General features: G+C 36.7%; 53 protein-coding genes and 2 riboswitches (2 of these 55 only partly in view). Of the genes, 47 read left to right on the forward strand and 6 right to left on the reverse strand.

Annotated elements, in window-relative coordinates; translation table 11 throughout:
* The 3 genes from HNQ98_RS02990 to argF all read left to right on the forward strand — a co-directional run.
* Positions 1-260 carry the end of an argininosuccinate synthase gene (locus HNQ98_RS02990; RefSeq protein ID WP_014974084.1) on the forward strand. Its footprint begins 967 nt before the window's first position, so 260 of the gene's 1227 nt are visible here — the last part of the coding sequence; its start codon lies beyond the left edge, outside the window; the stop codon is at positions 258-260.
* An 84-nt stretch (positions 261-344) separates the two neighbouring features.
* On the forward strand, positions 345-1733 hold the full coding sequence (gene argH, locus HNQ98_RS02995) for an argininosuccinate lyase (protein ID WP_014974085.1): 1389 nt from the start codon (positions 345-347) through the stop codon (positions 1731-1733).
* The gene (argF, locus tag HNQ98_RS03000) at positions 1730-2746 is read left to right on the forward strand and encodes an ornithine carbamoyltransferase (protein WP_014974086.1); all 1017 of its coding nucleotides are present in this window, start codon (positions 1730-1732) and stop codon (positions 2744-2746) included. Before argH ends, argF begins: the two co-directional genes overlap by 4 nt.
* A 74-nt stretch (positions 2747-2820) precedes the next feature.
* Here the strand turns inward: argF and HNQ98_RS03005 are convergent, their stop codons facing one another.
* Positions 2821-5187, reverse strand: coding sequence for a phosphoketolase family protein (locus tag HNQ98_RS03005; RefSeq protein WP_014974087.1), 2367 nt, complete (start codon positions 5185-5187; stop codon positions 2821-2823).
* A 380-nt stretch (positions 5188-5567) separates the two neighbouring features.
* Positions 5568-5676: riboswitch (TPP riboswitch) on the forward strand.
* A 107-nt stretch (positions 5677-5783) separates the two neighbouring features.
* Here HNQ98_RS03005 and HNQ98_RS03010 point away from each other — a divergent pair.
* The 3 genes from HNQ98_RS03010 to HNQ98_RS03020 all read left to right on the forward strand — a co-directional run bounded on the left by HNQ98_RS03010 (position 5784) and on the right by HNQ98_RS03020 (position 8044).
* Entirely contained in the window at positions 5784-6221 is a 438-nt protein-coding gene (locus tag HNQ98_RS03010; RefSeq protein WP_172601006.1) for a nucleoside 2-deoxyribosyltransferase, read from the forward strand.
* A 64-nt stretch (positions 6222-6285) separates the two neighbouring features.
* Positions 6286-7266, forward strand: coding sequence for a thymidylate synthase (locus HNQ98_RS03015; RefSeq protein ID WP_014974089.1), 981 nt, complete (start codon positions 6286-6288; stop codon positions 7264-7266).
* Positions 7267-7276: 10 nt separating this feature from the next.
* Positions 7277-8044, forward strand: coding sequence for a class I SAM-dependent methyltransferase (locus HNQ98_RS03020; protein ID WP_014974090.1), 768 nt, complete (start codon positions 7277-7279; stop codon positions 8042-8044).
* Between the two features lie 61 nt (positions 8045-8105).
* Here HNQ98_RS03020 and HNQ98_RS03025 read toward each other — a convergent pair whose 3' ends face one another.
* The 5 genes from HNQ98_RS03025 to HNQ98_RS03045 all read right to left on the reverse strand — a co-directional run bounded on the left by HNQ98_RS03025 (position 8106) and on the right by HNQ98_RS03045 (position 12379).
* Positions 8106-9800, reverse strand: coding sequence for an NFACT RNA binding domain-containing protein (locus HNQ98_RS03025; RefSeq protein WP_014974091.1), 1695 nt, complete (start codon positions 9798-9800; stop codon positions 8106-8108).
* Positions 9801-9940: 140 nt separating this feature from the next.
* Positions 9941-10576, reverse strand: coding sequence for a copper homeostasis protein CutC (locus tag HNQ98_RS03030; protein WP_014974092.1), 636 nt, complete (start codon positions 10574-10576; stop codon positions 9941-9943).
* 67 nt (positions 10577-10643) lie between these two features.
* A complete protein-coding gene (rpmF, locus tag HNQ98_RS03035) occupies positions 10644-10817 on the reverse strand; it encodes a 50S ribosomal protein L32 (RefSeq protein WP_014974093.1) in 174 nt (57 codons plus the stop codon).
* Positions 10818-10915: 98 nt separating this feature from the next.
* On the reverse strand, positions 10916-11728 hold the full coding sequence (pnuC, locus tag HNQ98_RS03040; RefSeq protein WP_014974094.1) for a nicotinamide riboside transporter PnuC: 813 nt from the start codon (positions 11726-11728) through the stop codon (positions 10916-10918).
* Positions 11729-11842: 114 nt separating this feature from the next.
* Positions 11843-12379 carry a nucleoside 2-deoxyribosyltransferase gene (locus tag HNQ98_RS03045; RefSeq protein WP_014974095.1) on the reverse strand — a complete coding sequence of 179 codons (537 nt, stop codon included), beginning with the start codon at positions 12377-12379 and terminating at the stop codon, positions 11843-11845.
* 270 nt (positions 12380-12649) lie between these two features.
* On the opposite strand from HNQ98_RS03045, the gene HNQ98_RS03050 reads away from it, so the two are divergent.
* The 41 genes from HNQ98_RS03050 to polA form a co-directional block, all read left to right on the forward strand.
* A complete protein-coding gene (locus HNQ98_RS03050; RefSeq protein ID WP_041773145.1) occupies positions 12650-13327 on the forward strand; it encodes a VTT domain-containing protein in 678 nt (225 codons plus the stop codon).
* A 37-nt stretch (positions 13328-13364) separates the two neighbouring features.
* Positions 13365-13916 carry a hypothetical protein gene (locus tag HNQ98_RS03055; protein ID WP_014974097.1) on the forward strand — a complete coding sequence of 184 codons (552 nt, stop codon included), beginning with the start codon at positions 13365-13367 and terminating at the stop codon, positions 13914-13916.
* Entirely contained in the window at positions 13909-15291 is a 1383-nt protein-coding gene (locus HNQ98_RS03060) for a nicotinate phosphoribosyltransferase (RefSeq protein ID WP_014974098.1), read from the forward strand. The genes HNQ98_RS03055 and HNQ98_RS03060 overlap by 8 nt, the downstream gene beginning before the upstream one ends.
* A gap of 2 nt (positions 15292-15293) precedes the next feature.
* On the forward strand, positions 15294-15629 hold the full coding sequence (locus tag HNQ98_RS03065) for a hypothetical protein (protein ID WP_041773146.1): 336 nt from the start codon (positions 15294-15296) through the stop codon (positions 15627-15629).
* Positions 15630-15686: 57 nt separating this feature from the next.
* Positions 15687-15862: riboswitch (Lysine riboswitch) on the forward strand.
* A gap of 81 nt (positions 15863-15943) precedes the next feature.
* Positions 15944-17245 carry a diaminopimelate decarboxylase gene (lysA, locus tag HNQ98_RS03070; protein WP_014974100.1) on the forward strand — a complete coding sequence of 434 codons (1302 nt, stop codon included), beginning with the start codon at positions 15944-15946 and terminating at the stop codon, positions 17243-17245.
* A gap of 73 nt (positions 17246-17318) precedes the next feature.
* Positions 17319-18026, forward strand: coding sequence for a 2,3,4,5-tetrahydropyridine-2,6-dicarboxylate N-acetyltransferase (gene dapD / locus HNQ98_RS03075; RefSeq protein WP_014974101.1), 708 nt, complete (start codon positions 17319-17321; stop codon positions 18024-18026).
* Entirely contained in the window at positions 18026-19186 is a 1161-nt protein-coding gene (locus HNQ98_RS03080; protein WP_014974102.1) for an N-acetyldiaminopimelate deacetylase, read from the forward strand. The genes dapD and HNQ98_RS03080 overlap by 1 nt, the downstream gene beginning before the upstream one ends.
* Entirely contained in the window at positions 19179-20051 is an 873-nt protein-coding gene (dapA, locus tag HNQ98_RS03085) for a 4-hydroxy-tetrahydrodipicolinate synthase (RefSeq protein WP_014974103.1), read from the forward strand. Before HNQ98_RS03080 ends, dapA begins: the two co-directional genes overlap by 8 nt.
* A 2-nt stretch (positions 20052-20053) precedes the next feature.
* The gene (dapB, locus tag HNQ98_RS03090) at positions 20054-20779 is read left to right on the forward strand and encodes a 4-hydroxy-tetrahydrodipicolinate reductase (protein ID WP_014974104.1); all 726 of its coding nucleotides are present in this window, start codon (positions 20054-20056) and stop codon (positions 20777-20779) included.
* A gap of 59 nt (positions 20780-20838) precedes the next feature.
* Positions 20839-21639: a recombination regulator RecX gene (gene recX, locus HNQ98_RS03095; protein ID WP_014974105.1), complete on the forward strand. Its 801-nt coding sequence runs from the start codon at positions 20839-20841 to the stop codon at positions 21637-21639.
* A complete protein-coding gene (locus tag HNQ98_RS03100; RefSeq protein WP_014974106.1) occupies positions 21639-21917 on the forward strand; it encodes a hypothetical protein in 279 nt (92 codons plus the stop codon). Before recX ends, HNQ98_RS03100 begins: the two co-directional genes overlap by 1 nt.
* A gap of 67 nt (positions 21918-21984) precedes the next feature.
* Positions 21985-22554, forward strand: a complete 570-nt coding sequence (gene ntdP, locus HNQ98_RS03105; protein WP_014974107.1) for a nucleoside tri-diphosphate phosphatase — start codon at positions 21985-21987, stop codon at positions 22552-22554.
* Between the two features lie 126 nt (positions 22555-22680).
* The gene (locus tag HNQ98_RS03110; protein WP_014974108.1) at positions 22681-26193 is read left to right on the forward strand and encodes a PD-(D/E)XK nuclease family protein; all 3513 of its coding nucleotides are present in this window, start codon (positions 22681-22683) and stop codon (positions 26191-26193) included.
* Entirely contained in the window at positions 26193-29906 is a 3714-nt protein-coding gene (addA, locus tag HNQ98_RS03115) for a helicase-exonuclease AddAB subunit AddA (protein WP_184284945.1), read from the forward strand. The genes HNQ98_RS03110 and addA overlap by 1 nt, the downstream gene beginning before the upstream one ends.
* A gap of 69 nt (positions 29907-29975) precedes the next feature.
* Complete coding sequence (locus tag HNQ98_RS03120) at positions 29976-30665, forward strand: rhomboid family intramembrane serine protease (protein ID WP_014974110.1); 690 nt, start codon at positions 29976-29978, stop codon at positions 30663-30665.
* Complete coding sequence (locus HNQ98_RS03125; protein ID WP_014974111.1) at positions 30662-30868, forward strand: YqgQ family protein; 207 nt, start codon at positions 30662-30664, stop codon at positions 30866-30868. The genes HNQ98_RS03120 and HNQ98_RS03125 overlap by 4 nt, the downstream gene beginning before the upstream one ends.
* A 181-nt stretch (positions 30869-31049) precedes the next feature.
* Positions 31050-32009 carry an ROK family glucokinase gene (locus tag HNQ98_RS03130; RefSeq protein WP_014974112.1) on the forward strand — a complete coding sequence of 320 codons (960 nt, stop codon included), beginning with the start codon at positions 31050-31052 and terminating at the stop codon, positions 32007-32009.
* Between the two features lie 195 nt (positions 32010-32204).
* Complete coding sequence (map, locus tag HNQ98_RS03135) at positions 32205-32993, forward strand: type I methionyl aminopeptidase (RefSeq protein WP_014974113.1); 789 nt, start codon at positions 32205-32207, stop codon at positions 32991-32993.
* A gap of 16 nt (positions 32994-33009) precedes the next feature.
* Entirely contained in the window at positions 33010-33645 is a 636-nt protein-coding gene (locus HNQ98_RS03140) for a sugar transferase (protein ID WP_014974114.1), read from the forward strand.
* A gap of 2 nt (positions 33646-33647) precedes the next feature.
* Entirely contained in the window at positions 33648-34631 is a 984-nt protein-coding gene (locus tag HNQ98_RS03145; RefSeq protein ID WP_014974115.1) for an ABC transporter ATP-binding protein, read from the forward strand.
* Between the two features lie 3 nt (positions 34632-34634).
* On the forward strand, positions 34635-35450 hold the full coding sequence (locus tag HNQ98_RS03150; protein WP_014974116.1) for an ABC transporter permease: 816 nt from the start codon (positions 34635-34637) through the stop codon (positions 35448-35450).
* 3 nt (positions 35451-35453) lie between these two features.
* A complete protein-coding gene (locus tag HNQ98_RS03155) occupies positions 35454-36230 on the forward strand; it encodes a DUF4422 domain-containing protein (protein ID WP_014974117.1) in 777 nt (258 codons plus the stop codon).
* A 155-nt stretch (positions 36231-36385) separates the two neighbouring features.
* Complete coding sequence (locus HNQ98_RS03160; protein ID WP_184284946.1) at positions 36386-37960, forward strand: teichoic acid glycosyl transferase; 1575 nt, start codon at positions 36386-36388, stop codon at positions 37958-37960.
* 175 nt (positions 37961-38135) lie between these two features.
* On the forward strand, positions 38136-41249 hold the full coding sequence (locus tag HNQ98_RS03165; RefSeq protein WP_147000317.1) for a bifunctional glycosyltransferase/CDP-glycerol:glycerophosphate glycerophosphotransferase: 3114 nt from the start codon (positions 38136-38138) through the stop codon (positions 41247-41249).
* 54 nt (positions 41250-41303) lie between these two features.
* Positions 41304-42491 (forward strand): UDP-galactopyranose mutase, encoded by a 1188-nt coding sequence (glf, locus tag HNQ98_RS03170; RefSeq protein WP_135197277.1) that lies wholly within the window; start codon positions 41304-41306, stop codon positions 42489-42491.
* A gap of 32 nt (positions 42492-42523) precedes the next feature.
* Entirely contained in the window at positions 42524-43483 is a 960-nt protein-coding gene (locus tag HNQ98_RS03175) for a glycosyltransferase family 2 protein (protein WP_019041041.1), read from the forward strand.
* A gap of 13 nt (positions 43484-43496) precedes the next feature.
* Positions 43497-43928: a glycerol-3-phosphate cytidylyltransferase gene (gene tagD, locus HNQ98_RS03180; protein ID WP_014974121.1), complete on the forward strand. Its 432-nt coding sequence runs from the start codon at positions 43497-43499 to the stop codon at positions 43926-43928.
* Between the two features lie 43 nt (positions 43929-43971).
* On the forward strand, positions 43972-45720 hold the full coding sequence (locus HNQ98_RS03185) for a CDP-glycerol glycerophosphotransferase family protein (RefSeq protein ID WP_135197279.1): 1749 nt from the start codon (positions 43972-43974) through the stop codon (positions 45718-45720).
* Positions 45717-46625, forward strand: a complete 909-nt coding sequence (locus HNQ98_RS03190) for a glycosyltransferase family 2 protein (RefSeq protein WP_135197280.1) — start codon at positions 45717-45719, stop codon at positions 46623-46625. Before HNQ98_RS03185 ends, HNQ98_RS03190 begins: the two co-directional genes overlap by 4 nt.
* A gap of 36 nt (positions 46626-46661) precedes the next feature.
* Complete coding sequence (locus HNQ98_RS03195) at positions 46662-47381, forward strand: hypothetical protein (RefSeq protein WP_019040497.1); 720 nt, start codon at positions 46662-46664, stop codon at positions 47379-47381.
* A gap of 226 nt (positions 47382-47607) precedes the next feature.
* Complete coding sequence (locus tag HNQ98_RS03200) at positions 47608-48390, forward strand: hypothetical protein (protein WP_184284947.1); 783 nt, start codon at positions 47608-47610, stop codon at positions 48388-48390.
* 124 nt (positions 48391-48514) lie between these two features.
* Complete coding sequence (locus tag HNQ98_RS03205) at positions 48515-49963, forward strand: NCS2 family permease (protein WP_014974126.1); 1449 nt, start codon at positions 48515-48517, stop codon at positions 49961-49963.
* Positions 49964-50037: 74 nt separating this feature from the next.
* Positions 50038-50262 (forward strand): cold-shock protein, encoded by a 225-nt coding sequence (locus HNQ98_RS03210; protein ID WP_014974127.1) that lies wholly within the window; start codon positions 50038-50040, stop codon positions 50260-50262.
* Positions 50262-50813, forward strand: a complete 552-nt coding sequence (locus tag HNQ98_RS03215) for an NUDIX hydrolase (RefSeq protein ID WP_135197282.1) — start codon at positions 50262-50264, stop codon at positions 50811-50813. The genes HNQ98_RS03210 and HNQ98_RS03215 overlap by 1 nt, the downstream gene beginning before the upstream one ends.
* 1 nt (position 50814) lies before the next feature.
* Positions 50815-51123, forward strand: a complete 309-nt coding sequence (locus HNQ98_RS03220) for a hypothetical protein (RefSeq protein ID WP_135197283.1) — start codon at positions 50815-50817, stop codon at positions 51121-51123.
* An 82-nt stretch (positions 51124-51205) separates the two neighbouring features.
* Positions 51206-51880, forward strand: coding sequence for a 5'-methylthioadenosine/adenosylhomocysteine nucleosidase (locus tag HNQ98_RS03225; protein ID WP_135197284.1), 675 nt, complete (start codon positions 51206-51208; stop codon positions 51878-51880).
* A gap of 81 nt (positions 51881-51961) precedes the next feature.
* A complete protein-coding gene (gene ytpR, locus HNQ98_RS03230) occupies positions 51962-52618 on the forward strand; it encodes a YtpR family tRNA-binding protein (RefSeq protein WP_135197285.1) in 657 nt (218 codons plus the stop codon).
* Position 52619: 1 nt separating this feature from the next.
* Positions 52620-52763 (forward strand): hypothetical protein, encoded by a 144-nt coding sequence (locus HNQ98_RS03235; RefSeq protein WP_014974132.1) that lies wholly within the window; start codon positions 52620-52622, stop codon positions 52761-52763.
* A complete protein-coding gene (gene murC / locus HNQ98_RS03240) occupies positions 52763-54097 on the forward strand; it encodes a UDP-N-acetylmuramate--L-alanine ligase (protein ID WP_135197286.1) in 1335 nt (444 codons plus the stop codon). The genes HNQ98_RS03235 and murC overlap by 1 nt, the downstream gene beginning before the upstream one ends.
* Positions 54098-54236: 139 nt before the next feature.
* A complete protein-coding gene (locus tag HNQ98_RS03245) occupies positions 54237-54950 on the forward strand; it encodes a Bax inhibitor-1/YccA family protein (RefSeq protein WP_019041472.1) in 714 nt (237 codons plus the stop codon).
* Positions 54951-55020: 70 nt separating this feature from the next.
* Positions 55021-57671, forward strand: partial view of a DNA polymerase I gene (gene polA / locus HNQ98_RS03250; RefSeq protein WP_014974135.1) — the 5' portion only. The gene runs 31 nt beyond the window's last position; 2651 of the gene's 2682 nt are visible here — the first part of the coding sequence; the start codon lies at positions 55021-55023; its stop codon lies off the right edge, out of view.

Raw genomic sequence — 57671 nt, forward strand, 5'->3', positions numbered from 1 at the left:
TAATGGCGTTTATTGACGATACACAGAAAAATGTGAATGGCGTTGTAAAGATGAAGATGTTGAAGGGAAACGCAATTGCTGTTGCTCGTCAATCAGAGAACAACTCATTGTATGATGAAGATCTAGCAACATATACTAGCTCATCATCATTTGATCAAGAATCAGCCGTTGGATTTATTAAATTGTGGACTTTGAGTAACACAGTCTATGAACAAGTAAACCACGTACATTCAACAGCTAAAAAAGATACAATCAAGTAGTTAATGGCGCTGTGGCGCCGTACATATTTGCAAGAAAGGAAATGCATTTGTGCTAATGACGTTAGTACAAATGTGATGATAATTATGGCAACAGCTAAACTATGGGGTGGCCGCTTTACGGCTAAGGCAGCTGAATGGGTCGACGAATTCGGTGCTTCAATTCATTTTGACCAAAAAATGGCATCAGAAGATTTAGAAGGTTCTATTGCTCATGCCAAAATGCTTGGTAAACAAGCTATTATCTCAGAAAAAGAGTCTGCGGAAATTGTAGCTGGGTTGCAGGCATTACAGAAAGAGCTGGAGAACGGACAATTAGTTTTTGATGTTAAAAATGAAGATATCCATATGAATATGGAAGCTTTGTTAACTGAGAAAATTGGTGCCGTAGCAGGAAAATTGCACACTGCTCGGTCACGTAATGACCAAGTCGCAACAGATTTTCATTTGTGGGTAAAGCATCGTTTACCAGATGTATTGACTGTATTAACCGAACTCCAAGAAGAGTTATTAATATTGGCTTCAAAACACTCAGGTACAATTATGTCTGGTTATACACACTTACAACATGCACAGCCAATTACGTACGGTCATTATCTATTAGCATATTTTGAAATGTTTCAGCGTGACTATGAACGTTTTGAATTCAATCAGAAACACACAGACATTTTACCCTTAGGGGCAGCAGCTTTAGCGGGTACAACTTTCCCAATTGATCGTGAATTTGTTGCTGAACAATTAGACTTTGGTAGCATTTACCATAACTCACTTGATGCTGTATCTGATCGTGATTTTGCGCTTGAATTTTTATCAAATGCATCTATTTTAATGATGCATTTGTCACGAATGGCAGAAGAATTGATTTTGTGGTCAACATATGAGTTTAATTATGTTGAGTTATCAGATGATTTTTCTACTGGATCATCAATTATGCCGCAAAAAAAGAATGCTGATTTTGCTGAATTAGTACGTGGTAAAACAGGACGTACCTATGGATCACTCATGGCGCTATTGACAACGATGAAATCATTGCCTTTGGCTTACAATAAAGATATGCAAGAAGACAAGGAACAGGTTTTCGATGTAACTGACACAGTGATCGCGTCAGTTAAAATTTTTACGGGTATTTTGAATGGATTGAAAGTGCACGAAAAACGGATGCTAGCCAGCACACAAGATGATTTCTCGAATGCTACTGAACTGGCTGATTACTTGGCTACAAAGGGCGTACCTTTCAGGCAAGCCCATGCAATTGTTGGTCAATTAGTCTTGGCGGGTATTACCACACACACGCCACTGCAAGAAATGGCATTGGCAGACTTGAAATCAGCAGCACCACAGATTGAAGACGATATTTATAATGTATTGAAGTCGGAAACGGCTGTTAATCGACGAACGTCAATTGGTGGTACAGCAGTTGAAAACGTTAAAAAAGAGATTGTCCGTAATCAAGCAATACTGGAGGCACGTGCATGAACTCACATTTTCAAGGTAAATCATTTTTAAAAGAAATTGATTTTACAAAAAATGAATTAATGACACTCATCGATTTAGCAGCGCATTTAAAGTCTTTAAAAAAGCAAAACATTCCCCATCACTATTTAGCTGGGAAAAATATTGCCTTATTATTTGAAAAAACCTCAACTCGTACACGCTCTAGCTTTACAATTGCAGCTAATGATCTTGGTGCTCATGCCGAATTTTTAGGTAAAAATGATATTCAATTTGGCAAGAAGGAATCACTCGAAGACACGGCTAAAGTTTTTGGACGATTATATGATGCAATTGAATACCGTGGCTTTGCTCAAGAAACAGTAGAAGGGTTAGCAACTTATTCTGGTGTGCCAGTGTGGAATGGCTTAACTGATGATTGGCATCCAACACAAATGCTAGCAGATTTTCTCACGATCAAAGAGCAGTTTGGTCATTTAGAAGGGATCACATTAGCCTATCTTGGTGATGGACGTAATAATGTTGCGAATTCATTACTTGTAACTGGGGCAATTTTGGGTGTTAACATTCATATTGTAGCACCTGACAGTTTGCAACCAACGGCAGAAATTCAAACCATAGCTAATGAAAAAGCAAAAGTATCTGGTGCAAAGTTAGTGATTACGGACGATATAGCGGCAGGTGTGGTTGGCGCTGACGTATTATATACGGACGTTTGGGCATCAATGGGAGAAGAAGAAACCTTTGAAGCGAGAATCAAACTATTAACACCTTATCAAATTAATCAACAGTTAGTCGACCAAACGCAAAATGATCAAGTGATTGTTTTGCATGATTTACCAGCTTTTCATGATTTGAATACAGTCATGTCACAAGATATTTATGATCAATTCGGTATTCAAGAAATGGAAATTACCGATGAAGTGTTCCACGCACCATATGCACATCAATTTGAGCAAGCTGAAAATCGTTTGCATACAATTAAAGCTATTATGGCAGCATCTCTCGGAAACTTATTTATACCAGAAATTAAATAAAACCAAATAAAAAATACGTCAAGCAATCATATTGCTTGGCGTATTTTTTATTTGGTAGTTAGAAGATCAAATAATTATTTTAGTGCTTTCCAGCGCCAATCTTCTACTTCAGGTAAATCAGTACCCATAGATCTTGTATATGCTACGTGTTCATCTAATTTATCAGTCATTTCTTGTACGAGAGATGCATACTTGACACGTGTTTCTTGAGGCAACATTGAGATAGCTGCTTTAACCAAATTAAAGCGATCAATTTGGTTAAGTACACGCATATCAAATGGTGTGGTGATATCGCCAACTTCTCGGTAACCATGAACTTTTAGATTATGGTTGTGGCGCTTGAAGAAAATAGATTCAATCATAGGTTCATAACCGTGAAATGCGAACAGAACAGGTTTATCAGTTGTGAAGTAACCATCGAATTCATCATCACTTAAGCCATAACTTGCATCACTGCGTAATTTGAATAGATCTAATACGTTGATGTAACGTATTTTCAATGATGGCATGTAGTCGTGCAAAATTTGGATTGCCGCTAAGCTTTCAGTGGTTGGTTCAGAACCAGCAGAAGCAATAACAATATCTGGTTCTGCATCTTTATCGGTACTTGCCCAATCAATAATGCGCAAACCTTGTTTAACAAGTTGCTTAGCTTCTTCAGCTGAGAACCATTGTAGACGAGGGTGCTTACTTGCGACAATGTAGTTAATTTGTTGTGTTGTTTGAACTGCGTGTTCAAATGTTGCAACTAAACTATTAGCATCAGCTGGGAAGAATTCACGGATGAAATTGGGCTGCTTTTCATACAGCATAGTTGTCACACCTGGATCTTGGTGTGAATACCCGTTATGATCTTGTTGGAACACAGTTGAATCGGCGATGATATTCAAAGCAGGGACATCTTTACGCCATGAAACTTCACTAGAGTGGTTTAACCACTTGAAGTGTTGCACAATCATGTCATCAACTTCACGAATAAAGACTTCATAACTGGCAAAGAAACCGTGGCGACCAGTTAGCGTATAAGTTTCAAGCATACCTTCATCATAGTGCTCTGATAGCATAGAATCAATAATACGACCTTCAGTTGCCATAAATTGGTCATTTGGTTCTTTAATTGGAAGCAACCACTGGCGATTAGTAGTTTCAAAAACATCTTGGAATCGGTTAGATGCTGTTTCATCAGGTCCGAATCCTCTGAAATTAGTTGGATTATATTTAATGATATCCCTGATATAACCACCTAACAAAATAGCATCTTGAGCCAAATTGCTACCTGGTGCATCATTTTGTGTCAAATAATTATCGATATCTGGCAATGACAATGGCTTGATAATACCAGCATTTGTTACTGAATTATGTGCCATACGTAGGGATTTCTTTGGTAATACTTCTTGAATTGATTCAGCTAAGCGACCATTTTCATCAAATAATTCATTTGGTTTGTATGATTGTAACCATGACACAAGTTGTGGAATATATTCTGGATGATTTTGGTCAGCAGGAATTGGAATCTGGTGCGCACGGAATGAGTTTTCGATTGGCTTACCATCCCATGTTTTTGGACCAGTCCAGCCTTTTGGTGAACGTAATACGATCATTGGCCAAAGTGGGCGTGTGACTTCATCGCTGTTTTGTTTTGCAGCGTTGTCTCGAATGTCTTTGATTTCTTCAAAGACTGTGTCCATTGTTTTTGCCATTTCTTCATGAACTTGCATAATTGGCTTGTCAAAAGAGCTGACAAAATAAGGATGCCACCCCAAACTATGGAAATACTCGGTCAAGGTCTCATCAGATTCACGCGATAATACGGTAGGGTTGGCAATTTTGAATCCGTTCAAATTCAAAATTGGTAATACTGTACCATCATTCTTTGGATTCAAAAATTTATTAACATGCCATGAGGTAGCCAATGGCGCAGTTTCTGCTTCACCATCACCGACAACAACAGCAGCGATGAGATCTGGATTGTCTAATACAGCACCGGCACCGTGTAAAATAGAATAACCTAAAGCGCCACCTTCATGGATTGATCCAGGTACTTTAGGATCAGCATGAGATGCCACGCCGCCTGGAAACGAAAAACGTTTAAACATTTTTTGCATGCCAGTTTCATCTTGTGTTATTTCTGGAAAGACATCAGTGTAACTACCATCCAGATAAGCATTTGAAATCATGACTTGGCCACCGTGACCAGGGCCTTCGATGTAAAACATGTTTAAATCATACTTATTAATCGCACGATTTAAATGTGCATAGATAAAGTTTTGGCTAGGTATTGTTCCCCAATGGCCAATAGGATGAATTTTAATTTGATCTGCGGTGAGCTTTTCTTTAAGTAAGGGATTATCTAACAAATAAAGTTGTCCGACTGACAAATAATTTGTTGCTCGCCAGTAGGCATCTAATTTGTTAAGGTACTCTTTTGAATCAATGTTCATGTTGTAGTTCCTCCAATTTGTGACGATGTGCGTATCATGGTAAAGACTATGACAATGTAAAAAATAGTTCGAGATACAAAATACACTTTGCAAAGTATGTTGTAGAAATTTCAAGATTAATCGAGATCATGTGTCAAACACATAAGACATTGTTTTATTACCCAACTATTTTTACATAATCATCGTAATTGTTATTTTATAAAAAGTCAATACCAATAAAGTAATTGGTTCGTACCAATTACTTTATTGGTATTGACTTTTTTGGTGAAAAACAGCACAACAGTAGGACTTGAGAGAGAAAAACTGTTTTATTATAAATAATTTGACTTGCATAATTTTGAGCATGTATGATAAGATCAATATTGTTATTAATCGATTAATTAACATACTAGGGGTGCTTTTATAAAAAGCTGAGAGAGAAGTGATAGTCTTCGAACCCTTTGAACCTGATCTGTTGCAAACAGCGTAGGAAAGTATGAATTATATGAAGGTCATTTGGAAATCATATAGCTAGCCATACTATATCTAAGAGCGTTTGCAGAACAACAATGTTATTGCAGATGCTCTTTTTTATTTGGAAATTAGGAGGTATATTTTTGAATGAACGTGTATTTCTAGCTGCACCTTTTAAGCAACTTCTGAATCAAAAAAATGTTGTTGATTCAGAGAACACTCAAGTGCTTCAAACAATCATACAATTATTAGAAAATAAGCATTTTATAGTTGACAATGCGCATAAGAGAGAAAACTGGGGTGCTGAAATGATGGCGCCTAGTCAGTGCACAACAGCAGATTATTTTGCTATTAAACAATGTCAATACTTTATAGCATTTCCGGGAAATCCTGCATCACCAGGGACTCATATTGAACTTGGATGGGCGTCAGCTTTTAATAAAAAAATGATACTACTTCTTAAAGTGGGCGTTGATTATGCGTATTTAGTGCAAGGACTTGGTGCAATTGCTGATGTTGAATATTTGTATTACAAGGACTTAGCAGATTGCGTCCAAAAAATAAATCATTTTTTCAAATAATAATTATGAACATCCTGACCGTAAGGAATCATCAAAGTAGTAGTTAACTGAGGAGTTTAATTTTATGACAACATATGAAACTTTTGATGATGCCTATGTATCAGTATTAGCAGACATATATCATCATCCAGAATATTTTAATGAACCAAGAGGATTTAGTAGTCGTGAAAAACTGGCTGTTAATTTTAAAATTAATCAGCCAACACAAAGAGTTGTTTATAGTCGAAAAAGAAAAACAAATATTATATTTAATTTTGCTGAGGCTTTGTGGTATATCACCGGAAATAATAGTCTTGACTACATCAGTTATTATAATCAGCGAATGCCTGATTACTCAATGGACGGTCAAACCTTGACGGGGACTGCTTATGGTACCAAACTTTTTCATTTTGGAGAGGGAAATTTAAATCAATGGCAAAATGTTAAAAAAATATTGCTACAGGATCCAGATTCTAAGCGCGCAGTTATGCAAATATTTGATGCCACTGAATTGACAATTGAACGTAATTTAGACGTTTCGTGTACTTTAGGATTACAATTTTTTGTTCGCAACGGTCGATTAGATATGGTGTCTTACATGCGAGCAAATGATGCTTTTCGTGGTATTGTCAGTGATGTCTTTTCGTTTACATTGATACAAGAGCTGATGGCACGAGATCTTCATTTAGAAGTGGGTCATTATTATCATAATGTAGGCACGATGCATATTTATGAGCCGGACAATCAGTGGGTTAAACATGTGCTGGCAGAAGAAAGATACGACACGTTCGAATTACCAAAAATGCCAAATGAAGAGAATTGGCAAATGATTAATACATTGATGTATTATGAAGAAAAATTGAGAAATAATAAGTTATTAATGGATTGGCAAGCTATTCAACAAACAGGGTTGTCACCATACTGGCAACAAATTTTGGCATTATTTAGTATTTATCAGATGATTCATTATCATCAAAAAATAGATCGTATATTATTTCAGAAGCTACTGCCAGTGTATCAATATTTAATGATTAACAAATGGCCAACAGTATTGGCAGGAATATAAAGGGGGTATTATGGCAAAAAATCTTTTTAGTGATGCCTCAGTGGCTAATCAATTTAATCAATATAATGATGTACTAGAACAAGTACTAGGTTATCATTACGTGATATCTGCTTTTGAATCAGATCAAGCGAATAAAATATTAGACTATGGTTGTGGACCTGGCAAAGTATCATTTCGATTGGCCAATCAATGGTCATCAGATATCATCGCCGTGGATGAATCTGCCAAAATGATTGAGATTGCTAACGATCAACGTGCACATGAGCATATTGAATATAGAATTGTTGAAAATGATAATTTGAATTTTATTGCAGATAATTCAATTGATGGTGCCATGGCTTGCTATGTGTTTATTAATAACGAATCTGAGCAGCGTATATTACAAATTATGTCAGAGATACATCGCGTTTTGCGCCCCAAAAGTCGATTTCTTATTTTGGATACGAATCCCAATACAACGGGTGTCCCTTTTTCAACTTTTCAAAATGGTGAGAAAGGTAAAAAATATGGTTATGGTGAACCGCGTATTGAAAAGTTACATGTTGACCAGAATAATGATCTCATTTTACATGATTTTAATTGGCCAAATAGTATGTACGAAAATAATTTAAGAAAAGCTGGATTCAGAAATATTAATGTCAGATATCCAAAATTAAATGATTTGACGGCAGAAGAACGGATTAAATTAGAAAAAACATATCAATATAATAATTGGTCCAACGAACAAGCACAGTCACCATTTATTTTATACCAAGCAATTAAAGATGGTAGTATATGAGCAGGATAAAGTAAAACAGACGATACCAACTATTGAGTTGGTATCGTCTGTTTTATGTGTGTTATTTTGTTTTTAATTTAGAAATTAAACTAGCGTCAGGTGTGACATAGAGTGTTTGTTGTCCTTCAAAAATAACAAATCCAGGCTTGGAACCATTTGGTTTACGCAACTTACCTGCAGGCAAGTAATCAACAGGTACATTAGCTGATTCTCGTGCCTTGCTGTAATAAGCCGCTAATTTGGCAGCTTCAATAAGTGTTTCATCTGATGGTTTTGCATCATGAATAATAACGTGTGAACCAGGTATTTTTTGGACGTGTAACCAAATATCACGTCGATCAGCTTGTTTTAAGGATAAACGTTCATTTTGTAAGTTGTTTTTACCAACTTCAATTAACGTGCCATCCGAACTAAGAAACTTATCTGGCTTGGACACCTTTGGTTTTTGTTTATTCTTCTTATTTGCACGGATATAGCCACCCGTTGTTAATTCAAGACGAATATCTTCGACATCTTTCGGTGAAGCTACTTCAAGTTGAGCGATAATATTGTCAAAATAATTAATTTCAGCATCTGTGATAGTCAGCTGTTCATTCACAAAATCAACAGCAGTACGTAGTTTGCGATATTTTGTAAAGTATCTTTCTGCATTTTTTAACCCGTTTAATTTTGGATCTAACGGAATAGTCAGTAAATTATTATTGTCATAATAATTTTCGATAGCCACATTTGTCATGCCTTTTTGTGCTAAGTGTGGGTAAGTAATAAGTAAATCACCCATGACCTTCAAGTCATCAGCATTCTCTGCATCATTTAATGTAGCTAATAATTTTTTACGTTTAGTTTTATTTTTTTTGAGTTCATTTTTGACAACACGTACCAATGAACCAGCCTGTTGATTAACACGCTCACGTTCTGCTTTACCAATGTAGTAGGCATCGAGCAAGTCACCTAATGTGTCAAAATGCTGTGCACTACTATGTGCTTGAATCCAATTAAAAGCAGAGAAACTGAGTGCACCTTTATCAGATATAAATAGTGTTGGCTGTGTTGATTCAAAATGTGATAACCATTCTTGAGCATGATTGAGCGGGTCACCAGCTTGTTTGATTGCTTCAGCCAGAGATATTGCTGAATCGCGACTAAAACCTTGATAAGTTGATTGAATCATTTTAGGCCAATCTTCAGAAGGTGTGTCTAGAATCATTGGCGCTAATGCCGATAAATCACTGATAAAAGGGTTGAGTAGGTTTTGTGCGGGTGGTAACACATAAGTTGCGCCGGGAATTAATGAGCGTACACGATTTTGATCAGCAGGGACGTGCTTAATTAGTTCTAAGATGCGTGAATCATTTTCGCGTACGAGAAAGAGATTGGAGTGGCGACCCATCATTTCAAGTGTCAATCGAATTTCTTGGATATCACCTAGTTCATCACGTGCATTAACATAGAAATTGATAATACGATCGTTATCAATTTGTTCAACTTTTTGTAGCTTAGAACCTTCTAAGTAGCGGCGTAAGAACATCACAAAATTAGGTGCAGTTTGTGGATTTTCATAGGGAATATGGGTAATCTGTGCGCGAGCATAAGTTGGATGAGCACTCAATAAAACTGGATAGTTCGTGCCGTTATTACGCACGACTAAAACAATTTCATTGGGGTAAGGTTGATGGACTTTAGTAATACGTCCACCAACAATTAATCGATTGAATTCATGCACAATTGCATGTGTAAATAATCCATCTAATGGCATTTTTGTCCCTCGTTTGTTAGTTAGTACAATTATATAATAGGGTATCAATGGTATAAAAATAGTCACTTGACAACTGTAGTTGAAGTGACCATTAAGTAAATTCCATGTTTTCAGATAATGAGTTTGCTTAACGTAATAAATTAAACAATTTGTGAACCATGAACTTCATGAACACCTAAAGCACTAGCGATACGTTGCGCATTTTCTGCGGTTAGTCCACCACCAGGTAAAATAGTGATATGATTTGGTGCCATATTAACCAACATTTGTATACGCGATAAAGTATGCGAAATGCTCTCAGATAAAGGACCACCGTGCATTAAAATACGTTTAACACCATGTTCTGCTAACCAATACATTGCTTGGGGTTGGTGTTCTTGTTCGATATCATCAAAAGCCATATGCATGACAACTTGTAAGTCGAGTGCATGTGCGTGACGAATCAATAGCGACATGGCTTCGTAGTCTAATTGATGATTACGGACAACACCAAAAGTGACAAATTGTCCACCTAAGTCAGCGATTTGTTGTAATGTTTCTTGCATTTGTTGTAGCTCATTTTCATTATATGCAAAGTTACCGGCACGGGGTCTAACCATAATGACCACTGGCACATCAGTAATAGCTATGAGCGTATCAATAATTGTGCGTGTGTCTGGTGTTAGGCCACCAAGATGTAAGTGGCTATTTAATTCAATTCGGTTAGCACCTTGTAGGCGCATCTGTTTGGCTGCTTCAGCAGAATCCACAGCTGCTTCTCTAATTGTAATAGTCATGTTATTATTTTACCATAAAATTGCAAACAAAAAACCTGTGCCAAAGGGTACAGGTTATAATGCGAAATTACTTCTTATCAGTAACTTGCTTGCCGTTATAAACACCAGAAGGTGATACACGGTGAGCTACGCGGTATTCACCAGTTGTTTGGTCCAATACAATGTTAGGAACATTCAAACCGATGTGTCCGCGACGGTTACGCTTATGAGACTTTGAGTTCTTGTTTGATGGGGTAGCCATAATGGCACCTCCTTTCGGTTTCAATTTATCAACTAGTCAAGTTTACCGAAAATTAAGACTTTTGTCAATAGTGTTTTCAAAATTCATGTCAAGGTGTTCTACTTGACATGGCTCTGAGCTAATTGGGCTGTAATGGCTTTGTGATGAAACCATGATGATTGTGCCAACGCCAAGATATCATTAGCAAAGTACATGAGGTAAGTTACTAAAATGACAAGTGCTGAAGCACCTAAGGCACCACCAGCAGCTACAGTAAGTCCCCACAGCGTGATTTGCATAATGCCTTGTAGCAACCAAGCAAACCAACTTTCAGAGAAACGAAATGTGGTTAAGACCGCACCAACCAAACCAGTTCCTAAAACTAACGAGTCAGAAATTGGACGTGGCGTGTGTAATACTTGTGTTTCAAACCAATATGCAGCAGCAAAGGCTATAATAGCAACTAATGCCACGACACTGTACCAAAATACTTTACCGTGTTTTTCACCACGAATGTCTGTTTCATGAATAAAACGAACATGCTGATCCGTATTTTTAACCCAAGATGGCATGACTAAGACGGGGATGTCTAACAAAACAACATATGTCAGTTGTAAAACAGCATCGGCTGGGTTTTTGTGCAGCCAAGCCACATAAATATAAATAGCGGCTGATAATAGCCCGAACAGACCATTCATGGGTTTTGCTTCTTTCAAACCCAAAACAGTTGTCCAGCCAAAGATTGCTGCGAAAAATGTTGCAAATGTCATACTATTAATTGGATTACCCATACCAAAACTAGTATAAGTAATAATAATTAAACCAATAGTTAGCAGAGCATATGACAATCTAGTCCAGCCTTTAAATTGTTCTGCATACCAAAATGGATTAAGAACTTGCCAGTGAGAAATTGTTTCGTTTGATGTTTGCATGAAAATATTTTTACCGAGATTAAGGCACTCTGATTGGTTGCTGGCATTTTGTCAGTGCTTTGAGAGAGCGGCTCGGCACCTTTCTTCTAGTTTTTAACCACTAATGGGTTAATATTAAATTAATTTACCGGTATACTTATTTGGCGTAATATCAAAAAAGTCATATTCAGCTAATGCTTTGGTGGAAGTTACATGCGCATCAGTACCAAATGAGAGCATGAGATTAATTGGATGTTGATCAATATTGCCAGCAAAGACTGATACTACAGGGGTATTTGAAGCAACTGAGTAACCTAATTCCATGGCTGTCCCAGTGTCAGGATCTTCAGCTTCAAAAATTGCCACTGTTAAATCCGAATTATCAATTGCTTTAATATCTGCTTTATAAGTCATAGCCCCCCATTCAAAATCAGGTTCACCATTCTCAGAACCTAACGCCACACCACCATATTGGTGTAATAGTGGTACATGGATATGGGCAATCGTTGGATTAGTACTTAATTGGATGAATGCATCTTTCAATAAAGATTCTTGTTCGTCTGAAAACCAACCAGCAGCCAAATAGATATTTTTGGCACCAGGTAATTTCTGGCTATTATCCACGTTGCGATTAATTTCTTCTAGTTCTTGAATGAGTTTTACTTCGTTCATAATTTTGCTCCTTAATTTATGTCTATAATAACTTTACAACAGATTGTTTTTAATATGTTGTAATTTTAATACAAAGACAATTTTTGTCTAGTAGTAGTTCATCTGATAGTCAGTTTGAAAAAGAGATGGTAAAGTTTGTTGCAGAGATAGCAGTGGGGAACAAGTTATTTTCTAATAAATGGGCAATATGTGTTAAAATTAAGCTATTGTAAAAAATAAGTTAGGAGAACCGTACGTGCGAGTTTAAACACTAACACGTACCTTAATCATATGTTTTTAATTGACTTCATTCTTCATATTGATGCCCATATTGCGACACTAGTATCTCAGTTCGGACCATGGACATATCTCATTTTGTTTTTAATCATCTTCATTGAAACAGGTATTGTCATTATGCCATTCTTGCCAGGAGATTCATTGTTGTTTGCAGCTGGGGCTGTGGCAGCAACTCCTGCGGGTATCCATGCTGGACTAAATCATTGGGTATTTATGTTACTTTTTTTCTTTGCCGCGACCATTGGTGATTCACTTAATTTTTGGATAGGGCGCACTGGTGGCTATAAGTTAGTACGACATCCATTAGTTGGTCGATTTATTAAGGAAGAACATATTCGTGAAGCAGAAGGCTTTTTTGAAAAGCGAGGGGCGTTAGCTATCATCATTGGTCGTTACATGCCAATTGTTAGAACATTTGTGCCTTTTGTTGCGGGAATTAGTCAGTTTTCGTACGGTCATTTCTTGCGAAACAATATTATTGCTGCTTTTTCATGGAGTTTGATAGCAACTGGCGCCGGTTATTTATTTGGTAATATTCCTTTTGTTAAAGCTCATTTTTCAATTATCATACTAGGCATTGCGTTGGTGACATTGATGCCAACCTTTATTGGTATTTTCCGTTCAGTGATAGTCAATCGACGTGCTAAAAAAATAACTCAGAATATAAAGTAAAGCTGCCTTCAGGCAGCTTTTTTAGTATAATAGAATTATGAATAATTTAATTATATTACAACAGTTAACGGAAATAACAACAGAAGAAATTGCACAAGCACTGGATGCTGAGGTATCGTTGGTAAAATCTTGGCAAAATGAAGAGGCGATGCCAACAATTGCTGAATTTGAAGCCCTAAGTGGTATCTTTTCAAGCCAATTGGATGCTAAAGGCATTGAAGCGCAAACTGCAAACCATCCAATACATATTCGTTTATCAATGGATTACCTGATGAATTTAGGCCTGACAGTTTCTGATTGGATTTCATTAAAGTGGGCTTCCGAGGGTGAATGGCAAGGCGACAAATTAGCTGTGGGCTTTTTTGACCAAGGAAAGCTCACACGTGTAGCAGAATCGAGTGACGAATTTGTTGCAGCTTTTGCAGGGTACTTAATTTTGCAAACTGAGGGTGAATTTGAGCCATACATTGATGAATACGATGACGATAAAGTATATGATTGGCGTTTATTGCGTATGAGTGAGAATACTTATCGAGATGTCACCCGAGAATTTATCGCCACAGACTTACCGGAGATTAGTTATGAGTGAAAATATTATTTTAGCAACTGATGCCTATAAGTTAACCCATCATTTGCAATATCCTACTAATTTAACGAAACTATATTCATATGGTGAAGCTCGCGTTGGCGGGAAGTTTGACACGGTAAGTTGGTTTGGCTTATCAATGATTTTACACGATTATTTTCATGAGCCAATAACAGATACGATGATTGATGAGGCACAAAAGGTCGCTCACATGACTTTTGGCACTTCAGCCTATTTTAATCGTTCAGTCTGGGAAAAGGTACGCGATCTGGGCTATTTTCCAGTGAAAATAAAAGCACTGCCAGAGGGATTAGAAGTACCGACTGGTAATGCTTTATTTACTATTGAATCAACTGCTGATTGGTTTGCTACCAGTTTAAATGCTTTAGAAGTGGTTTTAATGCACGTCTGGTATCCGACAACTATTGCGACAAATTCGCTTAACATTAAAAAAAGGTTAAAACCATTGCTTGAAAAATCTGGGACCGTCGCTAATTTGTTTCTGGCAGTTAATGATTTTGGTTTACGTGGTGCAACGTCGCTTGAATCAGGTAAACGAGGTGGCGCAGCACATTTATTACACTTTCAAGGATCGGATAACATGGCTGCTTCACAATATTTTGAATCAGTTTATGGTGTTGCGGGTCGTGCGTTATCGGTGTGGGCAACAGAACATTCAGTTGCGACAGCTTACGGATCAGGGCAAGGCGAGTTCGATTATGTGAATGCACAACTTGATCGTACCCCAGATGACGCTGTGCTTTCAATTGTGATTGATTCTTATGATGCGTTACAGTTTATAACTACTGTTATTGGATCACCAGAGATCAAAGCACGTATTATGCAGCGTGAAGGACGTATTGTTTTGAGACCTGATTCTGGTGATCCCAAAACAATTGATTTACAGGTTTTGGATGCATTAGCGACTATTTTTGGTACAACCGTTAATCATAAGGGCTATCGTGTCCTTGATTATAATGTTGGTATTATTCAGGGTGATGGTATGAAGGCGGATACGATTGTCAGTTTGTATGAAGCCTTGATTGCAGCTGGTTGGTCTGCTGACAATCTGGTCGTTGGCTCTGGTGGCGGTCTGCTACAAGAAGGATTTACACGTGACACTGAGCGTTTTGCTATTAAAGCTGCATATGCTGAAAATTCAGCTGGTGAGAGAATCAATATTCAAAAAAACCCAAAAACGGATGTTAGTAAAGCATCAAAAGCTGGCTTATTGAAAGTTATCATGCGACAGGGTCAGATGGTGACGGTATCGCAAAAAGATAGTGGCGATGACTTATTGCAAACAGTTTATGACAATGGTGTTTTTTCACCAGTTGATGGTTCAGTAATTGTTCAACGCGCAGCCAATGAAGGGTAATGATGAATTATAATTTTAAAAAAACAACGGATGTAACCTCGGAAGTTAAAGTAGAACATTTGGACATTAAAGCTGCTGCGCAGGCTTATCGTGAACTTGAAGTTCGGGATAAGCAACCTGTCAGTGAAGAAGACACGACACTTGTCGGACATGGTGTTCAGGCATTAGGCACTGAGTCGGCGATTGGCAAGGACGAGCGTAAAGCACAAATGCAAGTATTGTTCAACCAAGGGATGACTAGCTATATTGATTTAGCGTTTGAACTGAACTTAGCAGAGTCCACCATTCGACAATATGGAAAGGAACTAGGACTCACATTTATCGATACATTATATTAAATGAAAAATTTGACATTATTTCGTCAGTAAGTTATGATAATTAAAATAAGAAATTAAGATTTACATAGAGGTTGCAATTGACATAAGTACCAAGACCAAGCTGTTGTAGCAGTGATGCGGTGTTGTGAAAGGGGATATTGCCGAAATAGTTTATCACTACCAAGATAGATTATTGGGACAATAGTTAATAACTGTTGGACTGTCGTTAGAGATAACGGTGAGCTATGGCAACTGTCAAAAATGCTAACACAAAAGCCTTTTGTCCGTGACCGTGGTCTCGAACGAGGGCTTTTTATGTGGATTTGGAGAACAAAATGACAAATTATTTAACTAATGAATTAGAACATTTAACAATTGACGGTGCCGATGCCGTTTCATTAGCAGAAACTTATGGCACACCGCTTTATGTGTATGATGTATCTAAAATTCGGCAAACAATGCGTGCTTTTAAAACGCTATTTGAAAAAGAAAACGTGCCTTACGTGGTGAGCTACGCTTCTAAAGCGTTTGCGACTAAGGCAATTTATCAAGTCGCTCAGCAAGAAGGGATACATGCAGATATTGTTTCTGGTGGTGAATTAGTTACAGCAATTAAAGCAGGATTTGATACCAAGCATCTTAGTTTCAACGGGAATAACAAAAGTTTTGATGAGCTGACGCTAGCAGTAGAAAAAGGTGTTGGGACGATTATTATTGACAACTTTCTGGAGTTAAAATTATTATCAACAATTGCACAGGAACATCAAATAAAGCAAGATATTTTGTTGCGCATTTCACCTGGTATTTCAGCGCATACACATGAATTTATTAGTACTGGACAACAAGATTCGAAATTCGGATTTGACTTACTTACGGGTCAGGCCAAAGAAGCTTTCCAAATAGCCAAAAATGACGATAATTTGAATTTGCGTGGATTACATGCGCATATTGGGTCACAAATTTTTGATGTGACTGGCTTTGAAAAGAATGCAGCTTTGCTTGCTGATACAGCGCAAAGTTGGGGATGGCAGCCCGCCGTTATTAATGTTGGGGGCGGATTTGGTATTCGATATACGGCCGATGACAAGCCGTTACCAGAAAGTGAATATGTTGCGGCTATTATACGCACACTTAAAGGCAAAGCAGCTTCATATGACTGGAAAATGCCTGAAATATGGATTGAACCAGGTCGTTCAATCGTTGGTCCAGCTGGACAGACGCTTTACACCATCGGTTCACGTAAGGATATTCCTGATATTCGTCACTATTTAGCTGTTGATGGCGGTATGGGAGATAATATCCGACCGGCATTATATCAAGCACAATATGAAGCGGTATTAGCTAACCAGCCTAATGCACAAACTAAAGAAGTTGTTCGTGTTGCAGGTAAATATTGTGAATCAGGAGATGTTTTGGTGTGGCAACAAGCCTTACCAGAAACACAGCCAGGAGATATATTATCAGTATTGGCTACAGGTGCTTATGGCTATGCTATGGCATCCAATTATAATCGTAACCCACGTCCTGCTGTTGTATTCGTAGAAAATGGCAAACATCAATTGGTTGTTGCCCGTGAGACTTATGAACATATTATGTCGCTGGACAAAGATTATACATTACAAAGTTCAACAAAATAGTAATGCGCTCTGTTTATTTTAGCTGTTACAGTTGAAGTAGACATCATTAAATGACAAAGAGGAATTGAAGAAGATGACAGAAGTACAAAATGATGCACAACGCTTGATTGATTTCATTGCCAATGCTAAAAAGATAACTATTGTAAAAGTGACTTATAAAGGCGTATTGAGTGGTGAAGTACCAGCCAGTGTTCAGCAATTCGGTGGTGTTGCTTTTGGTCAGTTAATTGGTGATTGGTCTGATATTCAACCATTGATTGCGAATTTACCTGCAGAAAATGTTTTTATTGAAAATGATGCACGCAACTCAGCTGTACCATTATTAGACAAAAAAGCGGTTAATGCACGTATTGAACCAGGTGCAATTATTCGAGAACAAGTTGAAATTGGTGACAATGCTGTTATCATGCTAGGAGCTGTGATTAATATTGGTGCTGAAATTGGGGCTGGTACGATGATCGATATGGGTGCTATTTTAGGTGGCCGTGCGATTGTTGGTGAAAATTCACATATTGGCGCAGGCGCAGTTTTGGCTGGTGTGATTGAACCAGCTTCTGCACAGCCTGTTCGGATTGGAAATAACGTATTAGTTGGTGCTAATGCCGTTGTCATTGAAGGTGTTCAAGTGGGTGATGGCGCAGTTGTTGCGGCAGGTGCTATTGTCACGAAGGATGTCCCAGCCAATACAGTAGTAGCTGGTGTACCTGCCAAAGTCATTAAGTCAATTGATTCGCAAACACAACAAAAGACAGCTTTAATTGATGCCTTAAGGGGACTTTGATGAGTGAAATTACTGGTGAAGTATTGCAACAATATCGACGTGATTTACACCGTATACCTGAATTAGCACTTGAAGAGTATGAGACACATGATTATTTGTTAAATAAAGTTAAAGGTTGGCAAAACGATACGATGACGATTCGTACAGTAGATGCTTTGCCAACAGCAATTTTAATTCGCTTTGAAGGTAAAGATCCGCAAAGAACATTAGGTTACCGCGCTGATATTGATGCTTTGCCAGTTGAAGAAAAAACTAATTTACCTTTTGCTTCTCAGCATGCTGGACGTATGCACGCTTGTGGTCACGACGTACATATGACGCTTGCGTTAGCAATGGTACAGTACTTTAGCCAACATCAGCCAAAAGATAATTTGATTATCTTTTTTCAACCAGCAGAAGAAGCTAAAAGTGGTGGTAAAGTCGCTTATGATTTAGGCTTGTTTGAAAATGAGTGGCGACCAGATGAATTTTATGGTATTCATGACCAGCCTGCTTTACCAGCTGGGATGTTAAGTACGTTAGCAGGGACGCTTTTCGCTGGCACAGCAGAATTGACAGTTGATGTTCATGGCGTCGGTGGACATGCTGCTTATCCACACTTACTTAAAGATCCTATTGTCATTGCTTCGGAACTAATTGTGCAATTACAAACAGTTGTCTCTCGCTCAGTTAACCCAATTAAGGGTGGTGTTGTTAGTGTTGGTAAAATCCGTGGTGGTTTTACTAACAATGTTATTCCTGACGATGTTCATTTTGAAGGGACTGTTCGTAGTATGACAAAATCAGGATTAGATGTCATGATGACACGCATTCGGCAAATTGCTGCTGGTGTTGCGTTAGCTAATGACGTTGTAATTGATGTATCACTAGAGAGTGGTAGCTATTTGCCAGTTGAAAATAATATTAAGTTAGCTAATAATTTGATTGATTTTATGACAACTCGTGATGATATCGCTTTTGAACTGGCAGAACCTGCGATGACGGGTGAAGATTTTGGTTATTTACTTCAACAAATTCCGGGTGTTATGCTTTGGCTTGGTGTCAATGATGTGACACATTCATTGCATAGTCCACAACTCAACATTGATGAAAGTGCCTTGTTACCTGGATTTACAGCTTTAAAAGACTTTATAGAATGGCGGATGAATCAAAATGTATAAAAATATTAATTTAATAACGGCAATTATTACACCGTTTAATGAAAAAAATGAAATTGATTACCCTGCACTCGACCACGTGATTGATCATTTATTGTCTCATGGGACACAAGGATTAGTTATTGCGGGGACAACTGGCGAATCGCCCACGCTAACACACGCTGAAAAATTAGCACTCACACGTCATATTGTTGACTATGTAGCTGATGATGTTTTGTTAATTGCTAATGCAGGCACAAATAACACTGTAGAATCAGTTCAAAATGCTAAAGAATTAGGGGCAATTGACGGCGTAGATGCGATTTTAGCTGTGACACCATATTATAATAAACCAAGTCAAGCAGGTATGATTGCACATTTTGAAGCGATTGCAGATGCTTCACCTAAACCTGTGATGTTATATAATATTCCAGGACGTTCAGCGGTAGGCTTAACAGTAGATAGTGTTGTTACATTAGCGCAACATCCTAATATTAACGCTGTTAAAGAAACAACTTCGGCAGAGTTTATTGGTGCAGAAGTTGAAAAAACACAAGCTGTTGATTTTTCAGTTTATACTGGTGAAGATGCGCAAACATTAGCTGCTTATTCTCAAGGTGGGGCAGGGACGATTTCAGTGGCTGCTCATTTATATGGGGATGATATTGCGGCATTGTTTACAGCAATGAACAGTGGTGACTGGCGTGAAGCTGGTCGTTTGCAACGTTATTTGACACCACGCATGAACGCACTATTTGCATTTCCATCTCCAGCACCTGTTAAAGCGAGTTTGAGTGCCATTGGTATGGTTAAAAATATTGCACGTCTACCAATTTTACCGTTAACGACTGATGAACAGACGCAACTTAACGAATTGTTGGAGGGGTAATTGTGACTAAAATTATTTTAGCTGGTGGATTTGGTAAACTTGGACAGGCAATCCAGAATGGTTTGGTTAATACAGACTATGAAATCGTTGGTATTTTAAGTGGCAAAAATCATGAAAGTGATTTTCCTGTTTGGACATCAGTAGAAGATATAACTGTTTCAGCTGATATTTTCTTGGATGTTAGTACACCAGCAAGTGTTTATGATAATGCACTTTGGGCGATTAAAAATAATATGGCTGTTGTCATTGGTGCAACAGGGTTACAAGATGATCAGATTAAGTCATTACAAAATTTGGCAACAAAGGGTGTTTTGATTGTGCCTAACTTCAGCTTGTCAGCTGTGTTATTGATGCAGTTTTCACAACTTGCTGCTAAATACTTTGCTGATGTGGAAATTGTTGAAGCACATAATCCTAAAAAAGTTGATTCGCCATCTGGTACTGCTGTACAAACTGCTAAGTTGATAGCAGAATCCAGAGTTGATGCCCCACAACAAACGCAGGTTGGACAAGCACGTGGTCAGCAGATTGATGACGTACCAGTCCATGCGATGCGATTACCAGGGTATATTGCGCAACAAACGGTTTATTTTGGTGGTAATGATGAGCAACTCACACTGAGCCAAAGTACAACAAGTCGTTCCGCTTTTGTGCCTGGTGTTTTATTAGCGTTAGATGGCGTTAAAAAAATAGATGGATTAGTCATTGGTTTGGATCATGTTTTGTAAAATTGATAAGCTAATATAAAAAATAAGCGCTCAGGCGCTTTTTTTCGTACAATAGAATTATGAAAACTATTACTAAAATTTCAACACAAAAGCAGGCAGGACGATATAGTATCGAATTGGATAAGCAATTTGCTTTTGGGGTCGCTGAAAGTGTTCTTATCAAATATGGTTTAGCAAAAGGGCGTGAGTTGGATGATCAATTAATTGAACGTATTAAGTATGATGATAATATCGCTAAAGCGCGTAATGCCGCCTTAAATTATCTTGGTCACGCCTTACGGACAGTCAAACAAGTACGACAAAAATTGACTGAAAAAGAGATTGAAGACCGTATTCAAGATGAAGTGATTGTGCAATTAACTGATCTCGGCTATTTGGATGATATGAACTATGCATTGCATTATGTGTCGACTAAGAAGAACATTAGCCCCAAAGGTCCGGTAGTTGTTAAGCGAGATTTACTACAGGCGGGGGTATCTGAGGAAATAGTGACCACAGCTTTAGCGACGTATACCATGGAAGAGCAATTAGCACTTGCTGAAAAAATGGCCCTAAAATTTTCGCATACTTACCGTCACGACGCAACGCGTAATAAACAACAAAAAATTTTACAGGCACTAGCAAATAAAGGGTTTTCATTTGATGTTGGACAAGAAGTTTTGCTTCAAATTGATACAGTTAATGATGATGCGTTAGAATTAGAAAATATTACACGCCAAGCAGAAAAACTTTGGCGTCGCTATCAAAAGGAAAATTTGAGTCAACGACAATACAAAACAAAAAATGGACTTTATGCTAAAGGCTACACAAGTGAATTAATTGATCGTGTAGTTTCGACATTAGTAACTGGTGAGGGTTAATGCAATTTTATGATATTAAAGTATTACAAAAAAGGTATGACACGGCTAAGAAACAACAGGAACAGATGAAAGCCGAGATCGTTCAACTTCAAAATCAAACAGAAAAAGCAGATGATATTTATAGATGCCAGCAACAAAAAGTGCTTACTAAGTCGATAACACAACTAGAAAATATTATTTCTCAATTGCATCGTCAATTGCTTAGTGCTCAGAAATCAAGTAAAAAGGCCAACACACATCACTTTTCACGGTCAAATACACATCGAAACGACTTGTAGTATATCATTTAGTCATGACATTTGGTACAATATAGTAGAATTCGGTGTTAGAAGAGTAGGTATGATCATGAGTTTGAATAAATCGAGTCGCGGTCCGCGCGAAGGCGATTTCATCACGATCAAAAGTTATAAACATGACGGCTCTTTACATCGAACTTGGCGTGATACCATGGTGTTAAAAACCAGTGAAAATGCTATTATTGGATTAAATGATCATACTTTAGTGACGGAAGATGATGGCCGGCGTTGGGTGACTAGAGAGCCAGCAATTGTTTATTTTCACAAGAAGTATTGGTTTAATATTATTGCAATGATACGTGATAATGGTGTGTCGTACTATTGTAACTTAGCGTCACCTTTCGTACTCGACAAAGAGGCGCTAAAATATATTGATTACGACTTGGATATTAAGGTATTTCCTGATGGTGAAAAGCATTTACTAGATGCAGATGAATATGCTGCACATAGCAAAAAGTGGCATTATCCACCAGAAATTGATAAAATTTTGAAAGCTCATGTTAAAATTTTAGTGGACTGGATAAACGAAAATACTGGACCATTTTCACAAGGGTATGTTGACATCTGGTATGCAAGATATCAATATTTGATGCAAGAGCGGTTGAAAGATCGTCGTTGAAAAAAAGACACGTAGTTTCTGCGTGTCTTTTCTGTATGATAAAATATAGTCAGTGTCAGCCAATATTGTGTATTCAAGTGAATGTCAGATAGTAACAGATTAACGTAATGATGAAAAGGGGCGTTCATGTCATTAACAATTTATATGAATAACGCGCAACAAGATTTGCGTAGCAGTTTATTAGAAAATATACAAGAAAAATTAACAAATGATTCGAACCTGACCGTTTATTACATTGTCCCCAATCACGTTAAATTTGATGGAGAAGTGGATGTTTTACGGCGATTTGCGCAACGCAATGGGAAAAATCCGGCAACAGATATATACGCTCAAAGTCGGTTACAGGTTTATTCATTAACTCGATTAGCTTGGGCTTTAATGAAGGATATACCAAATTTTCAACCCGAGGTTATTCAGCCAAGTGGTTTATTTATTATGGTATCAGATATTTTACGTGATTACGCGCAACAATTGCCAATTTTTGCCCGTATGCAAGCTAAATCTGGTTTTGTGTCAGCTTTGGTGTCGCAGTTAGTAGAATTACGGGCTAGTCGTATCACACCAGAAGATTTATTACAAATACTCAATGATGGCACAGACGATGAGAGTTTTTTACGTCAGTCATTAGCATATAAATTACGTGATTTAGCCATAGTAGCCGATGCGTTAGATAAAAAGCTTGGTGACACGTATATTATGTCTCAAGAAGTTTTACCTATTTTTGCAACGCATTTAGCTCAAACAAAATTAGAAAATGTTGCCTTTTATTTTGATAGTTTCAATGGTTTTACCAGCGCTGAATTAAGCGTTGTCAATCAATTAATCATTCAGTATCCTGTATCCATTGCATTTTGGGGCGATGCCACGAGGCTTGGTCAGCAGCAAGAAGGCGATGTTTTTTATAAACCAATGATGATGGCTCAGCAATTAATGGCAACGGCGCGTCAAGCTAATCAAGCAGTACATGTTGAGATACCGAAAATGCCGCGTGAAATCAGTGAAACTAGTCACCAATTGCTATCAGCTTGGGAAGCTTTGGGAGAATACAGACAATTCACTCCAAAAGATGGGTCAGTTGATTTAATGGCATTTGCAGCTGAAAATACAGTTGTGGAAATACAAGAAGTTGCGCGTCGTATTCGACAGTTACTTGTTCAAAACAAAACGCTACATTTACGTGACATCATTATTTTGTCACGAGACCTTAAGCCATACGAAACTCATATTCCAGAAGTTATGTCACAGTTTGATCTACCGTATTTTTTAGATACAGATCAGACAATGGCAAAACATCCTTTAGTTGAATTATTATTGACCTTACTTGGCCCCAAAAAATCACGATTTCAATATCAAAATGTGATGACTATTTTAAAGACTAGCCTATTACGTCCTTATCAGAATGGACAAATGGTACCAGAGGATGAATTTTTTGATATTGTGAGTTATTTTGATAATTATTTGTTTACAAATCGTCCTTACGAAGCGACTTGGCGGAATTTAGAACAACCTTTTGAACTATTTAAAATAGATGACCAATCTGGTGACGATGATGTCACAATTAGACCGGAAGATGCATTAATAAATCAACGTATCAACGTGTTACGCCGATTTATTTTAGAGGCGTTTGACGCATTAGAAAATCAGTTGGCTGCTGCTCAAACAATGCGTCAAGCTGCAACTCGTTTGGTTGATTGGTTGCAGCATTATCATGTGACAGATACAATTATTGTGCAACGTGATGATTTATTGGCACAGGGCGAATTAGTACGCTCACGTCAAGGCGAAGAAGTTTGGCAAATGTTTAGTCAAACGCTTGATGAAATTGTAGCGATTAATGGTGATGCAGCGTTTAAATTAGATCAATTTAGAGAAATATTAGTTGCTGGTTTTTCCGGTGCAAAGTTTGCTGGCATTCCAAATAATTTAGATCAGTTGACAATTTCGGAAGCAGGTATTGTTCAAAGTAATCGTTATCAGTATCTGTTTTTTATTGGTGGCACACGATCAAATTTACCAGCTACGGCTCGAACAATTGCCTTAATTAATGACTCTGAACGACTAATTGTTCAACCATCATTGCAAGCTGGGGATACGCCAAAGTACTTGCAAAATACGGCACAGCAACAGATGGCAGAAGAAAATTTGTTGTTTTATGGTGCCTTAGCATCAGCTACAGAAAATGTTACTTTGTCTTATCCGATTTTGGATTCTGGTGGTAAGATTGCTGATATGTCGCCATTTTTCAAACGATTGGTTGATACTTTCAACACTAATGTGCTGAAAATAGCTAGTGTACCAGAAACAAGTAGTCAATTGCTTAAACAATACGTTGGTACAGCACGGTCAACTTTGACAGAATTAGTTAAAATCTTACCGAAGCAACATGCAACCGCCGCTTTTAAAGCGCTACAAAACGTGGTCAGCCAACAAGAAGGCGAGCGATTAGCGCGTGTATTAGCTTCACCCAATTATCGTAATACAACCACAGTGTTGAAACCAGAATTTGTAAAAGCGTTATTTGGTGAGCATTTGAATGTCTCTATTTCACAATTAGAAAGTTATTATCAAAACCCTTTGGGCTATTTTTTGAAGTATGGTTTAAATTTAAAAGAACGTTTAACTAATGAATTGAATGTCGCACAGACAGGCACACTTTATCACGCCGTTTTAGAAAGTGTCATGCGAACGATTATTCAAGAAAATTTGACTTTACGTGACCTAAACGTAGCTGATCTGACGACGTTAGTATCTCAAAAGATGGCAGAACAATTACAATTATCCCAATATAATTTACTTCAAGAAACGGGTAAAATGCGTGCTACACGGGATTATTTACAGTCAGTGAGCATGACTTTGGTCAAAAATTTGCAGCGTGCCGCGATGGTTAATCAATCTAAACCAGAAGCAGTTGAAAAGCTATTTGGGTTCCCAGATGCGCAATCATTACCACCTTTAAAGTTTACTCATGGTAAAGGGTCAGTAACTGTCCGTGGTAAAATTGATCGTTTTGACACGCAAGATACACAGCATGCTTATGGTACGGTTATTGATTATAAATCCAATGGCAAAACATTTGATTGGGGACAAGCATTTGACGGCTTGCAGATGCAGTTATTAACTTATTGGCAAGCAGCGCAATTAGGCGCAGACCAACTAGGTGTTGAAGCGATTGGTGGCGCATTTTTTGCGCAAATAGCGCCTAAAAAAAGACTGATCACTGATTTTAAGGGTGACATTGATGATTTATTGGCTGGTAAAATCATACCAGACGTTTTTAAATATCGCGGTCTATTTGTGTCTGAAGATGCTTATATTGATAGTTTAGATGTCCTAAAAGATAGTCAGGGTTCTGATTTTTATCAATTGAAAAAAACAAAAGCGGGTACCTTATATGCGTCGAGTGATTTTGTGGCAGCTGATGATTTTGGTTTACTTTTGCAACGTAACATTGACAATATTCAACAGGCTGGAGAAAATATTTTGTCAGGAAAATTCCCGTTAGAGCCAACTACTGGTAGTCTCCAATTTACACCGTTTACTGATGTTTTGCGTTTTGACCGTGGTTTAGGGGATAATTATCGACCAGAATCGCCAAAAGGCAAAGACAACATTTTGAAGATATTAAAAGGAGAGGATTGATGGCAACACGATTTACCGAAAATCAACAACAGGCTGTTTATGAAACGGGACATAATATTTTAGTTGCCGCTTCAGCCGGTTCTGGTAAAACAACAGTACTTATTGAACGATTAATTCAAAAAATATTATCCGGTGTGAGTGTTGAAAATTTTTTGATTGTGACCTTTACTAATGCTGCGGCACAAGAGATGAGAGAACGTTTGGAAAAAGCTATTGAAAAACGGATGCACTCAGCTGATGCAGCGCAAAAGCGCTTTTTACAAGAACAATTACTGTTACTACCAGCAGCTAATATTTCAACAATTGATGCCTATGCTTTACGGGTTATTGAAAATTATTATCATATTATTGGGTTAGATCCACAATTCCGTTTATTGTCCGACACAGCTGAACGTGATATGCTACGGCAAGATGTTCTCAACGATGTATTTGCACAATTTTATGACGAATCACATGAACAAAATAGTGATTTCTTAGCACTGGTAGCAAATTTTGGTAATCCAAATAATGATAAATCTTTGCAGCAAATTGTCTTAAAATTAGCTGATTTTGCTGAAGCGCGACCAGATGGTGATCAGTGGTTAACTGAGCTCAGTGAAAATTATTTACCAATGCAACAAGATTTAACACAGACAACCATGTATCAAGAGGCAATTTTGCCTCAACTTTCAAGCGTTGTCCATCAACTACTAGTTCAAGCACAGAATGTGCTAATCACCATTGAAGGCGAACCAGTTTTTAACAAGACACAGCTCGCTTTTGAGGCACTTGTGAGTTATCTTTCCAATATTCAAAGTCAGTTAACAGAATCAAATTGGGATAGTTTGCGAGAATTGCTTTTGCAAATGCCAAAAGTAAGCATGGAAACAAAGAGCAAAAAAGCAATCAAAGAGGATGCACAATTACTAGATATTTTGTCGCAAGCAACGATCGTAAAAAATCAGATTATTGGTTCTGATTCTGAAATGAAGTCGTTAGCGCAAACTTTTTTTCAATTTAATCAACAGCAGTGGCGTCAAATTGAAGCATCAGCATTAAAATTGGTTAGCACCCTAATTGATGTGACACATACTTTTCGTGAGGATTTCTCAGTTGAAAAACGTAACGATAAGTTATTAGATTTCCCTGATTTAGGCACCTTGGCTTTACAAATTTTAGAAGATGATGCAACGAGACAGACGATTAGTAGCCAATTTTCTGAAATATTAGTTGATGAGTACCAGGATATTAATCAGTTACAAGAAAAGTTATTAACGCAAGTGTCAAATGGACATAATATGTACATGGTTGGAGATGTTAAACAGAGCATTTATGGCTTCCGTCAAGCGGAACCAACTTTATTCACGAGCAAATACAAACGCTTCGATAATTCAGCTAATGAAGATATTCGAATTGAACTAGCTGATAACTTTCGTTCGCAAAATAATGTGACCCGAGCAACCAACTTAATTTTTACGCAATTAATGGATGAAAAACTAGGGGATATTGCTTATACTGGGGAAGCAAAGTTAGTGCCAAAAGCAGCTTATCCTGAAATAGTACCAGCTATTTTTGATTTAGATATTATTCAGCAAGTGAATACAAAGAAAACTATTTCTGAGAGTCATGAGAGCGACGAACAAGCATTTGAAAAGCGGCAAGCACAGTATGCTTTATTAGCGAATAAAATTTTGGCTTTACGGCAGACTTCTATTTACGACCGTAAAGCTGATCCAGCTGGCATGCGGCCTGTTGAATATGGCGACGTTGCTATATTGACGCGTTCAAAATCGGGGTACATTGATCTTGTTGCGGCTCTTAGAGAAGCTGGCATTCCAACTCAAGTAGAATCAGTTGGTAACTACTTTCAAACAATGGAAGTTTATTTAATGTTAGATGTACTGCGTGTCATTGATAACCCACACCAAGATATACCATTAGCCGCTGTTTTACGTTCACCGATGTTTAATTTTAATGAAAATGATTTAGCTAGTGTACGTTTAGCAGATAAAAAGCATGACTATTGGACTGCTTTGCAGATTTTTGCTAAAAACGATCAACGTGGCGAAAAAATTTTGTCGTTATTTCAGAAATGGCATAAATTAGCCATTCAAAATGATTTAGTGACACTTATCTGGACTATCTTTGATGATACGGCGTGGTTAGACTATGTTGCTGGTATGCCTGGTGGTAGACAGCGTCAAGCTAATTTACACGCGCTATATGATTATGCGCGCACATATCAAACAAATACAAATGCTGGATTATTCCGTTTTGTACGTTATATTGAGCAATTACAAGAAAATGACGGACAACTTGGTGAAGCGCCACAAGAAGCTGATGAACAAGCAGTGCGGATTATGACTATTCATGCATCGAAGGGACTGGAATTCCCGATTGTATTTCTGCCTGAATTTGATAAAGCTTTTAATACGAAAGATATGACTAATCCCGTCTTGATTCAAAAAAATGAAGGGATTGGGATTGAATATCTTCAACCTGATGCCTTAGTGGCGATGCCGACACTACAAAAATTAGCCGTTAAAAATGCTTTAAAACGTCAAAGCTGGTCCGAAGAGATGCGACTCCTATATGTGGCTTTGACGCGTGCTGAACAACAATTACATATTATTGGTACGATCAAAGTAGATGATGAAGGTAGCAATGACCGACTAACTAGATTATGGGCACGTGCTAAAGAAACAACAGGTCAATTTTTACCAGAAGATTTACGTTTAGATGCAAAATCTTATTTAGAATGGGTGCTAATTAGTTTGGCACGTACTAAAAATGCAACACTAGAATCATGGTTAGGGGACGGTGAGACACCACATATGCTTGGCAGCGAGACGTCATTAGAAGCTCAATTCGATGTCAAATTAATCACTGAACAGGATATTGAGTCAGTATCATCCACTATTTCAGTAGATCAAGTCACACCTGTATCTGATAATTATGATGCCAAGGATTTTACCTTAGCAGAACAAACCATCAATTATCAGTATCCAAACTATCTGGCTACTAATACAGCGGCTTACCAATCAGTCAGTGAAATGAAGCGTCTCTTTGAAGATCCAGATCGTACTGAATTACAAGAATTAAAAGTACAGGAAGATGGACGTTTTGAACCAGCACGTGAATTGGTCAGTGATACCCTTGTTTTACCAAAATTCATGACAGATGGCTCACAAAAGCCTTCTAGTGCTGCAGTGGGAACAGCGACACATTTAATTTTACAATTGGTTGATTTTGATGAACCAATTACGCGAGACACTTTGGAAACTATACGAGACACACTAGTGACAAATGGCCGAATGATTGAACCAGTAGCAGCTCTGATTAATATTGATAGTTTATTGAGATTTTTGGACACACCATTTGCTAAATCACTGACACAGCACGCCAAAAGTTTAAAGCGTGAGGTGACTTTTGCTATGATTATGCCTGCTAAACATATTTATGCAGGCATTTCTGATGAGGCACCAGTCCTTGTTCACGGTATCATTGATGGTTACTTTATTGATGAAGCAACTCATACAGTAACAATTTTTGATTACAAGACAGATTTTGTGCGGCACGATCGTTTAGCAGAGGATTTACAAAAGCTTGTTGCACGTTATAAAGGACAACTGAATATCTACAAAGCAGCACTTCAACAAGAATTTCCAACTTATCATTTCAATACACCGCAATTAGTTGTACTGCATACTGGACAAGTTATTGACGTGAATTAATTTATGATGGTTTGTGCAAGATGGATTTTACTTGTCTCAAATACTTTTGAATAGTGTAAAATAGGTGACATGATAAATTCTTTTAAACAACAATTTAGAATCGCGCCGGTAACTATGAGTATTTTGGCAGTCACAATACTTGTGTTTATTGCTGAGGGGTTATTTAGTGGTGGGCAGACAGCCAATGGTGAGTTTTTAGTGTCATTTGGTGCAAAATGGGGACCATATATTCATCATTATGATCAATATTGGCGGTTACTAACACCTGTATTTTTACACGCAGGTTTTATGCATATTGCTACTAATATGTTGACATTATGGTTTATTGGGCCATTAGCAGAAGAAGCTTTTGGGCGTTGGAAATTTCTTGGCCTATATTTTTTTGGTGGCATATTTGGCAATATTATGTCCTACCTTTTTGCGCCATTAACTATATCAGTTGGTGCTTCAACAGCGCTATTTGCGATGTTTGGTGGTTTGATTTTATATGCTGTTCAGTTTAAGGAAGATCCACGTATTCGTTCACAAGGTACAATAATGATTCTATTTGTTGTCCTAAATTTAGTGACAGGTTTTGCTTCGACAGACATTGATATGTGGGGACATATCGGTGGGTTAATTGGTGGTATGATGTTTACTGTCATTTTTGGTTTCTATGGTCGTTCAGGGAAGTTTCCTTGGCATGTCCGGCTAGCCTTGGTTGTTGTAACTATTATTGTGATAATTTTGACGGTTATATCTGGTGGAGGCACAGTATGAGAAATTTTTATGATGTATTATCAGTTTTAAAAACTTTTGGCGTTTATGTTCATGTTGGCAAGCGTTTGTGGGACATTGAAATGGCAGCATTAGAAATTGATAACTTATATAAGGCTGACGTCATTGATAATAAACAGTACGCGACAATGAAATTAATTTTAGCTCACGAACACCGTTTAGAGGAAGAATCACCAAGTGATTGATTTAATGGCAATTGTTACAGAAAATTGTGAAAACGTTTGCATTTGTAAGCGTTTTCTGTTAGGATAAATGGGTATTAAATTTTGTAGGAGGAAATGTGTTTGGTAATTAGGTGTCAGTTGAGCTTGCTGTAACAGGCTTTACAATAAACTGTAACCAATAATTACCACACATCTTGAGATTATGATTAAAGACAAATTAATAGGCGTTGATTTAGGTGGTACAACAATCAAGTTTGCGATTTTGACACAAGAAGGTGAAATTCAACAAAAGTGGTCAATTAAGACTAATATTTTTGATGATGGCTCACACATTGTGCCGGATATTGTAGATTCAATTAATCATCACTTAGATATGTATCAACTTGATCGTGAGCGTGTTATTGGTATCGGTATGGGAACACCCGGTACAGTAAACCGCACGGCAGGTACAGTTACCGGTGCTTTTAATTTAAATTGGAAAACAGAACAAACTGTAAAAGCTGATATCGAAGCCGGTACCGGCTTAACATTGACACTTGAAAACGATGCTAACTCAGCAGCGCTTGGTGAGGCCTGGAAAGGTGCCGGCAACAATGATGATGAAGTATCGTTTATTACACTAGGTACTGGCGTTGGTGGTGGATTAGTTGCAAATGGTCGATTGATTCATGGTACAGCTGGTGCTGGTGGCGAAGTCGGTCATGTTGTTGTTGAACCTAATGGTTATTTGTGCACATGTGGTAACAAAGGTTGCTTGGAACAATATGCTTCAGCAACTGGTGTTGTTCATTTGGCACAAGACTTTGCTGAAGAGTATGTTGGTTCATCTCAATTGAAGCAATTAATTGCTAATGGTGATGAAGTTACATCTAAAATTGTATTTGATTTAGCTAAGGAAGGTGATTTCTTAGCTAATGAAGTAGTCAACAAAGTAGCTTACTATTTGGGTTATGCTGTTGCAGCAATGTCAAATATGTTGAACCCATCAGCAGTCGTTATTGGTGGTGGTGTGGCGGCTGCGGGTGAATTCTTACGTGCTCGTGTTGAAAACCAGTGGGAGGCATTTGCCTTTCCGACAGTTCGTACGTCAACTCGTGTGAAGTTAGCTGAATTAGGTAACGATGCTGGTGTTATCGGTGCAGCTTCATTAGCACGTATTTAAATTTCTTAGTAAAATAAAAAGTCACATTTATTGATACTAAATATAAAGATTAACTTAAGCAACCAACAGGTTGCTTTTTTGTTCTTTTATACTTTTTAACAATTTAAGTTTTATTTAGTAAAAAAAGGTATAATATATAGTGATTGTTATTCTAAATATCAACTAAAATAAACTTTTAACAGGAAGAAGTAAACAATGATTAGTTTGAAATCACCAAGAGAAATTGAAGCTATGCGTCAGTCAGGTCAAATTATTGCAGGTATGCATCACATGTTGCGTGATTTGATTAAACCAGGTCTTGATACATGGGAGATTGAAACAAAGAGTCGCGAATATATTGAAAGCCATGGCGGCGTACCATTACAAATTGGTTTTGAAGGCTTTAAATATGCGACAACAATTAGTATTAATAATGAAGTGGCCCATGGGTTACCTCGTAAGGGATTGAAACTAAAAAATGGTGATCTCGTTAAAGTTGATACAGTTGTTGGTTTGAATGGTGCGGTATCGGATTCTGCGTGGTCATATGTTGCTGGTGAAGCCTCTCCGGAAGTGAAAGAATTGATGGCTGTTGCTAAAAAATCGATGTATCTAGGCATTGATCAGGCTGTTGTGGGTAATCGTATTGGTGATATTGGTAACGCCATTGAGCAATATACTGAAGTAGAACATCATTATGGTGATGTGCGTCAGTACATCGGTCACGGTGTTGGTCCAACAATGCATGAAGAACCACAAGTACCACACTACGGTAAACCAGGACATGGTGTTCGTTTACGTGAGGGTATGGTTATTACTATTGAGCCCATGATTAATATGGGTGGCTGGGAAGTTGATACTGATAGCACTGAAGAAGATGGCTGGACAGTAAGCACTCATGATGGTTCATGGTCAGCACAATATGAACATACATTGGCAATTACAAAAGATGGGCCAAAAATTTTAACCAGTCAAGATCCAGAGTTTGATGCAAAATATTTGTAAAAAGTGAGCTAAGAATTTGAAAATTAAACCAAAATACAAATCATATTTAATTACTAAGCGACTTATTGATGTGGTTTTTGCTTTACTTGGATTAATCATGTTATCACCAATTTTTTTGATTGTGTTTATACTACTAAAGATTGATAGTCCAAAATCACCAGCTTTCTTTAAGCAAGAACGTATCGGGAAAGATTGGAAACCATTTTATATTTATAAGTTTCGTTCAATGGTCGCTAATGCCGAGGAAATATTAAAATCAGACCCAGTTTTGTATCAAAAATACGTGGCAAGTGGTTACAAATTACCTACTAAAGAAGATCCGCGGATTACAAAACTAGGTTCTTTTTTGCGACGCTCAACGATAGATGAGTTGCCCCAGTTTTGGAATATGTTAATTGGCGATATGAGTTTGGTTGGTCCACGACCAATTGTTGATGAAGAATTGAAAGAATATGGCGATCAGGTTGATATATTTTTGTCTGTACGACCGGGTGCACTTGGCTTGTGGCAAGCGAGTGGTCGCTCGCTTATCGAATATCCAGAACGTGCCAAAATTGAGTTAGAGTATGTTGCTAAAGCCGGTTTTTGGTACGATATTAGCATTGTTTTTAGAAATGTAATTGCTATATTTAAATCTAAAGGAGCTTATTAATTATGGGTGAAGAACACAAGTTAAAAGTCTCAGCGCGATATTTAACAAAAACATTTGATTTAGGTAAGAGTAAGTCTGAGAAAGTACGTGCGATTTTAAACCCACTGAGTAAAGGGCCAAAGAAATTTTGGGCTTTAAAAGGTATTAGTTTTGATGTGTACGAAGGGGATGTTGTCGGTATAGTCGGTGTTAATGGTTCTGGAAAATCAACCCTTTTGAATGTTTTAAGTGGCTTATTGTTGCCAGCGTCTGGTACGATGAAGATTGACGGTGAAACCAGTATGTTAACAGTGAGTGCTGGTTTACGTGCACAATTGACAGGGCGTGAAAATATACGACTTAAATCTCTAATGATGGGGAAAACAAATAAAGAAATTGATAATCAAATGCAAGAAATTATTGAATTTTCTGATTTAGGTGACTTTATTGACCAACCTGTTAAAGATTACTCATCTGGTATGAAATCTAAATTAGGATTTTCGATTGCCGTCCATCAAGACCCAGATATTTTAATTATTGATGAGGCTTTATCGGTTGGAGATCAAACGTTTGCTCAAAAAGCTTTAGCTAAAATGAATGAGTTTAAAGCACAAGGCAAAACAATTTTCTTCGTTTCGCACTCGTTGCAACAAGTTCGCCAGTTCACGGATAAGGTGATGTGGATTCAATATGGCGATCTGAAAGCAATCGGCAAAACAGCTGAAATTGCTGATGAATATGAGAAATGGACTAAGTGGTTTAATGGTCAGAGTAAAGACGAAAAGAAGAAGTATCAAGAGGAACAAAAAGCAAAACAAATAGCATTTTCTGAAGAAAAATTGACACGACGTGTACAATCTGATGAAAAATTGGCGATGGATGAAAAACAACATATTGTTTCTCATATTGCAGTTGGCGATTCAATGAGGCCACAAACTTGGGGATTACTGAGTTTATCAATTATAGGTGTGTTGTTATTTATTTATCAATACGCGATGTGGGGCTAAAACATGAAAGAAATTTGGTTAGTTTTAAAAGAACAGTTTAAATATTTTCCGGTGATGTGGCGCTTGGCGAATTATGAAAAAAAGGCACGCTATCAAAATCATGCGTTAGGAAACTTTTGGTTGTTCTTGAATCCATTTATGCAAGTAGCAACTTATTGGATTGTATTTGGATTTGGATTTAATACGCAGAGCCCGGTTAAAGATGTGCCTTATATGCCATGGTTAATTATTGGTTTAGCAACATGGTTATTTATTAATACATCATTTATGGATACAACTTGGAGTATTTCAGCTAATATCTGGCAAATTGCTCGCATGAAGTTTCCCATGAGCATTATGCCTATGATGCGTACCATTATGAACTTCAATGCTTTTATATACATGTTGGCCATTGGTGTTGTGATGGCAATGTTTTATGGCTTACCAGTGACTTGGTATTGGTTACAAGTTATTTACTATATTTTTGCTGCGTTTGTCTTTTTATACGCGGTAGGGATATTCAATGCCACAGTTACTGTATTACTAAGAGATTATCAGCAAATCATGCAAACAGTCATGCGATTTATCTTTTGGGTATCAGGGGCACTATTTTCTGTTTCTGATAAATTTGGTGCAGGTCATGAGCGTATAGTGCGCGCATTGGAAACTAACCCTTTTTATTATCTTGTAAGTGGTGTGCGTGACGCGTTTTTTGGACATACTTGGTTTTGGGAAAATACATATCCGACATTGATTTTTTGGGTGTTTACATTCGGTGTGATGCTTCTAGGCTCACATTTGCACATTAAATTCCGCGCTTATTTTGCAGACTTGGTATAATAAATGATTGAAAAAATTCAAATTTTGGTTGCTGCACATAAAGATGTTGAGATGCCAAAAGATAAAACAATATATGTACCTATTCAGGTTGGTACGGCATTAGCTAGTAAAAAGTTTGATGGTTTCATCTCTGATGATACTGGTCATAATATTTCTAAGAAGAATCTAAATTTTAATGAATTAACTGCATTATATTGGGCGCGACATAATAGTGATGCTGATGTCATTGGTTTAGTACACTATCGCCGTTTCTTTTCTTTAACAAAACAAAAAAGTATACAAAGCATATTGCCTGAAGAAGACTTGCGACGGCTATTACGGTATACAAACGTGATTGTACCTAAAAAACGGCGTTACTGGATTGAAAGTAGTGAATCACATTATCGTCACGCACATCATGGTGAGGCTTTAGATGTGTTACGTGAAGTAATCGCAACGCGACATTCTGATTATTTGGTAGCATATGATAATAATATGAAAAAGACATGGGCGCACATGTTTAACATGTTAATTATGCGTCGTGCAGAATTTGATGCGTATACAGACTGGCTGTTTGATATCTTATTTGCTGTAGAAGTACAATTACAAGATGAAGTAGATAATTGGGACACCTACGAAAAACGTGTCTATGGGTTTTTAAGTGAACGACTACTAGACGTGTGGTTAACAAAAAATCATATTCATTATACTGAAGTGCCTGTAATATTTATGGAAAAACAAAATTGGCTACTTAAAGGTGGTAAGTTTTTAGCACGTAAAATAGGTTTTGGTAGGGTTTAGAAAGTACAAATGAGCTTAAAAAGTGTATTTATTAAATGTTTCAGGAAAAAATTATATAAATTTCTTGAAATATTTCAATAGATATACTTTTTAAATAATAAAGTATATTAGAGCATGAATGTGTCAATGTATGGGTGGGGATCATGAGAGAAACAATGGCAACTAATAAAATAACATTAATTTGTAAAAAAATAATACCTATATTAATTCTTTTTGGGGCTAGCCTTACTAGTATTGGATCATCGCCATTGTACAGAACAAATCCTTGGGTAGATAGTAATGCAATGTTGACAATGGGACGATCTTTACTGCATGGTCTTATCCCATTCAAGGATATAATCGAGCAACGCGGTCCATTTTTATATGCAATATATGCTGGTGCGGCTGCCATCAAGGAAACAAGCTTTCTTGGATTATTCATCCTTCAAGTGTTTAATTTGTTTATTATTTATTGGATTTCATACAAAATAGCTAAAGATTTAAAGCCGGTTTTCTTGTCACCAGAGTGGATAGCTTTACTTGGCCCATTAGCGTTAATCTCAACAAGTTCTTTTAGCTTTAGTGGTGCACCTGAAGAATTTGCTTTTGGATCGATATTATATTTATTGTATATTTTGAATCACTGGCATTATAATGTTTTAGAGATCCCTTTAAGTAGCTTCTTTTTATTAGGATTAAATTTGTCTTTGGTTTTCTGGAATAAATATTCGTTAATAGGTACTTTTGTTTTTTTCTTTATATGGGTTGCAGGTGCATTTCTTTATAATCGACAATTCTTAAAATTATGTCAAGTTATATGCTTTTCAGTATTAGGCTTTCTGAGCATTTCGTCTATTATTATATTATTCTTCACTGTGAACGGTGCTTTCTTAGATTTGATACATATCTATTTTGTACAAAATATGACAGCTTATGGACAAACAGATACTTCTATACTTGCTAGGTTATGGCAATTGTTATATCTGATTTCCAAAGCATTTCGTACACATTATATTATTATAATTATTATTACTTTAAGTTGGGTAAAAGCTTTATATCAAAAAGTTGATATAAAAATCGAACTAATAATTTTTCTTGGATCACTAATATTTTTAGCAATGCCACATTGGATTATTAATTATTACAATCTAATTTGGATGCCTTTCTTTGCTTTGGCATTGATGAGGTTGGCATCGTCAGATTGTTCAGTACAAGTTGAAAATCACATATCAAAATTTTCAGCTAAATTTTTGATAGTGTCAGCATTGATTTTTTTGCCATTTATAAACAACCAAGATTTGAATCGGTTGGTTATTCGAGGTGAAACACGAGCGATTAATGGCAATAAATATAGGGCACAATTAACGCTAGCAAAACAGATACGTACTAATTTGCGCAAGGGCCATCAGCCATCGTTAATTGTTATTAACAATATAGACCCAGGTTTCTATTTAACAACTCAAACAATACCTAAAACGCAATATTGGCACCGTATGAATATGACGTATCAACAGCTGCCATCCATGTATCAATCATTTGAAAACACAATGGCTAAGAAAAAAGTGGATTTTATTATTGTTAGATTAAGGGTGCAGCCTAAAAGTGAAATAAGGGAATTAACCAATCAAATTAATGTAGCAATTGATCCTAGTTTGCGCAAAGCATTATGGAAAAATTATGAAATTAAATCAGTGTCTCAAAATAGCAAAGATGAGTCTTATGTATTATTGATACAGAATCTAACTGAATAAAAAGAGCCATTAGATTAACATATTAAAGTTAATCTAATGGCTCTTTTTATTATTAGTTATTAGGTTATATTGGAGAGATAAATATAATTATTAAAAAACAGTGTTTATTTTTGGTATAATTACTTGGATATATAGTTTCAATCTATTATACATAATAAAAATTAACGAGGTTTTCATGGATATTAAATTATCAATTATCATTCCTTTCTACAATGTGTCAGATTACCTAGCGGAGGCAATAGATTCAGTATTAGCACAGAAAGGATTTACATCCGAGATTATTTTGATAGATGATGGATCAACTGATGGTTCTCATGATATTGCGGTAAAGTATGCTAATGAATTTTCAAAAATTCGTTTAATAGTTCAAGAGAATAAAGGACTTGGGGCGGCTCGAAATGTAGGTGTAAGTCATGCTACTGGTGAATATATTGTTTTTCATGATTCTGATGATTTGGTAATTGAGAATGTATATAGCCAAATGTTATCACAAATTGATACATCGCAATCTGATTTTATTGTGGGAAACGTGGCACGTATAAACAATGGGGGAATATGGTATTCTGGTTTGCATAAGCATGCTTTTCCAAATACTGTATCTGGCGTAACTATTTTCTCCAATAATGAATTAATCAATGACACTACTGCTTGGAATAAAATTATTCGACGTAGTTTTTGGGAACAGCATCAGGCTAAATTCCCAGAAGGTGTCTTATATGAAGATATTCCAATTATTTTACCGATATATATTCACGCAACAGTAGATGTATATTCTAATTTAATGTATCTTTGGCGCAGCCGCCCGGCTGGAGATGCCTCTATTACGCAATCACATGATTATGATAATATTCATGATCGTATGTTAGCTGTGAATCATGTTTACAATGTTTTCCAGCAGGATGCACCATCTTTAATTACAACATACAATGAAAAAATTTTAACAAATGATTTTCAAATATACCTACGTGAGTTTTATAAACAAGATGAAGAGTTATTTGATTATGTTTATCTGCAGGTACAAGAGTATCTGAACCATGTGTCTATTGAGACGCTAGAAACACTATCGTTAAATTTACGTATCCAGTATTACTTGATTAAATCAGATAAAAAAGAGGAGCTTTTAACTTATCTGTATCAATATCGTAGTGGTGAAGTGGTTAATGTTTTAGTGAAATTCAAAAATCAGTCTGTTATTATGAATAGTTGGTCTAAAATATTACCTGAAGAATTAAAGTTTGTTAATGCTGATATAGATTTTTCAGCTAAAGTTAATCATGTTCATTTTGAAGATAATAGTTATGTCGTTAATTTTAGTCAAAAATTACCTTATTTATTTACAAGTGTGCCTAGTTTTACACCAGTATCTAGTGTAGCTAATAATACAATGGTTCTAAACAAACGACATTCTATTTTTAAAATGTTCTTAATTGAAGTATTTGCGGCTGAAGAAATTTCAAAGTTAAAAATTAATGGTGTTAAGACATTTCCTTTTAAAAATTTGATTGGTCAAGTATTAAAAAAGTTGTTAGGGTTGAAGAGATTCCAAAAAATGCGATTACAGACTCGAAAGCCTAGTTTACCTTATGAGTTGAGAATACCTCTGTCAAAAGATTTAATCGGAAATGTCGAATTAGTTAGCGAGACTGAAAAACATATCTATCTAAATGTGAATTCTGAAAGACCAGCTATTAGAACGATGCCGGTGGAAAATCCTATATCTATTGGTACCGGTGTAGATGCAGAATGGCAGTTTGTTTTCAAGAAGCAAAGTAACAATGATTTTGAATTGATTTATGATCGACGTAATGCTATAAATGTTGAAGCAATAATTGTATCAGATGGGTTTGATATTATATTTTTGGAAAATGAGAATACGGATTATGAATTAGTACTTGTGAACACAACGGATACAAATATTATTCATATGAATGACGACCATAAATATCACATTGGTGGTGAGTACAATGAAAAATATTATCAGATTTTTACTCGAAAAAGCCAAACTGATGAGCTATTGCCTATTAAATTAGTTAAAACGAAAAATCACTCCTATGAACAAACACTCGCTCTGAAAGACCGTGTGATACAGTTGCAAGAAAGGCAACTGGCAACAACGTTAGTATTCAAGCAATGGGAGCCTCTGAATTGGTATGAAGGAACTAGATTGCGTAGGCAGACGTATAAGGGAATAATCTATCCTCTATTACGGAAATTACCTTTAAAAAACGTTATGGTTTATGGGTCATTCTGGGGTAAAAACTTTTCTGATAATCCACGTGCTATTTATCAATTTGTAACTGAGAATAAATTATCATATAAGCAGGTTGTCGTATTGCAACATAATTTAGGGCAGTATGCTGATTTAGACAATGTTGATTTTGTAAAGCCTGGAAGTTTTAGATATTATGCGTATTTGGCGCGTGCTCGTTATTTGTTTAATAATGTTAATTTTGATGACGACTACATCAAACGTAATGATCAAATCGAAGTACAGACAATGCATGGAACACCACTTAAGAAACTTGGTCTGGATTCTCCAGGAGAAATAATGCCAAGTGCTGTGGACAAATATGTTGCAAAGAATCGTAGATGGGATTATCTGACTGTCCCAAGTGACTATGTTGCTGAAATTTCACATTCAGCATTCCAACATAACGCTACTATTCTACCGATTGGTTATGCTCGAAATGATGAACTTTTTATCAAAAATACTGATGAATATAAAGAAAAAATAAAAAAGAATATGGCGTTGCCATCAAATAAGAGAGTGGTACTCTATGCCCCTACGTGGCGTGTTAGAGGGGAGTTTATACCGCAAATTGACTTTGATGCCTTAAGAGAGCAAATAACAGAAGATACAGTTCTAATTTTAAAGTTGCATCAATTTATGTCTACCGCTAATATACCTGATAACCTTAAGGATTTTGTAAAAATTGTGTCTGACGAGATTGAAATTAGTGATCTTTATTTAATAGCAGATGTTCTCATAACTGATTATTCATCAGTTATGTTTGATTATGCCGTCTTGAAAAAGCCTATGATTTTTTATGTTTATGATTATGAAAAATATAGTGAAACTATGCGACCTTTGTATTTCGATTTTAAGGAAGAAGCTCCGGGTAAGTTAGCATACACACAAATAGAATTGGTTGATGCGTTGAATCATATTAATGATTACGAAAATGATTATTCAGATAAAATTAGTGCATTTAGGAAAAAGTTTATACAATATGATGATGGTAATTCACGTCAGAAACTATTAGAAACAATTGGGGCATTGAAAAAATAATTAATTAGCATACAGACGTAAAAAAACTAGTTATTCAGGTATAATAGGTATATTATGACAAATAAATTTAATACAAAAAACTATGACTACTTAATTGTTGGCGCGGGGCCTTTTGGGATGGTATTTGCCTATGAAGCAGCTAAGCGAGGTAAGAAATCATTAATCGTTGAAAAACGACCTTATATTGCTGGTAATACCCATACCCATACTGAACATGGCATCACAGTGCACGATTTTGGTGCACACATTTTCCATACAGATAATAAAGAGGTGTGGGATTACGTCCGTCAATTTGCTAATTTTAATGGTTTTCAAAACCAAGTTGTGGCTAACTACCAGGGCACGCTGTATAATTTACCATTTAATATGAACACATTCTACCAAATGTGGGGGACTAAAACGCCAGATGAGGCTAAAGCTAAGATAGAAGCTCAGAAAACGGCAGCTTTAACAGACCTTGGCGATCGACAACCACGTAATTTAGAAGAACAAGCGATTTCATTAATTGGTACAGATATTTATGAAAAGTTGATCAAAGGTTATACGGAAAAACAGTGGGGTAGAAAAGCTACCGAACTACCGGCTTTTATCATTAAGCGATTACCTGTTCGTTTTATATATGACAATAATTATTTTAATCATCGCTATCAAGGCATTCCAGTGGGTGGGTACACACAAATATTTGAGAACATGTTAGCGCAGTCTAACGGTCTTGTTGACGTGTTAACTGATACAGACTTCTTTGACCATAAAGAAACTTTGTTAGCAGAATTTCCACGTGTTTTGTATACTGGCATGATTGACCAATTCTTTGATTATCAATTTGGCGAATTAGAGTATCGGTCATTGCGCTTTGAGCATCAAGTGATAGATTCTGATAATTACCAAGGTAATGCCGTGATCAACTATACTGATGCTGAGACCCCATATACGCGTGTGATGGAATGGAAGCATTTTGATGGGTTGTCTGATCAAGGAAAAACGATTGTGACGAAAGAATATCCACAAGCTTGGAGTCGTGAGAAAGAGGCTTATTATCCAGTAAATGATGATAAGAATACTCAGATTTATAAGCAGTATGCGCAAGAGGCACGCAAGCATCATCCTGAAATTATCTTTGGTGGACGTCTAGGAAAGTACCGCTATTTTGATATGGATCAAGTATTTAATGATGCTTTCAACACGGTTCGTGAGGAATTTAGTATTACGCAAGAGTTTAATTTTGCTCATGATTTAGTATGATGATATAAGACGTTAGGGGATTTTAGGGCGATATGGCAGATCAAGTAAAAACCTATCAAACACAAAAGATGGATATTTTATCGATTATTGTGCCTGTTCACAATGAAGAAGAAACGATTGAAATTTTTTATAATACGGTAGAAAAGTTTAAGAAAGAAATAGCGGCAGTCATTCACTATCATTTTATTGATGATGGGTCAACGGACAAAACAATTAGTATTTTGCGGCAATTATCAGCAACCAATGATAATGTGCATTACATTAGTTTTTCTCGTAATTTTGGTAAAGAAGCTGGGTTGTATGCTGGTCTGCAACAAGCTGATGGTGATTATGTCGCGGTGATGGATGTTGATCTTCAAGACCCACCGGAATTGTTACCGCAAATGTTGCGTGAAGTACAAGCGGGTGACTATGATGCTGTGGGAACACGTCGTGCTGATCGTGATGGGGAAGCTAAGCTCCGCTCATGGTTCTCATCGCAATTCTATATCTGGATGAATAGAATTAGTCAGACACAATTGGTTGACGGCGCACGTGATTATCGTGTAATGACACGACAAATGGTTAATGCTATCTTGTCATCGAGTGAAAATCAACGTTTTAGTAAGGGAATATTTACTTGGGTCGGATTTAAGACAAAATATATTCCTTTTGAAAATCGTGAGCGAATAGCTGGTAATACGTCATGGTCATTCTGGTCACTATCTAAGTATGCGATTGAGGGAATTGTTTCATTTTCAACAGTACCACTAATGTTTATTACTTTATTAGGGTTTGTATCATTTGGTATTTCATTAATCAGTGCCGCCTTTATTGTGATTCGAGCATTAGTTGATAATAACAGTGTTGATGGCTGGCCATCACTGGTCACCATTATTTTGTTTATTGGTGGTATTCAGTTACTAAGTTTGGGCATTATAGGACGCTACGTTGCAGCAATATTCTTAGAAACCAAACATCGACCAATTTATATTACTAGAGAAGAAAAGTAATGAGGTGAACATTATGAAACGTGTTATTACATATGGAACTTTTGATATGCTACACTACGGGCATATTAATTTACTAAAACGTGCCAAGGAAATGGGCGATTATTTAATCGTTGCTTTATCGACGGATGAGTTCAATTGGAATTCAAAACAAAAGAAAACATATTTTTCATATGAAAAACGTAAGCAACTACTAGAAGCAATTCGTTATGTTGATTTGGTCATTCCAGAAGAGTCTTGGGACCAGAAAACTTCGGATGTTAAACTATACCAAGTTGATACTTTTGTTATGGGTGATGATTGGGCTGGACAATTTGATTTTATCCAAGAAGAAACAGATGCTAAAGTTGTTTATTTAGCGCGTACACCTGAGATATCAACAACACAAATTAAAAAAGATTTAAATCACAAAGATTTAGTAACAGAACACCAATCGAAAGTGGAATAGTACGTTAAATCAGGTATAATGAAAGGCGGAGACGTCTTTTTTTATGTTTAAAAAAACTTTAAATCATTTACGCTATCTTAAAAATGATCGTAAGTGGCAAAAAACACGGTATCTCAGTGTTCTTACACTAGAGGGTACCGCTAAACAGTTTTATGACACACATTATGATGATTGGCAAGTTGATCATCATTTATTTTTGTACGACGTGCGAGACGGACAGCAACTAGATGATTCACCTTTTGAGTTGCTACGCTATTATTTAGAAAAATACCCTAAAACATTGCATGTGATTGTAGCTGCTGAAAAGCATATCGATAATATTAAGCAAGTCTTATATTTTTGGAATTTACAGAATGATATTCGGATTATAATTGTTCAACAGTTTTCTAATCAACATATGCAATATCTTTTAACAGCAAAATGTATTATTACCAATGCCATGATTTTTTCCAATATTTTAGTTAAACGTGGGTCACAAATTTTGGTCAATACTTGGCATGGTACACCACTTAAAAAAATGGGATATGCTATGCCTGGTGGTGTCATGGGTTCTTGGAATGTTATTCGTACGCTGATGATGACGGATTATCTTGTATTACCTAACCAATATACAGCAGATATTTTCAAACGTGATTATCGTTTAACTGGTTTATTTAAAGGTGAGTTTGTAGTAGCAGGTTATCCTCGCAATGATGTTTTAGTCAATGGTATGCTGGATGATCAACTGAAAAAAATGCAAGTAGAATTAGCAACAGACCAACCTGTTATTTTATACGCGCCAACTTGGACGGGAGACTCAGCAACGTTAGATGGCACACATAATGGGCTTGAAAAATATCTTGATGTGTTACAGAAAATACAAGCTAACTATTCAAACTATGCAATTAAATTCAAACCACATCCATATGTTTACGAGTCCATACTTAACGATGACCGTTTTGCTAAGTATTTGATACCAAGTTGGTTAAATACAAATGCTTTATTAGCATACACGGCGATTTTGGTTACTGACTACTCATCGTTATTCTTTGATTTTCTGGTCACTAAACGACCAATTATATTTTTAGACATTACAGATAATTATCAAAGTGAACGAGGCACATATTTAGGATCAACCACATTACCTGGTCCTTTTACAACAAAAGTATCGGATGTGATAGAGTGGATTGGTCAGATAGATCAAGTTCAAATAAATCATCATGAGCAGTACCATCATTTTGTTAACGAGTTTGTATCTGAAGATGATGGCAACGCAACGCAAAGAGTTGGTGAATTAGTTCAGCATGAGCTCAAACTCAAAACACGGGGGAATTTATCTGTATTAGTTAATGGCGAAGATTTTTCTACTGACAAATTCAGCCCCCTTGTAGCAAAAAAAATCAGTAATAAAGTGGATGTTAGTATTGTGGTCTATGTCAGTCACTTATTGGATAATTGGTATGGGAAGCAATTTTTTAGTAATGTTGATGATACAGTGTCCAATACACGTATTTTCGTTAACGATGACATGATAATTGATGGTAATTGGCAGCAATTAAGTATTATCGGGCAACGTGTGGTAGGCACACAAGCTTTTGACGCCTTACTGATAGAGCAACAAGCTAGTAGCTTGCATCAAAAAACCTTACTCACTTTATCTGATACCGTAGTCATGGTACCAAACACACAACGTGAGCAGTGGTTGTTGGCGCTGAATTATCAATACATATCATCAATAAATGACTTAGCCATTTGGCAAACAACAGCGGCAAATCCTGCAATTTTGTCACAAATTAAAGAGGAATTAAAATGAGTGAAGCAACAGTATCAGCGGTTATTGTAACGTATAATCGTCTTGAACTTTTAAAAGTGTCTATTCAGAAAGTCTTAGGGCAAAATACACCAGCGCTAAAGCACGTGATTATTGTCAATGGTGCTAGCACAGATGGCACGCGAGAATATTTAGATAGTCTAGCAGATAATCGTTTGATTATTGAACATTTATCTGAAAATCTTGGTGGTGCCGGTGGCTTTAACTGGGGGATCCGACAATTCTATGAAAAGACACAGGATGATTTGGTTTGGGTAATGGATGATGATTCAATGCCTACAGAAACTGCGCTCTCAAAATTATTAACCATGTTTAACGCTAATTCAGATGCTGGTTGGGGTGCAAGTAAAGTCAATTGGATTGATGGCGAATGGTCGAAAATGAATGTACCAGCCCCAGCAGATGGTGGAAAAACGGCTGTTTTTTATGGCCAAGATAATTGGGTCCCTATTAAACATGCAACCTTTGTGTCAACGATTTTTAAACGTGAATTAATTCAAAAAACTGGATTACCACAAAAAGAATACTTCATTTGGGGAGATGACATTGAATTCACAGAACGCTGTTCACGTGAAATGACAGGCTATTTTGTACGTGATTCGATTGTTATTCATGCAAGTAAATCTAATCCTAATCCTGGCGATATTGTTGGTGAGTTAGATGAAGCGCGTTTACCACGTTATCTGCTAGAATATCGTAATCGTTTGCTAACATCACGTCGTCGTCACTCGTTATTCAAATTTATTAAGACATTGGGGCATGGTGTTTTAGATTTTATAAAAACATTGTGTCTTCCTAGCGTAAAATATCGTTGGCGTAAATTAAAGATTATAATTCGAGGTACAATCAATGGCTTTAAGTTTCATCCAGAGATTGAAAAGGTTTAAGTTCATATGATAGAACAATTTTCAAAGAGATTTATAATGTTAATAAAGGAAAAAGAAAATATTTTATATTTGAGTGCCACAGTTATCTTAACGGGGGTACTTTTTGGCATTAATATATCTGCACAGTCTATGACCTGGTCCCAAGATGTTTGGTTTCATCTTTCCAGAATACATGAGATAAATGTTGCTTTAAGTCATGGACAGTTACCATCTATGGTCAATTTTAATTCCTTTAGTTCAGTGGGACAAGCAGTCAATGCGATGTATCCTAACGGGACACTAATATTACTGGTATGGATGACGCAGTGGTTGTCCCCGATATCCCAGTACTTTGCAATTATGGTAATACCTATTCTAGTGGGAAGTGTATGTACATATGTAGTTGCTAAACGAATAGGTGCTTCATCTTTTCAGGCTTTTGCCTTCTCAATGATGATTTCTTCTCTTATGAGGCCTCAATTTAATAATGTGCAGACCTCACTTTCGATGATTTTCACCACTTATGCTATTATTTTATCATTTTATGCATTGATATTAATGTCTAAGAGCTTTAATATTTCGGCAATACTATTGCTCAGTATCGCTGTGTCTTTAGTGGTGAACACACATATACTTTCTACAATTTTACTAGTATTATATCTGATAGTTTTGACATTATATTTTTGGCATCAATCAGTAATTAAGGTTGATATGTTAAAAACAAATTGGAATTGCAGCACTAATTTCAATAATACTAAGTGCGTATTCACTGTATAATATCTTTGTAATGATGGGGAACAAATTAACCCAACCATTCAATTTTAAACTAATTAATGGTACTTTGAATTTAGATAATCTATTTTCTAGTGCAATCAACTGGCAGTATTCAACTAGTTTTTCGCTCTTTTCTCTGATGGCTCTTTTTATAATTTGCATAAAATGGCATGAGCTAACTACCACTATTAGGTACTTGAGTATCATATCTGGTGGCTTAATATTATTAATGACTGCATTAGTACCATGGGGAGCCTTGCAAAATTCGTTATTTTCAATAATACAGTTTCCTACACGTTTTATGGTTTTTACCAATGTAACTTTGCTCATAGTTTTACTACTGATCATCATAAAATATGGTAATAATGCATCAAACTGGTTGATGATCTTTTTAAGCATCCTCATAATAGGAAACAGAATTGTTAATAATTGGCAGTATCGTCAAGAATCACTAGTAGATTTATCACCAAAAATATACCATCGAGGTGTATTTGATCTAATGAAGTCATCACGGATTAGTAATTCAATTATTAGAAGAGACGACTTTTTTGAATTACGTAAATATCCAGAGTATTTGCCACAGCAATCATTAGTAGTGAAATCAAACAGAAATAGCCTGTTGAAACCTGATAGTCAGCAAATGAGAACTTTTAACCATGAAGCATTGAATCAAGGAACGTTGATAAGAGGAAAAAAATTAGCTAGTACAGCAAATTCTGTTACATATTCTTTTGATAAAGTTAAATCTGGAGAGTTAGGTGTGCCATTCTTTGCTTTTACAAATTTAAATTATCAAATTCAGGTTAATAACAAAATCAGTAATTATAAAAAAAATGACCGTGGGACACTGAATGTGCATATAAAAAATTCAGGAGAACAAGTTATCAAAGTTTCCTTAATACAACCACTTGTTGTCAAACTTTTGTGGGTGATAGGTTTAATTGGGTGGTCTGTCACATTCATTGTACTATTACTGCCAAAACATAAATTGAAGTTAAAAAGTAATAAATAATTCTGACACAATTAACTTAGTTTTTTAAAATAAAGTATATTTATAATTAACTATTTAAACATGCGTAATTAATCATCACAATTAGTAGTCAAATTTTCACATATACGGGAGAAGTAACAATATAATGTCTAATTTTTTTAAGTTATCAGAAAATAAAACGACGATTCGTCGCGAAATTTTAGCTGGTATTACTACATTTGTCTCAATGGCCTACATTTTCTTTTTGAACCCACAAATTTTGGGTCAAACTGGTATTCCTACGCAAGCTGTTTTTCTGGCTGCTATTTTAGTAGCAGTATTTGGTACATTATTTATGGGATTATTTGCTAATGTACCTTTTGCTTTGGCGCCAGGAATTGGTATGCAGGCTTACTTCACATATACAATTGTATTTGGTTTTGGTTTTACATGGCAGCAGGCATTAGCGATTGTGTTCTTAGTTGGTGTAGTAGATATTGTTATTACATTAACGCATGGACGTAGAGCTATTGTTAAAGGCATACCAAACGAATTAAAAGCTGCCATTGGTGGTGGAATTGGTTTGTTTGTGACCTACATAGGTTTAAAAAATGCAGGGTTCATTAATTTTATTGTTGATCCTGAAAATATTAAGACGTTAAATGGACAACCCTTTACTGGCAAAGGGGCGGATAAAATACATACCATCTTAGCAAATGGGGGTGTTACACCTGAATTGAGTAAATTTAACGATCCATCTGTTTTATTAGCATTAATTGGTTTCATTATCTTAATCGTTTTAGTTATGCGTAAGATACCGGGCGCTTTTTTGATTACGTTAGTCGCCACGACCCTTATTGGTATTCCAATGGGTGTTACTAACACACATATTCAGCCCGGTACGTCAATTGGGTCTGCGTTTGATTCATTGGGTCATGTCTTCGGCCAAGCTTTGGGAGCAAATGGTATTGGATCGTTATTTACTGATTGGCATCAGGCATCGCTGGCAATTATCACAATTTTTGCTATGGGACTGACCGGATTATTTGACGCAATTGGCACTTTAATTGGTATTGGTAATCAAACTGGCATATTCTCGCAGGCAGATACGAAAGCATTCGAATCTGATACGGGTATCAATTCAAAAATGGATCGTGCGTTAGTTGTCGATACATTTACTACTGCATTCGCAGGTATTGCTGGTACGTCAAACACAACTACTTTTATTGAATCTGCCACTGGTGTTGCAGCTGGAGCCCGTACAGGTCTAGCTAACATTGTAACTGCGATTGGTTTTGCATTGATGATTGTTTTTGCGCCTCTAGTTGGTGTTGTGCCATCAGCAGCAACATCACCCTTACTCATTTTGGTAGGGATCATGATGATGGGAGAGTTTAAGAAAATTTCTTGGCAAAACCTCGAAGTTGCCATACCAGCATTTTTCACTTCAGTATTTATGGCATTTTCATATTCAATTTCATATGGAATTGCAGCCGGATTCATCATGTTTATTATCGTTAAGTTAGCTTTAGGCAAATTTAAAGAATTATCGCCTGTATTGCTGATTATATCTGCGTTTTTCTTAATCAATTTTATAGTACTTGCATTAATGTAAAACATTCTCATAATATTTGTACTTGTTTAAAAACTAAACCGCCTAACAGGTGGTTTTTTTGATACAATAAGAATATGAAAACAGGTACAGTAAAAATTTGGCAAAAAGAACGTGGTTATGGTTATATCACACCCGATGACGGTGGAGATGATGTATTTGTCCACTTTAATGGTATTGATATGGAAGGATTTAAATCCTTGAATCAAGGGGAACGCGTCAGTTATGTATTGGTAGCAGGTTACAAAACCTACCAAGCGGCACAAGTTCACCCTATCCTAAAAAAGGCATCAGAAGTATAATGGCAGAACGTGAAATTGTGATAGATTCAGAAATTGTCTATGAAGGTCCCATATTTAGTATTGAGACACAGCAAGTGACTTTATATAATGGGCAGCAGGCAGGACGCGATATTGTTCGGCATGTACCAGCAATTGCTGTCATAGCATTTACCGATGATGACCATATTATCGTCGAAAAACAGTATCGTGCGACAATTGGGGACTTTATTTTAGAAATTCCTGCTGGTAAGTTAGATGAGCGCGATTTTGATCAGCCTGAACATGCTGTAACCCGTGAATTGAACGAAGAATTGCGGATGACTGCTGGTTCAATTTCACGAGTTATGGGATTTTTTGAGACAGTTGGTTTTTCTGATGCGTATATGCATATTTATGTTGCGCGTGATTTACAACCGGTCGCTGAAGCAGAACAGTTACCGCGTGACCTAGGGGAATCACTTGATTTAGTCACCATGTCATACGATGAAATGAAGGCATTGTTTGATGCTGGTCAGTTAAATGACCAGAAGACAATTGTTGCATTCCTATATTGGTCATATTTGCGAGGTTAATATGTCTGAAGAATTAACACGAAAATCAGCGCAAAAAGCGACTAAAAAAGCGCAAAAATTACGTGATAAAGAACGCCGTCAAGCCGAAAAGCTTTATGCAAAGGAACATCCGACAGAAGTTACGGTTGTAACACCAGAAACACGCGAGGAAATGCGCTTAACCCGAAAGGGGCGTTATGAACTCGGATCAAATGGTAAATTAACAGCAAATGGTAAATCTAAACGGTTAACACATCGCTATAATTTAGCCATTGTGATTTTAGTATTTTTAATTATAGCTACATATGCATTCTTTTTTCTAGTGAACTAATAAAAATTAGTGATTAGAAATTAAAGCTGTGTTTTAACATGTGAAAGGAATAAGCTTAAAATAGCTTGAAAGACTCAAAAAGATGAAAATTGGAATTATTACGCCAATGGCGGAAGAAAAAATAGCATTGATTGCTGCTTTAGAAAATAAGCGTACCAGGACACATGGTGGGGCAGAGATAACAGAGGGACAATATCGCGGTCATGATGTGATACTTACTGAGTCAGGTATTGGTAAAGTAGCAGCAGCTTCGGCAACTACCGTAATGATTGATAATTTTCAACCAGATTTGATTGTTAATACTGGTTCGGCAGGTGCATTGGATCCAGATTTAAAAATTGGTGATGAAGTGATTGGGACACGTGTGGCATATTCAGATGTGGATGTTACCGTGTTTGGTTATGAATTTGGTCAATTACCCAATAAGCCTTTATACTACGAAGCAGATGTAGCCGTTGTTCAAGCATTTGAAGCATTAACTAAAGTTAAAAAAGGACTTGTGGTCTCAGGTGACCAGTTTGTTCAAACAGAGGCACAGAAGCGCATTTTGGCACATTTCCCAGATGCTTTAGTGGCAGAAATGGAAGCTGCAGCTGTGGCACAAGTTGCTTATCAGTTTGGCACACCATTTATTATTTTAAGAGGTGTATCTGATTTGGCAGATGGTAATTCAGGTATTGTCTTTGACGATTATGTTGTCGAAGCAGGGAAAGCATCAGCTGCATTACTACTGTCATATCTTGACAGTCAGGAATGATTGAGACCGCGAGAGCGGTCTTTCGTGTTTTATGTATTCCTGTGATAAGATAAAAATAGATATAATTTTAAGGATTAAAAAATGATTACAAGCTATAATTTAAAAGCACTTGGGGATGTATTGGTTATTATTTTAGGACCAAATGCCGATGCGCAATATGTTACTACGCATGGTCAAGTGACACGTATTCAAGACAAAAAAACAAACAAGACAACAGGGTTCAATATTACTGGTGTTGGTCAGGCATTAGGCTTGACCGAACAGGCTGGGCAGATTTATTTAAACGAAGACCAAGTGACAACTCTAAATAACTTGATTAGAGCTGCTGACTTTGATTATGAATTGGTTGCGACAGCTTCAAAATTAGTTGTTGGACGTGTTGAAAGTATGGTATCACATCCTGATTCTGACCACCTGCACGTGACAACGACTGCAGTAGGTAACGGGGAAACATTGCAAATTGTGTCTGGTTCTCCAAACATGCGTGAAGGTATTAAAGTGGCTGTGGCGCAACCCGGCACAATGATGCCTTCAGGTGCATTAATTTGGGACGGGGCGCTTCGTGGTGTACCTTCCAGTGGGATGATTGTTTCAGGTAGAGAATTATACTTGCCTGAAGCACCCGATAAACCAGGCGCTTTAGTTTTGCCTGAAAATTTTGGTGAAGTGGGCGAACCATTTGATTTTATTAAAGCACAAACACTTTATACGGATGGTTTAGTGGATACAAACTATTAAAATGGTAACAAAAAATCAATTGCAAGATGCACCGCGAGTATATCGCACGCTAAATGATGAAAATGCGCAATATAAAAAATTAGTATTTGAACTGCGTAAGGGTGAGTTGCAATATTTTACGTTTAAAATGGACAAGGAGAAATAATGGCCAAAACATATTACTTTATTGGTATTAAAGGTACAGGTATGGGGCCGTTGGCACAAATCTTACATGACCAAGGCAATACGGTTCTTGGTTCAGATATTGATACTTATACATATACACAAGCACCTTTAGAAGTTGCAGGCATTAAAATTTTATCTTTTGATTCGAAAAATGTTGATGCTCACAAGGAAGCTATTTTTGTGAGAGGAAATGCATTTACGGATGATCATATCGAGGTTGCTCGGGCCCTTGCGCTTGGTGTGACAATGTTGTCATATCCGGATGCAGTCCAAGAACAAATTGCGCAGACAACTTCCATTGCTGTTGCGGGTGCGCATGGGAAAACATCAACGACTGGTTTACTAGCTCACGTGCTGAAAAACATAGCACCAACCTCTTATTTAATTGGTGATGGGACAGGACGTGGTGTTCCTAATTCACAATTTTTTGTTGTAGAGGCTGATGAGTATCGTCGTCATTTTAAGGACTATGCGCCTGATTATGCTATTTTGACTAATATTGATTTTGACCATCCAGATTACTATACAGGTATTGAAGATGTGACAAGCGCTTTTTCTGATTTTGCTAATCATGTCAAGAAAGCTATTTTTGCTTGGGGTGATGATGCACATTTACGTACACTTCAACCAAATGCCGACGTGTACTATTATGGTACGAACGTTGAAAAAGATGATTTTGTGGCAACAAATATTCACAAATCAACACAAGGGTCACATTTTGATGTTGTTTTCCGTGGGGAGCAATTAGGTGAATTTGGTGTACCATTATTCGGGCAACATAGCATATTAAATGCTTTAGCTGTGATTGCTGTATCTTATATGGAACAAGTTGATTTGAACTTAATACGTGAGTACCTAATGACTTATCAAGGGGTCAAGCGTCGGTTCAGTGAAAAACAAATTGCAGATATTACAGTCATTGATGATTATGCACACCACCCAACTGAAATTGATGCAACATTGGATGCGGCACGTCAAAAGTATCCAAATAAGCAAATTATTGCTATTTTCCAACCACATACTTATTCGCGGGTAATTGCTTATAAAGATGAATTTGCTAGAAGTTTAGAAGCTGCGGATAAAGTTTATTTAGTTAATATATTTGGATCGGCACGTGAAAAAAAGGGTAGCGTTACCTCAGCTGAAATCGGGGCCGAAATTAGTAAATTTGGTGGTATCGTTGACGAAAACGATATGAGCCTACTAATGCCTTATGAAAATGCTGTCATGGTATTCATGGGGGCTGGTGATATTGAAAAATATGAATTTGCTTATGAAAAGTTGTTAGGGCAACTACGTACGGATTTGCAATAATTTTCTCTAGAAGCAGTCGTAATATTAAAAGACAATACATTGTGTTGGCCTTTTAATATTACTTTAATATCATTTCTGGTATAATAGAGATAACCAGAAATGATAGCTGGGAGATAAAAGTAATTATGAGGAGACTCAAATGGATAATTTTAATTTAAATGCCCGTCGTGATGTGACTGGTATGGATGAAGGTATGCGTGTATTTTTCAAGCAGACTTATTCATATATGGCATTGGCTTTACTTGTTTCAGCAGTGACATCTGTTATTGTTAATCAATTCTTTTTAGCACAAGTGGCAGCACTGTTTACTAACTCAATTGGTGTGATTTCACTGATTGGTGTGCAATTCTTGATTATGTTTATGATTGGACGTAACACTTTCAAAAATCCTGCGCGCGCGTTTGGGTTGCTAATGGCTTTTGCGATGGTTGAGGGTATAACTATAGGTATCTTACTAGCCATTTATAATTTTGGGTCTGTGGCATTAGCTTTTGCTTCAGCATCTGCTGTCTTTGGTGGTATGGCATTATACGGTACCTTTACGAAGCGGTCACTCAGTGGCTTGCGCCCTATATTGTTTGGGTTGCTAATTGGTTTAGTGGTTGCCTCAGTGGTAAATGTCATTTTTTATAATGGTATTGTCATGTTGTTGATTTCATGGGTTAGTGTGTTTGTTTTCGCACTTTATACCGCATATGATCACCAAACACTCAAAGCAATGTATACACAATCAGCTGGTATGGACACTCGCGGTTTGGCAGTTAATGGTGCTTTACGTTTATATCTTGACTTTATTAACTTGTTCTTCGCTTTGTTACGTATCTTTGGCGTAGCAGGTGGTTCAAGAGACTAATTTTAAAGAAAATTAGGACAGCCTTAGGGCTGTTTTTTTGTTACACTAGAAACAGGTAAAGGAAATAAAGATGACAAAAAAACTACTTTTAATTGATGGCAATTCACTAGCGTTTCGTGCATTTTATGCGATGTATCAGCAACTCGATCGTATGATATCTCATAACGGATTACATACAAATGCCTTGGTAGCATTTAATAACTTTTTAGACCAGATTGTTGATCCGATGCAACCTGATTTGGCACTCGTTGCTTGGGATGCAGGTTCTGGAAAAGACACTTATCGTGGGCAACTATTTCCTGAATATAAAGATGGCCGTTCAAAAACACCATCAGAATTTAAAGAACAGTTTCCCTATTTACGTGAAATGGTTGCGCTTCATGGCTTAAGAAATTACGAAAAAATAGGGCTCGAGGCTGATGACATTATTGGAACGTATTCTCGTATGGGTGAGGCAGCTGGTTATTCAGTCACCATTATCACTGGGGATCAGGATTTAATTCAGTTAGCAACGGATAACATTACTGTTAATGTGACTAAAAAAGGTGTCACAGAACTTGAACGCTATACACCAGCTTACATCATGGAAAAGTATGGTTTGACACCACAGCAAATTATTGAGAAAAAAGCATTAACAGGTGATACATCAGATAATTATCCAGGTGTCACTAAAGTAGGTGAAAAAACTGCATTAAAATTGTTAGCGGAATACGAAAATATTGATAATTTGTATGCAAACATTGAAGACATGAAAAAGTCTAAGATGAAAGAAAATTTGATCAATGATCGTGAATCTGCGTTTCGTGCTAGAAAATTAGCAACAATTAGTACAGATGCAACATTAGATTTGCCACTGCAAGAAATCGAGTATCGGGGCATAGATTATGATAAGCTTGTACTTTTTTATCAAGATTTAGATTTTAAACAACAGTTAGCAAAAATTAAAGCATTACGAAAATCAGGGCAAATAGCCGGTGGTGATGAACAAAACGAAACTCAAGTTCATGTTGTGACATTGACTGACACTAATCTGCGAGCTGTGACCATGCTTGGCAAAAAAGTTGCTGTACATATTGAAACCACTGGTGATAACTATCATATTGATGAGATGATTGGATTTGTGATAGGAAATCCAGAAGTCGGTTATTATGCTAGTCGTGATATGACACTGTTACAAACAACAGAATTAAAGTCAATTATTGAAGATGAGAACGTTGTAAAAAATGTGTTTAATGTTAAAGCACAGTTGATCTTGTTTAAGCGTTTAGGTTTGCAACTAAAGGGCACCTATTTTGATTTTCTATTAGCTGCTTATTTATTGGATACGACGGATAATGATAATGAATTATCTACATTAGCCCAGCGCTTTGATGTTTATATGTCATCTGATGATGAAATTTATGGTAAAGGTGCTAAATTTGCTGTACCAGATGATGAGGGACGTGTTTTGATGCATCTCGCACATAAAGCTGACACGTTAATGCAACTAGAATTACCTGCGTTGGCTGCGTTAAAAGCGCATGAGCAAATGCATCTTTATACTGAAATTGAGTTACCATTGGCGCACGTATTGGCTGATATGGAATACCAAGGTATTAGAATTAACCAAACGCGCCTATACGATATGGGTGTGGATTTGCAAGGACGTATTCATACTATAGAGGATGCCATTTATATTGAAGCCGGTGAAAAATTTAATATTAATTCACCCAAGCAGTTAGGTATTTTACTTTTTGAAAAGATGGGGCTTCCTGTCATTAAAAAAACAAAAACTGGTTACTCCACTGCAGTTGATGTATTAGAAAAATTGGCGTCACAAGCACCGATTGTTGACCATATACTGCAATATCGCCAATTAGCTAAGTTGAAATCTACCTACATTGATGGCATGTTGTCTGTTGTTTATCCACAAGATAGTAAAATTCATACACGTTTCTTACAAACTTTAACCCAAACAGGGCGATTATCATCAGTAGACCCTAATTTACAAAACATTCCCATGCGAACAGAAGAAGGGCGTTTAATCCGAAAGGCATTCGTACCGAGTGAACCAAATTGGCAAATATTTGGCGCTGATTATTCCCAAATTGAGTTACGCGTATTGGCTCACATCACTGGCGATAAAAACATGCAAAAGGCTTTCCTAAATGGTGAGGACATTCATGCTGAGACAGCTCGCGCTGTTTTTGGATTAGCTGATGATACACCGGTTGATGCTAACATGCGTCGTACAGCCAAGGCTGTTAATTTTGGTATTGTATATGGTATTTCTGACTTTGGGTTAGCTAACAACCTAGGTATTTCACGTGCTGAGGCAAAGCAATTTATAGACACTTATTTTAAAGAATTTCCGCAAATTCATGAATGGATGGATAAAATTAAACAAAGTGCGCACGAGTTAGGATTTGTTGAAACAATCGCGAAACGACGTCGTTATTTACCAAATATACAATCAAAAAATTTTAATTTACGTAGTTTTGCTGAACGAACTGCGATGAATTCTCCAATTCAAGGTTCTGCTGCAGATATTATTAAAATTGCTATGATTAAAGTGAATAGCGCATTGAAAGAAAACAATTTGCAAGCACGTATGTTGTTACAAGTGCACGATGAATTAATCTTTGAAGCGCCATCAAATGAAATTAGTGAATTATCGGAATTGGTGACTAGTGTCATGGATTCAGCTGTGTCACTGGATGTCCCAATGAAGGTTGATAATCA

Origin of the sequence: Leuconostoc carnosum, assembly GCF_014207505.1 — a bacterium.
Taxonomy (GTDB): domain Bacteria; phylum Bacillota; class Bacilli; order Lactobacillales; family Lactobacillaceae; genus Leuconostoc; species Leuconostoc carnosum.

What these genes read in the sequence shown, in the direction of transcription:
- HNQ98_RS03220 (WP_135197283.1), top strand. Translation starts at nt 50,815, where the DNA reads ATGTCTGAAGAATTAACACGAAAATCAGCGCAAAAAGCGACTAAAAAA.
- HNQ98_RS03055 (WP_014974097.1), top strand. Translation starts at nt 13,365, where the DNA reads ATGAATAATTTAATTATATTACAACAGTTAACGGAAATAACAACAGAA.
- HNQ98_RS03165 (WP_147000317.1), top strand. Translation starts at nt 38,136, where the DNA reads ATGGATATTAAATTATCAATTATCATTCCTTTCTACAATGTGTCAGAT.
- HNQ98_RS03195 (WP_019040497.1), top strand. Translation starts at nt 46,662, where the DNA reads ATGTTAATAAAGGAAAAAGAAAATATTTTATATTTGAGTGCCACAGTT.
- rpmF (WP_014974093.1), bottom strand. Translation starts at nt 10,817, where the DNA reads ATGGCTACCCCATCAAACAAGAACTCAAAGTCTCATAAGCGTAACCGT.
- HNQ98_RS03150 (WP_014974116.1), top strand. Translation starts at nt 34,635, where the DNA reads ATGAAAGAAATTTGGTTAGTTTTAAAAGAACAGTTTAAATATTTTCCG.
- HNQ98_RS03005 (WP_014974087.1), bottom strand. Translation starts at nt 5,187, where the DNA reads ATGAACATTGATTCAAAAGAGTACCTTAACAAATTAGATGCCTACTGG.
- murC (WP_135197286.1), top strand. Translation starts at nt 52,763, where the DNA reads ATGGCCAAAACATATTACTTTATTGGTATTAAAGGTACAGGTATGGGG.
- HNQ98_RS03065 (WP_041773146.1), top strand. Translation starts at nt 15,294, where the DNA reads ATGAATTATAATTTTAAAAAAACAACGGATGTAACCTCGGAAGTTAAA.
- HNQ98_RS03160 (WP_184284946.1), top strand. Translation starts at nt 36,386, where the DNA reads ATGGCAACTAATAAAATAACATTAATTTGTAAAAAAATAATACCTATA.
- HNQ98_RS03185 (WP_135197279.1), top strand. Translation starts at nt 43,972, where the DNA reads ATGTTTAAAAAAACTTTAAATCATTTACGCTATCTTAAAAATGATCGT.
- HNQ98_RS03015 (WP_014974089.1), top strand. Translation starts at nt 6,286, where the DNA reads ATGACAACATATGAAACTTTTGATGATGCCTATGTATCAGTATTAGCA.
- HNQ98_RS03225 (WP_135197284.1), top strand. Translation starts at nt 51,206, where the DNA reads ATGAAAATTGGAATTATTACGCCAATGGCGGAAGAAAAAATAGCATTG.
- HNQ98_RS03120 (WP_014974110.1), top strand. Translation starts at nt 29,976, where the DNA reads ATGATAAATTCTTTTAAACAACAATTTAGAATCGCGCCGGTAACTATG.
- HNQ98_RS03235 (WP_014974132.1), top strand. Translation starts at nt 52,620, where the DNA reads ATGGTAACAAAAAATCAATTGCAAGATGCACCGCGAGTATATCGCACG.
- HNQ98_RS03205 (WP_014974126.1), top strand. Translation starts at nt 48,515, where the DNA reads ATGTCTAATTTTTTTAAGTTATCAGAAAATAAAACGACGATTCGTCGC.
- HNQ98_RS03200 (WP_184284947.1), top strand. Translation starts at nt 47,608, where the DNA reads ATGACTGCATTAGTACCATGGGGAGCCTTGCAAAATTCGTTATTTTCA.
- HNQ98_RS03215 (WP_135197282.1), top strand. Translation starts at nt 50,262, where the DNA reads ATGGCAGAACGTGAAATTGTGATAGATTCAGAAATTGTCTATGAAGGT.
- HNQ98_RS03020 (WP_014974090.1), top strand. Translation starts at nt 7,277, where the DNA reads ATGGCAAAAAATCTTTTTAGTGATGCCTCAGTGGCTAATCAATTTAAT.
- pnuC (WP_014974094.1), bottom strand. Translation starts at nt 11,728, where the DNA reads ATGCAAACATCAAACGAAACAATTTCTCACTGGCAAGTTCTTAATCCA.
- HNQ98_RS03175 (WP_019041041.1), top strand. Translation starts at nt 42,524, where the DNA reads ATGGCAGATCAAGTAAAAACCTATCAAACACAAAAGATGGATATTTTA.
- HNQ98_RS03210 (WP_014974127.1), top strand. Translation starts at nt 50,038, where the DNA reads ATGAAAACAGGTACAGTAAAAATTTGGCAAAAAGAACGTGGTTATGGT.
- ytpR (WP_135197285.1), top strand. Translation starts at nt 51,962, where the DNA reads ATGATTACAAGCTATAATTTAAAAGCACTTGGGGATGTATTGGTTATT.
- HNQ98_RS03045 (WP_014974095.1), bottom strand. Translation starts at nt 12,379, where the DNA reads ATGAACGAAGTAAAACTCATTCAAGAACTAGAAGAAATTAATCGCAAC.
- HNQ98_RS03025 (WP_014974091.1), bottom strand. Translation starts at nt 9,800, where the DNA reads ATGCCATTAGATGGATTATTTACACATGCAATTGTGCATGAATTCAAT.
- HNQ98_RS03060 (WP_014974098.1), top strand. Translation starts at nt 13,909, where the DNA reads ATGAGTGAAAATATTATTTTAGCAACTGATGCCTATAAGTTAACCCAT.
- HNQ98_RS03125 (WP_014974111.1), top strand. Translation starts at nt 30,662, where the DNA reads ATGAGAAATTTTTATGATGTATTATCAGTTTTAAAAACTTTTGGCGTT.
- HNQ98_RS03030 (WP_014974092.1), bottom strand. Translation starts at nt 10,576, where the DNA reads ATGACTATTACAATTAGAGAAGCAGCTGTGGATTCTGCTGAAGCAGCC.
- ntdP (WP_014974107.1), top strand. Translation starts at nt 21,985, where the DNA reads ATGAGTTTGAATAAATCGAGTCGCGGTCCGCGCGAAGGCGATTTCATC.
- HNQ98_RS03245 (WP_019041472.1), top strand. Translation starts at nt 54,237, where the DNA reads ATGGATAATTTTAATTTAAATGCCCGTCGTGATGTGACTGGTATGGAT.
- HNQ98_RS03145 (WP_014974115.1), top strand. Translation starts at nt 33,648, where the DNA reads ATGGGTGAAGAACACAAGTTAAAAGTCTCAGCGCGATATTTAACAAAA.
- argF (WP_014974086.1), top strand. Translation starts at nt 1,730, where the DNA reads ATGAACTCACATTTTCAAGGTAAATCATTTTTAAAAGAAATTGATTTT.
- HNQ98_RS03110 (WP_014974108.1), top strand. Translation starts at nt 22,681, where the DNA reads ATGTCATTAACAATTTATATGAATAACGCGCAACAAGATTTGCGTAGC.
- map (WP_014974113.1), top strand. Translation starts at nt 32,205, where the DNA reads ATGATTAGTTTGAAATCACCAAGAGAAATTGAAGCTATGCGTCAGTCA.
- argH (WP_014974085.1), top strand. Translation starts at nt 345, where the DNA reads ATGGCAACAGCTAAACTATGGGGTGGCCGCTTTACGGCTAAGGCAGCT.
- recX (WP_014974105.1), top strand. Translation starts at nt 20,839, where the DNA reads ATGAAAACTATTACTAAAATTTCAACACAAAAGCAGGCAGGACGATAT.
- glf (WP_135197277.1), top strand. Translation starts at nt 41,304, where the DNA reads ATGACAAATAAATTTAATACAAAAAACTATGACTACTTAATTGTTGGC.
- lysA (WP_014974100.1), top strand. Translation starts at nt 15,944, where the DNA reads ATGACAAATTATTTAACTAATGAATTAGAACATTTAACAATTGACGGT.
- HNQ98_RS03190 (WP_135197280.1), top strand. Translation starts at nt 45,717, where the DNA reads ATGAGTGAAGCAACAGTATCAGCGGTTATTGTAACGTATAATCGTCTT.
- HNQ98_RS03155 (WP_014974117.1), top strand. Translation starts at nt 35,454, where the DNA reads ATGATTGAAAAAATTCAAATTTTGGTTGCTGCACATAAAGATGTTGAG.
- addA (WP_184284945.1), top strand. Translation starts at nt 26,193, where the DNA reads ATGGCAACACGATTTACCGAAAATCAACAACAGGCTGTTTATGAAACG.
- HNQ98_RS03050 (WP_041773145.1), top strand. Translation starts at nt 12,650, where the DNA reads ATGTTTTTAATTGACTTCATTCTTCATATTGATGCCCATATTGCGACA.
- tagD (WP_014974121.1), top strand. Translation starts at nt 43,497, where the DNA reads ATGAAACGTGTTATTACATATGGAACTTTTGATATGCTACACTACGGG.
- dapD (WP_014974101.1), top strand. Translation starts at nt 17,319, where the DNA reads ATGACAGAAGTACAAAATGATGCACAACGCTTGATTGATTTCATTGCC.
- dapA (WP_014974103.1), top strand. Translation starts at nt 19,179, where the DNA reads ATGTATAAAAATATTAATTTAATAACGGCAATTATTACACCGTTTAAT.
- HNQ98_RS03130 (WP_014974112.1), top strand. Translation starts at nt 31,050, where the DNA reads ATGATTAAAGACAAATTAATAGGCGTTGATTTAGGTGGTACAACAATC.
- HNQ98_RS03080 (WP_014974102.1), top strand. Translation starts at nt 18,026, where the DNA reads ATGAGTGAAATTACTGGTGAAGTATTGCAACAATATCGACGTGATTTA.
- HNQ98_RS03100 (WP_014974106.1), top strand. Translation starts at nt 21,639, where the DNA reads ATGCAATTTTATGATATTAAAGTATTACAAAAAAGGTATGACACGGCT.